Here is a 57,671-nt window from a genome sequence, read left to right on the forward strand (position 1 = left end):
CTTATTCCCACGCTTGACTCAAAAATTGGCGTAAACACCTCGCAAATAAATTAATTAACTTACTGAAATTAAAGTAGTTCACTTGTTGTTTACTAATTAAGCGCCTACAGTTTACGAAAACGTTAACATGTTGTTACGACTATTGTCGCAATTCAATATTTGAGTAGCGTTGCTAAATTGATTAACGAATATAAAAAACCACCCATCGTAATCTTGCGATGTTTAAAGGGGAAAATAAAAATGGCTTTTAAAAATGAAGAACAAGCAAAAGCTTATTGGGCAGAAAACATTTCATTACTGTTTAAGTTATTAGCGGTATGGTTTGTGGTCTCTTTTGGCTTTGGCATATTACTTGTAGATGTACTAAATGAAGTACGTTTTTTTGGGTTTAAACTTGGCTTCTGGTTCGCCCAGCAAGGCGCGATTTATACCTTTGTAGCTTTGATTTTTGTGTACGTTTTCAAAATGAATACGTTAGATAAAAAATATGGCGTAGACGAATAGGAGCTAAGCAATGGATGTTCAAATACTCACTTTTATAATCGTCGGTTTAAGCTTTGCGCTTTATATCGGCATTGCAATCTGGGCTCGTGCAGGGTCAACAAATGAATTCTATGTTGCCGGTGGTGGTGTACCTCCACTAGCCAATGGTATGGCAACTGCTGCGGATTGGATGAGTGCTGCGTCATTTATTTCAATGGCTGGTATTATTTCGTTTGCTGGCTATGACGGTAGTGTTTACTTAATGGGGTGGACGGGTGGTTATGTACTACTGGCCATGTGTTTAGCGCCTTATTTACGTAAATTCGGTAAGTTTACTGTGCCAGACTTTATCGGGGATCGTTACTACTCACGTACTGCGCGTTTAGTGGCTATTTTATGTGCCATCTTTATTTGTTTTACTTACATTGCGGGTCAAATGCGTGGTGTGGGTGTGGTGTTCTCGCGTTTCTTAGAAGTTGAAATTGAAACCGGCGTTTACATCGGCATGATAATTGTTTTCTTTTATGCTGTACTTGGTGGCATGAAAGGCATTACTTACACGCAAGTTGCGCAGTACTGTGTACTGGTATTTGCTTATTTAGTACCGGCTATTTTCATCTCGATGATGGCAACCGGTCACTTTTTTCCACAAACAGGGTTTGGTGCCACGCTAAGTGATGGTTCAGGCATGTATGTATTGGATAAATTAGATGGTTTAAGTACTGAGTTGGGCTTTGGGCAATACACTGAAGGCTCGAAGAGCATGATTGATGTATTTGCAATCACAGGTGCTCTTATGGTGGGTACTGCTGGTTTACCACATGTAATTGTTCGTTTTTTCACTGTACCTCGCGTAAAGGACACACGTATTTCAGCGGCGTGGACACTGGTATTTATTGCTATTGTTTACACAACAGCACCCGCAGTAGCTTCGTTTGCCCGTGTAAACATGATTGACACCATTAATGGTAAAGACGGTAGCGGCACAGCGTATGCAGATGCGCCTGCATGGATCAAAAACTGGGAACGTACGGGCCTAATCACCTTTAATGATAAAAATGGTGACGGCAAAATGTTTTACACATCAGGTAAAATCACTGACCCTAATAGCGCGAACGAAGTAAACGTTGACCGCGATATTATGGTACTAGCGAACCCTGAAATTGCCGACTTACCAGCATGGGTTATTGCACTCGTTGCTGCTGGTGGTATTGCCGCGGCACTATCGACTACAGCGGGCTTACTATTGGTTATTTCAACCTCAGTATCGCACGATTTACTTAAACGGACACTCAAACCGGATATAACCGACAAGCAAGAATTACTTGCAGCGAGGTTGGCAGCGATGATTGCTATTGTAATATCCGCTTACTTTGGGATTAACCCGCCAGGATTTGTGGCCTCGGTTGTTGCCTTTGCCTTCGGCTTAGCGGCGGCGAGCTTCTTCCCTGCAATTATTATGGGTATTTTCTCTAAATCAATGAATAAACATGGTGCAATTGCAGGCATGGTAACGGGTATCACCTTTACTGCTGCATACATCATCTACTTCAAGTTTGTGAGTCCAGAGCTTAATAGCCCAGAAAATTGGTTCTTAGGTATTTCACCTGAAGGGATTGGTTTAGTAGGCATGATCATTAACTTTGCAGTAGCTGCAGGTGTTATGAAAATGACTCAACCGACACCAGTTGAAATTCAAGAAATGGTTGAAGGTATTCGTAATCCTAAAGGGTCTAGTGAAGCGCATGCTCACTAATCCATATATCTAATGATATAACGCATCAAAGCCCGACTTAAGTCGGGCTTTTTATTTGTTTAAATAATGACTACATTAAATAACTATATTTCAGGTTAAGTCGCTTTTTTATTGAGGATGATTTATGAGTAGTGAGCAACAGGAAGTCGCGCAGTTTATTAACAAGCAAGCACCATTTTCAATGTTACAGGACAGCGCCTGCAGTTATTTTGTTAACCATCTCGATAGTATTTATTTGACCCGAGAAAACCAAACGCAATGGCTTAACAGTGAACAGCCTAAATTATTTTTAATTCGTTCCGGGTTATACGATTTAGTCGATGCCAAAGGCGATACGGTAACGCGTTTAACTCAAGGTGATTACTTTGGTTATCCCTCGTTACTGACGGGAGATTCAATACAAAACAGTTTAGAAGTACAAAAAGAGGGCATTGTCTATATGCTCGACCAAACGGATTTTGATTACTTACGTCGAGAATATAAAGCATTCGAGCAATACTTTGTTCGTGCTCATGCTAATCGATTGCTGTCATCACATTATAAAAGCAATAACGACAGCTGGTCTGAGCGTAAAATATCAGAGATCATGACTCGCAAAGCGATTACGCTGCCTCCCGATGCCAGCATCCGTCATAGTGCTAAAAAAATGCAAGAGCATGGGATTTCATCAATGATGATCACCGAAAATTCGCATCTTGTTGGGGTAGTTACAGATCGGGATTTACGTAACCGAGTGCTTGCTGATGAAGTGGATCCCGCGCAAGCTATCAATAGTATTATGACCAATAAGCCTAAGTTTATATTTGAAAATAACCGCGTATTTTCAGCGCTGCACTTAATGCTTAAGCATAATATTCATCATTTACCTGTGCTTGACGAAAACCACAAACCGCTAGGAATGATCACCAGTACAGACTTACTACGCCAACAAAAAAGCGACCCAGTGCAGCTAATTGGTCGTATTTACAAGGCCCATAATGTGGCTGATTTAAAACGTTACGCGAAAGAAATTCCTGAGTTATTAAAAGGGTTTTCAAATAATATTGATGATATTTCGCTGATCGGAAAGTTACTCAGTGGTTTAACCGATGCGTTGACCTCGCGGCTAATTTTTTTATTTCAACAACACCATGGCGCCGCGCCAACCAGTTTTAGTTTTATTTGTTTTGGCTCTCAAGCGCGCGAAGAGCAAACACTGCATTCAGATCAAGATAATGGCTTGTTATTACCTGATGGTCTAAACGATGAACAGCACGCATATTTTAAACAGATGGGCGAATTTGTTTGTGAAAACTTAGTTGAGTGCGGCATTCGTCGTTGTCCTGGTAACATAATGGCCAGCAGTGATGCGTGTCGAATGAGTGTTAGTGATTGGCGGGCGAAGTTTTTAAAGTGGATCACCAGCCCCACACCCCAGGCAATGCTCAACTGTAAAATATTTTTTGATCTGCGTTTTATTGAAGGATCCACCACACTTTATAGCCAGTTTTGTGAAGAGTTAACTCATATTTCTCGCAACGATCTTTTTTATGCGGCAATGGCCAGCGATGTGAATACCAACAGCGCGCCGATTGGTTTATTTAATAACTTTAAAACTGAAAAAACCGATCAGCATCACAAATACATCGATCTTAAAAAGCGCGGGGTGGTGATCATTAACGATCTGGCAAGGCTGTATGCATTAAAAGTAGGCATCCGCCGTGCTAACACCCAAGAGCGATTAGACGCCTTATTAAAGTATTCATTGCTAAGCAAAGAAGATATTTATAATTTAAAAGATTGTTGGCGATTTTTAACTCAACTTCGGCTGCGCACGCAAATAAATGAAGAAGGGTTACCTAGTAATTGCATTAACCCAGACAAACTCAATTCGTTAGAACGTCATCAGCTTAAAGAAGCGTTTTACCTAGTAAAACAAGCGCAGCAAGGCGCGGCGTTTAAATTTGCGCGTGGGAGTTTGTAACAATAATGGTTAAGCTGCTTATTACGCGATACTTAAAGCGTCGTCATTTGCTTGCGCAAAGTGCTTTAAAGCAACGTTATTTAGTGATTGATTTGGAATTAACAGGGCTTGATCCTAAACAACATGAAATTGTCTCGGTTGCTTGGGTACTGATTGAGAATCAATGTATCAAAAACAGTCAATCGCAGCATATCGTTAATAAAGAGGTTAAAAGTCTAGAGCAAAGCCCTGTTTTTCACGGCATTAGTACTGACTCGGTGGCACAAGGGCAAAGCCTACAGAGTATTTTAATGTCTTTAAGTGCTCACTTTAGTGACTGCATTTTAGTATTTCATAATGCCATGCTCGATTGGGGTTTTTTAAAGTTAGCACTAAAAAATGCAGGGATCACCCAGCGCCCCAAGTTGATTATCGATACCTTACAAATAGAAAAAAAGCGTCTGCTAAAACATAGCTCAGATATAAAATTAGACGATTTAACTCTTAATGAATGTCGTAAACGCTACGACTTACCAAGCTATCATTGTCATCACGCCCTTACCGATGCACAAGCTACTGCTGAGTTGTTATTAGCCCAATGCCATCAAATAAGCGCCGGTAAGGAGCTCAAAGTAGGCGAGTTGACGTAGGTTGGGCAGAGCGAAGCGAAACCCAACCTAACTATAAAGAATGCATAAATACTTGGTTAATGAGGCAGTTTACTTTTGTTTTTATTTGTATAATTATGGGAACGTGTGATTTATTATGAATTCAAGGAACGAATATGAAACTTATCATCGCTATTTTTATTACTTTATTCCCTCTTATTACTTTTGCTAATTCAAGCGTGCCAGCTAATCGTCACATTGCAGTGCAGGGGTCAGCTGAGGTATTTGTTGAGCCTGATATGGCTCAAATTATATTTGAAGTAAAAAGCACTGAAGATACATTCCTTGAGGCTAAACGTGAGCTTGATGGCCGGATTAGCTTGTTACTTGAACAATCAGACAAATACGGTTTTGGCCAAGACGATGTTTATATATCTGGTTTAAAAAGCAAGGTATACACTATGATTGGTACAGAATCTGGGACTGTTTCAGGCGATAAGTATTTAGCCCTGAAAACAGTTAAAGTCACATTAAAAGATATTAAAAAAGTCGATGAATTTATTAATTTTGCTCAAAGCTTAAAAATAGACAATATCGAAAAAATTAATGGTTTATCCTCTAAAGTTAATCAGTTAGAGGCAGAGGCAACACAATTAGCAATCGATAACGCAAAAGCGAAGGGAAATAAGCTCGCTCAAGCTTTTGGCGCTGAACTTGGCAACGTTTACAGTATCAGTGCAAATTCCGGCAGCTCAGATTACGATTATGACGCGGGCGGTGTTAAGCACATTATTTTATCTAGCCACAGAAATAGCATGGCTGCTAGAAATAACGAGAACCCATTTACGCAGCAGCGATATTTAGGTGCAAGAATAAGCGTTAAAGCATCAATAAACGTGGTGTTTGATTTAAAACTAAAATAGCAAATATCGCAAAGCCGAGTTAAAAGTAAAAGCGCATTGCGTGTTGATTATGGCGTTAATTTAAAGTTTCTAATGCTTGGCTCTTATAATCACAGGCAAGGTCGATTACAATACCGCCATCTAAAAGGCGACGCTGCCTTTCTCTGTACGTAACTAGAGTGGATTTTATATTTCATGGCAATCAAACTTGCAATTAATGGTTTTGGTCGTATTGGTCGAAATATTGTCCGTGCACTATACGAATCAGGCTTAAGCGACGAGATCAAAATTGTTGCAATTAACGAACTAGCCGACCCTGAAGCTATTGCCCATTTATTAAAATACGACACCTCTCATGGTCGTTTTGCTTTTCCAGTTAAACTAGGTGAAGACACCATTAGCGTAGCTGATGACACCATTGCGTTATTTTGTGAACAAAATCCAGTTGAATTACCGTGGCAAACGTTAGATGTTGATGTGGTGCTTGAATGTACGGGTGTTTATCACTCGCGTGAACATGCACAGTTACATTTGACTGCGGGCGCAAAAAAGGTGCTGTTTTCACATCCTGCGGATAATGATGTTGATGCCACTATTGTTTACGGTATTAATGACGATGAGCTTAAAAGCGAGCATACTATTGTCTCTAATGGCTCGTGTACCACCAACTGCGTTGTTCCTGTTATTAAAGTACTCGATGATGCCTTTGGCATTGAATCAGGTGCTATTACAACCATTCATGCGTCAATGAACGATCAGCAAGTGATTGATGCGTATCATCATGATTTACGCCGAACTCGTGCCGCCAGCCAGTCTATTATTCCTGTAGATACAAAATTAGCCCGTGGTATAGACCGTATTTTACCTAAATTTAAAGGTCGCTTTGAGGCCATTGCGGTCCGTATACCGACCATTAATGTGACGGCGATGGATTTAAGTGTCACGGTTAATGCAGATGTAGATTTAAGTGCGGTTAATAATGCGCTTAAAGCACAAGCTAAAGACCGCCTTGAAGGTATTTTAAGTTACACCGAAGAGCCGTTGGTATCGGTTGATTTTAACCATGACCCACATTCTTGTATCATAGATGGCACACAGACACGTGTTAGTCATAAACGGCTGATAAAATTACTAGTTTGGTGTGATAACGAGTGGGGATTTGCGAATCGCATGCTCGATACCGCGCGTGCTATGATGGCATTTAAGTAATATTTAAAACGTATTTATTGGTTTAGTATCGTTAACTAAGGAGATGTTCATGTCGGTCATTAAAATGGCAGATTTAGATTTAAACGGCAAACGCGTATTAATTCGTGAAGATTTAAATGTACCCGTTAAAGCAGGAAAAGTGACGTCAGATGCACGTATTCGTGCTGCGTTACCTACTATCAAACTAGCGTTAGAGAAAGGCGCGAAAGTGATGGTTATGTCACACCTTGGCCGTCCTACGGAAGGGCAATACGAAGACGAGTTTTCATTGGCTCCGGTTGTTGATTACTTAAATAATGCACTTGAGCAAACAGTTCGCCTAGAAAAAGATTACCTAAACGGCGTTGATGTTGCAGATAACGAAGTCGTTGTTTTTGAAAACGTGCGTTTTAATAAAGGCGAGAAAAAAGACGACGAAACCTTATCAAAGCAATTAGCTGCATTATGTGACGTGTACGTAATGGATGCTTTTGGTACTGCGCATCGCGCACAAGCATCAACGCATGGTGTAGGTTTATTTGCTGATGTAGCGTGTGCCGGTCCATTATTATCGGCTGAACTTGAAGCGCTAGGCAAAGCACTTGATAACCCAGCACGCCCATTAGTGGCGATTGTGGGTGGCTCTAAAGTGTCAACTAAGTTAACCGTACTTGATTCGTTATCTAAAATTGTTGACCAGCTTGTTACCGGTGGCGGTATTGCTAATACCTTTATTGCCGCTGCAGGTTATCCTGTAGGTAAGTCCCTTTTTGAAGCTGACTTAATGGACGAAGCTAATCGCTTATGTGCAGCAGCAAAAGCTAACAATGGTGAAATTCCAGTACCGACTGATGTTGTTGTGGGTAATGAATTCTCAGAATCAGCTGTAGCAACACTTAAAGATGTAAGCGAAGTTACCAGCGACGATATGATTTTTGATATTGGCCCTGATACAGCAAACAAACTTGCAAAAATTATTGCTAATGCGGGCACTGTTGTATGGAATGGCCCAGTGGGTGTGTTTGAGTTTGATCAATTTGGTAATGGCACTCGCGCTATTGCAAAAGCGATTGCTGATTCAAGCGCATTTTCTATTGCTGGTGGTGGTGACACCCTAGCGGCAATTGATAAGTATGGCATTAGTGATAAAGTATCGTATATCTCTACAGGTGGTGGTGCGTTCTTAGAGTTTTTAGAAGGCAAAAAACTACCTGCAGTTGCAATGCTAGAATCACGCGCTAAATAATACCTATGGTATTAGCTAGCCGTAAAGCAGATGTGCTAATCCCACATCTGCTACAATTAACGAGTAAATACCTCTCACTTTTATTTAGTCGTTAATAATATGAATTTTAGGCCATTTGCCTTTTAATTCATGGCGCAGTGATTGCGCCAAACTAACAAATCCGTTCAAACTAGGTAGTAAAATAACTACCGATAAATTGGAGAATACCCAATGGCTTTAATCAGTATGCGACAACTTCTCGATCATGCCGCAGAGCATGGTTACGGTGTACCCGCGTTTAATGTAAATAACCAAGAGCAAATGCGTGCAATTATGGAAGCGGCTGATAAAACAAACAGCCCAGTTATTGTACAAGGTTCTGCGGGCGCACGTGCGTATGCCGGTGCACCTTTTATTCGTCATATGATTTTAGCTGCAGTTGAAGAATGGCCACATATTCCAGTGGTTATGCATCAGGATCATGGTACATCACCGGGTGTATGTCAGCGTTCAATTCAGCTAGGTTTTTCATCAGTAATGATGGATGGCTCATTAATGAGCGATGGTAAAACACCTTCAAGCTACGATTATAACGTTGATGTAACACGTAAAACAGTTGAAATGGCGCATGCGTGTGGCGTATCTGTAGAGGGTGAGCTAGGTGTATTAGGTTCACTTGAAACTGGTGAAGCGGGTGAAGAAGATGGTGTTGGCGCTGAGGGTAAACTTACCACTGAGCAAATGCTAACAAATCCAGAAGAAGCGGCAGACTTTGTAAATAAAACCCATGTTGATGCGCTGGCTATTGCCTGTGGTACATCACACGGTGCCTACAAATTTACTCGTCCACCAACCGATGACATTTTAGCGATTGATCGTATTAAAGAAATTCACGCGCGTATACCAAATACCCACTTAGTAATGCATGGTTCGTCTTCTGTTCCACAAGAGTGGTTAGAAGTGATTAACCAATACGGTGGCGAAATTCCAGAAACTTACGGCGTGCCAGTTGAGCAAATCGTTGAAGGTATTAAATATGGTGTGCGTAAGGTAAACATTGATACTGACTTACGTTTAGCGTCTACCGGTGCGATTCGTCGTCATTTAGCGATGAACCCGTCTAACTTCGACCCACGTAAGTTTTTAGCTGCTGCAACCCAAGCAATGACTGATATTTGTATCGCTCGTTACGAAGCGTTTGGTACGGCGGGTCAAGCAAGTAAAATTAAGCCAATTTCATTAGATGAAATGCACCTTAAATACTTAAGCGGTGAGTTAAACCCAAAAATAAAATAATGAGCCAATAACGGCGATACTCTCGCACTCATTATAAAAAGCCAGTTGCTTACGCACTGGCTTTTTTGATCTGTAAGAGATCAGTATTTTACTTACCGATAAATCTGGGATCACTCGATTACTAACTAACCTTATCTGGGATCATTACTTTACTAAGTGAAGGGCTTAAAGTGACGCATTTTGTACTTTTAAGTGTCGAATATCATAATTAATGGATAAAAATCACACAGTAAATCATTGGTTTAGCTTTGTTAGTGGGTAAAATAGTGATCCGAAAAGGGATCTGCTTGATAAAACTCTGATCCTTGTATTTAAGATCATAATAAACCTGATCTAAATAGGTGCCGACTTTTATTATTAAGCCTAAAAATAGCTGCTAGTTAGTAATTTGATGATCCCAAGTTAATATCATAAATAGTGCCTTTAATAACGACTCACTTTACTGCAAACCACTTTTTTATTTACTGCTCAAGATGGTAAAAATATGACATATTCAATTTTTTGTTACTATTTTGTGTTTTTTTTAGTCTCATTTTAATTTAGACGTTACACTTTAATAAAAATGTCATACTTAGTCATAATAATGAAACCTACTCAATAGCCTAAGAGATAAATTGGAATGTCACGTAAAGTATTAGTCGTTGATGACGAAGCACCTATCAGGGAAATGTTGGTTTTTGTTTTAGAACAAAATGGCTTTCAAGCCATTGAGGCAGAAGATTATGATTCTGCAATAGCCGCAATGGTCGAACCTTATCCAGATATGGTGTTACTCGATTGGATGCTACCTGGTGGTAGTGGAATTCAAATTGCTAAAAAATTCAAACAAAATGAACACACACGCCAAATCCCTATCATTATGCTGACTGCTCGCGGTGAAGAAGAAGACAAAATACGCGGTTTAGAAGTGGGCGCTGATGATTACGTTACTAAGCCGTTTTCACCTAAAGAGTTAATGGCGCGTATTAAAGCGGTTATTCGCCGAGTAGCACCTACCTCTTTAGAAGAAGCAATTGAAGTGCATGGCCTGCGCTTGGACCCTATTTCGCATCGTGTTACCTCAGGGGGCAGTGAGCTTGATATGGGGCCAACCGAATTTAGACTGTTACACTTTTTTATGACCCATCCAGAGCGTGTTTACAGCCGTGAGCAACTGCTTGATCATGTATGGGGCACGAATGTGTATGTTGAAGACAGAACCGTAGATGTTCATATTCGTCGCTTGCGTAAAGCGATTGCTACGCTTGGACATGACCGCTTAGTACAAACGGTACGCGGAGCTGGTTATCGCTTTTCGAGTAAACTATAGTGTGCTTACAATTAAGCTTACTTAGTTAAGTAGCAATCTATTAACCTAGTTCAGTCAACTTGTCTGCTAGCGTTTATAAGGTAAAGAGCGTGTATGTATCGAGTTATTAACAAGCAGGCGCTAACAAAGCGGCTGTTTGTCTATTTTATACCTTTACTTTTAATTGGGGTGCTTATTGGTGCCCCATTTTTGATGTTGTTTTTGGGCGCTTTTTCGCTACTTATGTGGCATTACCATCAACTTTATCGGTTAAGTGATTGGCTGCATAACCAGCGCAGTTTTAACCCACCAGAAGGTGAAGGATCGTGGGAGCAAGTATTTGAAGGCATCTATCAGCTGCAACATCGTAATCGTAAAAAGCGTAACGAACTGGCAGAGCTGATACGCCGTTTTCGTGACGGTGCTGAGGCGGTGCCTGATGCTGTTGTTGTATTGCAAAACGATTTATCAATTGTGTGGTGTAATCAACTTGCACTCAAAGTGTTAGGGTTACAATGGCCGGTTGATCATGGTCAGCGTTTAGATAACCTCATTCGCGATCCTAAATTTGCTAAATATATGCGCCGTAAAGAGTTTAGTGATGCACTGGAGCTTGAAAGTGGCCACAGTGTTGAGCAAGTTCTTGAATTTAGGGTGATGCCTTATGCTAATACTCAGTTATTGGTGGTAGTACGCGATGTAACCCGTTTAAAGCAGCTTGAGCAGATGCGTAAAGACTTTGTTGCTAATGTGTCTCATGAGCTCAGAACCCCTTTAACGGTTGTTACCGGCTACCTTGAAATGCTCGACAGTGATTCGCTCCCTCCGCCTGCAATGTGGAATAAAGCACAAACTACCATGCTAGAACAATGTAAACGCATGGATAGTTTAGTGAATCAGTTACTTTCGTTATCACGTATTGAAGGCGCAAAACGCCACAGTAATGATAAGGCAGTAAATGTACCGCAATTGCTAAAACTGATTGAAACTGAAGCACAGTCTATAAATCAAGATAAAGGCCATCAACTTATTTTTAATATTGATGCGTCACTTGATATTACCGGTGCTGAGGATGAGCTCAGAAGTGCGTTTTCAAACTTAGTATTTAATGCCATTCATTATACTAAGTCAGGTGGTAAAATTGAGGTGTGTTGGCAGCGCAACAATGAACAGGCATATTTTAGTGTTACTGATAATGGTGATGGTATTGCACCAGAGCATATAAATCGCTTAACTGAGCGTTTTTATCGGGTCGATAAAGCCAGAAGCCGCACCACAGGTGGCTCAGGATTAGGCTTAGCAATTACTAAACATGTACTTACTCGCCATGGTAGCCAATTAAAAATTAACAGTGAACTGGGTAAAGGCTCCTGTTTTTCTTTTGCGTTTTCAAGCGATAGGCTGATCTCTATTTCGCCATTAGTGACGAGTAATACTGCTAGTCATAAAAGTGTCATTTAAGAGTCACACCATTGTCATGTACTCACTTTAGAGTGAACCGCAGTTAGGAAATGGGACGAACAAACTGGAGAACCCCAAAATGAAATTTAAAAACTTAGTTGCCGCAATGGGTGTGGCTGTTACAACATTTGTATCTGCGCAAGCAGTAGCATTAGAAGACGGTATGCCTGAGTATCAAAAAATTAGCGGTGTATCAGGTAACTTTTCATCGGTAGGGTCTGATACGTTAGCCAACATGATGACCTTTTGGGCTGAAGAATATAAGCGTATTTACCCAAATGTAAATATTCAAATTCAAGCGGCAGGTTCGTCTACTGCGCCACCAGCATTAACAGAAGGTACGGCAAATTTAGGTCCAATGAGCCGTGCTATGAAGTCGAAAGAAATTGAAGCATTTGAAAAGCGCTATGGCTATAAGCCAACACAAGTACGTGTAGCAATTGATGCATTGGCGGTATTTGTTCATAAAGATAACCCAATTGAAGGGCTGCGTATTGACCAAATCGATGCTATTTTCTCATCAACACGTAAATGTGGCGCACCAGAGCAAGTAAACCGCTGGAGTGATGTTGGTCTAGAAGGTGATTGGGCTGCAAAAGACGTGCAATTATATGGACGTAACTCAGTATCAGGGACTTACGGTTACTTTAAAAAGAAAGCCTTATGTAAAGGCGATTTTCGTAATAACGTGAACGAGCAACCGGGTTCAGCTTCTGTTGTACAGTCAATTTCAGCATCACTAAATGCCATTGGTTATTCTGGCATTGGTTATAAAACATCGGGTGTACGTACTGTTCCGTTATCTAAAAAAGGTACTAACTTTGTTGATGCCACGCTTGAAAACGTAGCTCAAGGTAAATACCCACTTTCACGTTTCTTATATGTTTATGTAAATAAACACCCAAATAAGCCACTTGGCCCAGTTGAAGCTGAGTTTTTAAAGATGGTACTTTCGCAAGAAGGTCAAAAAATTGTAGAAAAAGATGGTTATGTGCCACTTTCTGCAAAGCTAGTTGAAGTTGAGTTGAAAAAGTTAGGCTTAAAATAAACCGCTAATAATTAAAAAACCGCTCAAATGAGCGGTTTTTTTTGGTTTACAATTTATGCCAATTGATATTAGTCAGCTTTACTTAAGTTTTCAGCTTGTACTTTGCATTGATTATACGCTTCGATGCATTTAGATGAGCAAACCTGTGACTTAAGGCTATCGGTGGTTGTTTGTTGTTCACAGCTGGTTTCGCATTGATAACTTTGCTGAGCGCATTGGTTAAGTGCTGGATTACCTGCTTGGCTTTGGCACCCTGCCAATGCTGCAAAAGAAAAAGCCACTAGAGTGGTTTTAATAAAAGTTTTCATACTTATCCTTAAAGTGAGGCTACACCAGTATTAAACTTCAACCTGTATATTGTCGATTAATCTAACACTTCCTAAAAAGGCGGCAGCTAAAATAACAAATCGTGTATCTTCGAGTGTAGCAGCTTTTAATGTATCTCGTTGAGCTATCGAAAAATAATCTGGTTTTAGCCCTGCGCTTTCTAAAGTCGCTTTAGCATCAGCTTCAAGAGTAGCAAACGCTTTATTTCCGCTTTTTAGTTGCTGCGCACAGTGATTTAAAGTGTTGAATAAAATCGTAGCGGTTTGCTTTTCATCACTTGATAAATACCCATTGCGTGAGCTCATGGCAAGGCCGCTAACTTCACGCATCGTTGGCACACCAATAATTTCTACTGGTATCGACAAATCACGGGCCATTGTTTTAACAACTTGCAGCTGCTGAAAGTCTTTTTCACCAAAGCAGGCGTAATCAGGTTGGACTAAGTTAAATAGTTTAGTGACAACTGTTGCTACACCTTTAAAATGACCAGGACGTGAGCCGCCGCAATAGCCCATCGAAATACCTGGTACATCAACAAAACTTTGCACCCCTAAGCCATTTGGGTAAATAGCCTCTACACTGGGGATAAACAAAATATCCGTTTCAAGATCGGCTAAACCTTGTTTATCGGCATCTAAGGTACGCGGATAATTGTCTAGATCTTCGTTAGCACCAAATTGCATCGGGTTAACAAAAATACTAACAACGACTTTGTCGGCCAGTGTTTTTGCTTTTTCTACCAACGAAAAGTGACCGCGGTGCAGGTTACCCATAGTAGGTACTAGTGCAACACTTAAACCCGCTTGGCGCCAAGCTCTTATTTGACTGCGTAATGATTTAATTTCAGTGATTGACTGCATTATTTAAACTCGTGTTCAGCGCTTGGAAAAACGCCGCTTTTAACATCGTTACAATACTTTTTAACAGCGGCAGGCATGTTGCCTGTTTCGAGTAAAAAGTTTTTTGAAAATTTAGGAATGTAGCCTGCAGAAATACCGACTAAATCGTGCATAACCAAAATTTGGCCATCGGTTACATTGCCCGCACCAATCCCTATAGTCGGAATGCTTAATGAGTCAGTAATACGTTTTGCTAAGGCACTTGGAATACACTCAAGCACGAGTAGTTGAGCACCCGCTGCCTCTAATGCTTTTGCATCGGCAATAATTTTTTGTGCTTGTGCTTCTTCACGGCCTTGAATTTTAAAACCACCAAATACGTGCACAGATTGCGGCGTAAGCCCTAAATGCCCACACACCGGAATACCTTGCTGAGTAAGTGATTTAATGCTGTCATGCAGCCATTCGCCACCTTCAAGCTTGATCATATTAGCACCTGCGCGCATCAACTCTGCGGCATTTTTACACGCATCATTTGGATTTGCATAGGTCATAAACGGTAGGTCGGCAATAACAAATAGGTCACGGCTTCCAGCGCGAACACAACGAGTATGGTACGCAATTTCTTGGTTTGTCACAGCGAGTGTGTCATCGCCACCTTGTAATACCATTCCCAAAGAATCACCGACTAAAACAACTTCAACGCCATTCTCATGAAATAACTTAGCAAAACTGGCATCATAAGCTGTTAACGCAGTGATTTTATTACTTTCAGCCTTCATTTTATTCAAAGTTGAAACGGTTATTTTAGACATAATATTCTCGCAGACATAAGCCTTAGTTAATTACAGCGGTAATTGTTGTAAGTCGTTAAGCGGTAGGGTATTTGCTATCTGTTTGATAGATGCGCCGCTTGGTAAAATAAGTTCGGGTGCAATTTCTTGCAGCGGGTAAACAACAAATTCTCTCTCGTTTAACCCGTAATGAGGCACCGTTAAACGTTTAGTATTTATAACCTGCTCACCAAATAATAAAATATCAATATCCAGTGTGCGTGCGCCCCAGCGCTCAGCCTTTCTGACTCGACCATGCTCCAGCTCTATGGCTTGCGTTAAATCAAGTAACTGCTCTGGCTGTAGGAAGGTATTGATACAGGCAACTGCGTTCACATAATTGGGTTGATCTTGTGGCCCCATAGGCTTGCTCGCATAATAGTGTGAGCAAGCGATAAACTCGCTGTTAGGCAAGTTTTTAAGTGCAACAACAGCATCATCAAGTTGTTTTTTAGGTGTATTAAGGTTGGCACCTAAGCCTAAATAGACACGTTGCATTATTTACTCAGCTGGTTTTTTAGTGGTGCGCCGACGAGGACGCTTACGTGGTTTTGGTCCACCTTGATGGCCTAGCTCTCGCACCATTTCTTTTTGGCCATTAATATCTTGACTCAAGTACTGTGTCCACCACTGTGCAAGCTCTGTATGCTCAGTTTCACCGGCATCAACACGCAGTAATAAAAAGTCATAAGCGGCTTTAAAACGAGGCTGTTGTGTTAAGCGATAGGCACGTTGGCCTGCACGTTTGTCTAAACGTTGTTGAATATGCCAAATATCACGGGCGCCTAACGTAAAGCGTTTTGGTACTGCAATATGCTGAGCGTTCTCACTAAGTACTTTATTAATTGCTTGGGCAAAGGCATCGTATTCAGAGAGTTGTTCTTGACGTCGAATTTTTTCAGTACGTTCAACCAATGGAAACCACAGTAACGCTGCAAATACAAACGCAGGGGTGACTTTTTTCTCTGCATTAATGCGAATGTCAGTGTTTGCAAACATTTGCTTGATGAAGGTTTCTTCAAGCCCGCCTGGGTTTTTATCTAAAATGCGGTCAAGCTCTGGGAATAACGATTTAAATAACCCGTATTTGCGCAGCATTAAAAAGTTTTGTTGTGCTTTGCCGTTTAAAAACAGCTTGAGTATTTCTTCAAACAAACGTGCCGGTGGAATGTTATCAAGCAAGCTAGCTAGAGCGGTTATTGGCTTTTCGCTTGCAGGTGCTATTTGCATATCGAGTTTAGTAGCAAAGCGCACTGCACGAAGCATACGCACGGGGTCTTCACGATAGCGTGTTTCAGGGTCGCCAATTAACTCAATTTGTTTTGCCTTTATGGCCGCTAAACCATTGGCGTAATCATAAATACAAAAATCATTGATTGAGTAATATAAGGCATTGATTGAAAAATCACGACGCTCGGCATCTTCTTCAATGCTGCCAAATACGTTGTCGCGAAGTAGTTGCCCATGTTCGCTTGATTGGCTAATTTGATTTTTGTCTTCTTGTGCTTCGTGATGGCCGCGCATGGTGGCCACTTCAATAATCTCACGACCAAAAACAATGTGCGCTAAACGAAAGCGGCGGCCAATTAAACGGCAGTTACGAAACAGTTTTTTAACTTGCTCAGGGGTTGCATTGGTTACAACATCAAAATCTTTGGGTTGTTGACCTAACAATACATCGCGAATGCAACCACCAACTAAGTAGGCATCATAGCCACCATCTTTTAGGCGATAGAGTACTTTGATTGCATTTGGGCTAAATTGTTTGCGAGAAATACCATGCTCACCTCGAGGGATCACCAACGGTTCACTGCTGATTGCGACATCTTCGGCACTGGCATTCGGGCCGATAATTTGTCGACAAAATTGAAAAAGCTTGGAAATAATAGTCTGTCTCCTAGAGAAGCGGTTGATTGACTCGCCATTGCAATCAAAATGACAACAAGTACCTTCTCATAGAGCTGTACTTACTGTTTTATGTAATTAGCATATATTTAGGCGGCTATCATATACCAGCAAGGTGGAAAAATTAAGTTGCAGTGCTGAAATTAAGCCATTTTTAACGATTTTATTTGAATTTGTTATACCCAATCCGCGAAAGAGCGTTAAATCTGTATTTCACGCGTAGTGGGAACGCGGCTTAAGTTAAAATGTGCCACGCCCCAAGCAAGTAATTGCTCTGTGGTTAAATCCATAAGTTGGTCGTGGGTTGGCAAACCTAAAAAGTTAAATACCGCTATCAAAGTCGGTTTGGGATTTTGTTTGCAAATAGCGGGGGCGTAATTTTGTTTAGAGAGTTTAAATCCAGGTTTTGCTACCGCTAAAGGTAAATGAGCAAATTCTGGAATAGGGTTATTAAGTTGCTTAAACAGACTTATTTGACGGGCGGTAGGTTCAAGTAGATCAGCGCCTCGTACAATTCGATTGATCCCTTGCTCAATGTCATCAATAACCACCACCAGTTGATAGGCAAATAAACCGTCGCTACGTTTTATAATGTAATCTTCATGGGCCAGAGTAGGGTCAACGTCAATACGCCCCTGAATAAGGTCGTTATAAGTCACAGTTGCATGGCATTGAGTTAAGCGAAGGGCATGACCCTGTTCACTGAGTTGGCTATGTTTACATTGCCCTTGATAAATTCCACCTAGCGCTTTTATTTGCTTACGAGAGCATTGGCAGGCATAAATAAGCTGTTGTTTTGACAGTGAGTTTACTGCATCTTGATAAATAGTAAGACGCTGTGTTTGATACACAACGTTTTCATCCCAATTAAGGCTGTAGGCGTCTAAGGTATTTAGGATATCGGTGGCTGCGCCTTTAACAACGCGAGTGGTGTCTATATCTTCAATGCGTACTAACCATTTCCCTTGGTTAACTTTTGCATCTAGGTAGCTACCTACAGCCGCCACAAGTGAGCCAAAATGTAACGGCCCCGACGGAGACGGTGCAAATCGGCCGCGATAGTCAGATACTTGCGCGGTAACGGCTGTAGAAGACATGGCTATAACTTAATTAGCCGCGTCCAGCTTGTTTTTCTTTAATTTCGGCAAGTGTTTTACAGTCTACGCATAAATCAGCAGTAGGACGTGCTTCTAAACGACGAATGCCAATTTCAATGCCACAAGACTCACAAAAACCAAACTCGTCTTCTTTAATTAAGTTGATTGTTTTTTCAATTTTCTTAATTAATTTGCGTTCGCGGTCACGAGTACGAAGCTCTAATGAGAACTCTTCTTCTTGTGCTGCGCGGTCAACGGGATCAGGAAAGTTAGCTGCTTCGTCTTGCATGTGTGACTTAGTACGATCAACTTCGTTCCGTAAATCATTACGCCAAGTTTCTAAAATTGTTTTAAAATGAGCACGTTGTGCTTCATTCATGTACTCTTCACCCGGTTTTTCTTGGTATGGTTCTAAACCGGCTTGAGCCAATAAACCATGTCTTTTTTGGTCTGGCATAACTCTCTCCTAAATCCTTAATTTAATGCCTCAGCATTAGCCGGCGGTATAAATAACAGAAACTCATACCCTAGGCAAATTTATTTTTAAATAATCGAATTAGCTTCAACCCTGTTTACCCATATAAAAGTAGCAAAAGCAGTGTTTATACTTTTTTATTACAGTATCGGTTTATAAACTGGCGTTGTTATGTGGGCAAAAATAATAAAAACAACTTATCTTTTACTTTTCGGTTAAGTATTTTTTAGGCGTAATACAATACCAGCGTTTAAAAGCACGCTGAAAAGCGCTTTGTTCAGAAAAGCCCAGCGCAGTGGCAATGTTTAACGAACTGAGTCCTTGTTTTAGTAATATAAGGGCTTGTTGTTTGCATATTTCGTCAATAATTTTGCTGTAGCTGGTGTGTTGTTGTTTTAAGTAACGCTGTAGGCTGCGAGTTGATAGCGCTAATGCCTGAGCAGCTTGCTGAACACTTAAACGCTCTGGCAGGTGTTGTGTTATTAGCGCTTTGAGCTGACTAATATACTGAGCTTCGTGGTTATAGTTAATAGCCTGTGCGGCTAATAAAGTTTCTAGCTCGTTATTAGCGCCTTTTAGTGAGCAGTGTAGTAATTGGCTATCAAAGATCATGCTATTTGTTGTGCTATTAAACTCAATAGGACAGTTAAATACACTTTGATACTGTTTAACTTCATTGATGGGCGGTTGTTGGCGCATTAATTTTATTTGGCTGAGCATCAACGGGGCTTGCCATTCACAACATTGTTGAGCAAAAGCAAGCCAGCTACTAAAAAGCTCATCTGCCATGAAGTGTGTGACTGGTGTTTTGGGGTGCCATTCTAGGCTGCTGTGTTGTTGGTGATGATGTAGGCTAATAGTGCCAATGTTTCTAACTAAGGTATGCAGCTTTAAAGCATGTTGTAATGCGCTTAATAAAGAGTCACTCACTAAAGCAATATGCCCAAGTAATCCCCAGTTTTGCGCATTAAGCGCTTGACCAAACTCTAATCCTACTGTGTTCCTATTTAAGTGTTTTGCGCCAATGGCCATGAGCTGTTCGTAATCAGCAAGCGGGTATTTATAGCGACTGTTATTAAGTTGCTGCCCTCCTTGAGTAATATTATTAAGTAAGTGTTCTTTATTCAGACCTTGAGAAGCTAAGTAACTAGTTAAAGAACGAATAATTTGGCTACTTACAAAATACATAAAATATCCTTTTCTAGACGGTTAAAGTTTAAGCTGCCCTAACTGGCGCGCAAAGTCAATTTTGTGCGTTTGAGGTCAAGATTTTAATAAGTATTTACGGCATGGTTGTAAAGTTAAACAATAATAATGACAAGGAACACCACAATGAAGCCCCATTTACTCTCACTTTGTATCGCCAGTAGCCTACTTTTAATTGGTTGTAGCGAAGACAATGACAATAACGTTGCACCACCAATTGTCGTGGTGCCTGATCCCGTTCCAGATACGAGCGCGCCAATAATTGCATTTGATGACGATAATAAACTTGATGCGAATATCCGTTGGACTACCTTCGGTGTGCCGCATATCACTGCTGATAACTTAGAGAGCTTAGCGTTTGGTAGTGGTTATGCTTATGCTAAAGATCATGCGTGTCTATTGATGGATCAAATTATTAAAGTGCGCGGTGAACGCTCGAAATACTATGGTCCAGATAAAGTACCAGGCAGTGGCGACTCAACGCATTTAATTTCTGACTTTGGTTATAAAGCCTTGGGTGTGAATGAATATGCTCAAGCCAATTATGATCAATTAGAAGAGAACAGCCGAGCGCACTTTGAAGGGTTTGTGCAAGGCTTTAATAAATACGTTACTGATACGGGGGTTGATAATTTAGCGCCGGAGTGTGCCTCTGCACCTTGGGTTACCAGTTTAACAGCACAAGATATGTTGGCGTACTCTATGGCTACAGTGCAGCTAGCCAGCTCGGCTAACTTTTTAGAGCTCGCTTTTTTAGCAAACCCGGGTGATGCGAATGAGTATCTGCCAATGCCTACGTCAGAGCAGCCAAGTGCTGTGTCTTCAATGGTAGGCAATATTAATCAGCGAGCAAAGCAATTTAAGCTAGAGAAAAAATTTGATCACTTAGGGTCAAATGGTTGGGGGCTTGGTAAAGATATGATGGCCAATGGTAAAGGTGGTCTATTAGCAAATCCTCATTTTCCTCATGAGGGCAATTTACGCTTTTGGCAATCACACCTAACCATTCCCAACGCTATGAATGTAATGGGGGGCAGTTTGCAAGGGATGCCAGGAGTGATCAATATTGGTTTTAATGAGCACATAGCTTGGACCCATACTTTTTCTACAGCACGTCATTTTTTAATTTATCAGCTAGCACTAAATGAAAATGATCGCATGGGTTACAGCGTTGAAGGTGATAATTATGAAATTACTTCAAAAACAATTAACGTTGAGGTAACGGTGGCACCAGGGACCACAATTACACTTAGCAAACCGTTTTACTATAGCCACCATGGTTTAATGATTGAAACACCTGCCGCAAATGGTTTAGGGTGGAACGACAGCCAAGCATTTACCATCAAAGATGCCAATGAATTTAATATGGATGTGGTTGCTCAGTGGTCAGCTATTAATCAAGCAACCAGCTTAGAAGAGATGAAGGCCTCGTTTGCTAAATACGATGGCGTTTCATTTAATAACACCATGGCCAGCGATAAAGAAGGTAATGTCTTTTTTGTTGATGACAGCACCGTTTTGAAACTGAGTGATACCGCAAATATGGCAATTCGTTTGCAACCTGAATTGGTTGCACTTAGAGAGTCGACGGGCTTTGATTTAGTACCTGGTAACTTAAAGTTATTTGAGCCGCAAGGCGTTGTGCCTTTTGAACAAGCTCCCCAACTAAGTCGCACTGACTACGTACAAAACTCAAATGACAGCTATTGGGTTACTAATCTTGAACAACCTCTTGTGGGCTTTGCTGCGCAATATGGCGATGTTCATCAGCCATTATCATTGCGTACCCGTATGGGTTTGAAGCTCATAAAAGAGGGAGGCGGTGAAGACAGTAAGTTTGATTTGGCTGAACTTGAAAATGCGCTAGTAGGCAATCGTATCTATTTAGGTGAATTAGTATTTGATGATTTAGTTGCCCAGTGTAAAGCGCGTGGCGCAACACCGGTTACACTAACTAATGGAGCAAGTATTGACCTAACAGCTGCCTGCGCCGTGTTAGAGGACTGGAATGGCGCTATGAACCTTGATACACAAGGTGCTGCGTTAATCAGAGAGTTTGCTCACTTATTTAATGGTGATGAATACTTATATGATAATTTTGATGTGACCAACCCTGCAAATACGCCAAATACCTTACTTGCCGATGGCTCTGCGTTAACGGCATTAGCGCATGCAGTGCTTAATTTACAAAGCAATGGCGTGGCATTAAACAGTACTTTAGGTGAGCTGCAATTTGTTGAAAAAACGCTAGCAGGCGGCATTGCTTCAGGCGAGCAACTTCCTTGGAGTGGGCCAATGAGTGTGGAAGGAGGCTTTAATGTGTATCGTTTTGATCGCAGTAGCAGTCGTTCATTTTCTACGGTGATCCCATATATCGATCATCAAACATTGGATGATGCGGTAACAGGTAAACCGTTAGCGTCAAATTTAACAGCCAGTGGTTATCCTGTTAATTACGGATCGAGCTGGATGTTTGTGATGAACTTTACCGATGATGGTCCTGTGGCAAAAGGATTACTGACTATGTCGCAGAGTTCAGATTCAAGCTCAGAACATTTTGATGATCAATCGCGTTTTTACTCAAATACGCCAGTATTAAGACCCATCTTATTTAAAGATGCAGATATTAATCTAAATTTAATTAATGAAATGGATTTATCAATAAGTAAAGAGTAAGCACACTTTGAGCGCCAGTACGAATGCTGGCGCTCTGTTTACCTAGTCAATAAACGGCACTTTTTCAATTAAAGTAACTTCACTCGCTGAAATGTGTGCTTTATAAGCTAATACTTCTACGCCTTGCTCAATGGCCTCGCTAAGCAATTGTGCATAGGTTGGGTCAATATGCACCGCAGCACTGACTTGTGTGATGCCTTGGTGCAGCACTGCAAATAGTAATACCGCTCGATGCCCTTGTTTTACCATGTCGATTAATTCACGAATATGCTTTTGCCCACGAACAGTTTGGGCGTCAGGGAAGTAGCCTTGACCACTTTGTGGACGATCTTCGCTCAGCAGCGTGACTGATTTAACTTCAACATAGCAATTGGCTTTGCTGCTGTGGGTAAGTAAAAAGTCGATGCGGCTGTTTTCACTGCCATACTTCACTTCACTTTGTATGTGTTGATAGCCTGTAAGCTCATCAATAACCTCATTATTAAGTGCTTCTTCGACCACTTTATTGGCGATAGCGGTATTTACACAAATAAGCTGTGATACATTATTTTGCGTCAGCTCTAATGACTGCGGGTACTTTCGCTTGGTATTACTGCTGGTGGAATAAAAGGCAGTAAAACCGGCATCGGCACAGCCCGTCATCTTACCCGTATTAGCACAGTGAGCGGTAAAAGTAGTGCCATCACTGAGCTCTAAATCAGCTAAAAAGCGTTTGTAACGCTTTAATAAAGTGGCAGATTGTAATGGCGGGGTGTACTTCATTTATGACTTCCTTATGTAACCTGAGCGCTGGATAATAAGTTTATTTCAAGTAGTTGTTTTAGCGCTAACTGCGTTGAGTTCATTTTTTCTAGAGATAATAAACTTAAATATTTTTATAGCTCAATATGTTAGCAAACTTAATAACCTGAGTTTAGGGTAAGTGAAATTGAGGTTTACAGGCAGGTTGAGGTTATTCACCTCAAGCAGTTGGGAACTTAAGCGCTCTATAGTAAACTCAACCGCACATTTAAGTGCAAGGATATTCTAACATGAGTGAAAAATTTGTTGTTCAATTAAGCGAGCAGTTGGCACCAAGGCATTGGGGCGAAAGTGCGTCATTATCTTTTAACGAACACGGCGCAACGGTTCATTTATCTGAGCAAGAAACATTAAAAAATGTGCAAAAAGCGGGTCGTACAATTGCAAATCAAGGCATTAAAAATGTTGTTCTTGAAGGTGATGTATGGTGCACAGAGAGCCAATGGGCTTTTTACCAAGGCTTTGTATCACCAAAAGTACTAAACGGTGTTGAGTTTGTTGATAACGCACAATCTGATCTTAAAGAACTCGCTGATTTAAAAGCATCGGCAACGTGGGCGCGCGAAATGATCAATGGCACCGCCGATGACATATACCCAGAGAGCTTAGCTGAAAAAGCCGCTGAATTTATTCAATCACTTGCACCAGAGCATGTTAGCTATCAAATCATAAAAGGTGATGCGCTATTAGAACAGCAGTGGATTGGTATTCATGCCGTTGGTCGTGGTAGTGAGCGTCCGCCAGTATTACTTGAGCTTGATTACAACCCAACTGGCGATGAGAACGCACCGGTAAGCGCAGCACTTGTTGGTAAAGGTATTACGTTTGACTCAGGTGGTTACTCAATTAAACCAAGCGAAGGTATGTTGGGTATGAAGTGCGACATGGGTGGTGCAGCAACGGTAACCGCAGGTTTGGCACTGGCAATTAGCCGTGGCGTAGAAAAGCGTATTAAGTTGTTTTTATGTTGTGCAGAGAACTTAATTTCGGGTAATGCATACAAACTAGGTGACATTCTTACTTACAAAAATGGCACAACCGTTGAAATTGTAAATACCGATGCTGAAGGGCGTTTAGTATTGGCTGATGGCTTAATGGCCGCAGGCGAGACAGGCGCTCCACTTATTATTGATGCGGCAACCCTTACTGGTGCCGCCCTTGTTGCTGTTGGTCAAGAGTACAACGCATTGTTTGCCCTTGATAAAGAGCTAGTGCGTGAAGTGGAAGACTTTGCGTCACAAGAAATGGAAGCCGCATGGCCATTACCACTTGAAAAGTGGCATCAACAAAACTGCCCATCGCCGTATGCGGATACAGCAAATAGCCGCGCCCAAAAAGGCGGTGGTTTCGGTGGTGCATCTAACGCCGCTGGTTTCTTATCTCGCTTTGTGCCAAACGATGGCAAAGGCTGGGTACACATCGATTTAGCTGCTGCATTTAATATGGGTGGTAGCACAAGTCAATGGGCTTCAGGTGCAACTACACAAGGTATGCGCACCGTAGCACGTACCCTACTTGAAAAGGCATAATCTACTGAGATTACGCATTAGTTAAAAAATAGGTACCTTAGGGTGCCTATTTTTTTATCCGCCAAACAAGCAATTTTGTTTTATTTACGGTAAAATCCTTCGCCATTACGTGTTTGGGCATCTATTTTTATTTAAACCTCGCTCAAATATTATACATACCACTGGGATCCTTACTATGTCAGAAAAGTGCTATATCACGGCTCAACAATTACTTGAAGATTCATTCCGCGTAGCGGCACAAGTGTATAAAGATGGCTTTCGTCCAGATTTTATTATTGGTATATGGCGCGGTGGTGCTCCAATTGGGATTGCGGTTCAGGAATATTATGATTACAAAGGCATAGAAACGGATCACATTGCGGTTCGTACCTCGTCTTATTACGGTATTGGTAAGCAATCAAAAGAAATCAAAGTACATGGTTTACACTACATAGTTGAAAACGCAAATGCAGGTGACTCTTTACTGATTGTTGACGATGTTTTTGACTCAGGTCGTAGTATTGTAGCGTTAAAAGAGAAGCTCTCTGAGCTAATGCGTTTAAACTTACCACGTGATATTCGTATTGCTTGTCCATACTACAAGCCAAAAAATTCAAAAGTTGATACAGTGCCTGATTACTACATTCATGAATCTGAAGAATGGTTAGTATTCCCGCATGAATTATCAGGTTTAACGCCGGATGAAATTATTGAAGGTAAATCTGATTTAGCTAAAATCCACGATATTTTACTTGAAAAGTAAATGTGATTTTGATCAATAAAAAAGGCCTTAATGGCCTTTTTTATTGTCTTTAAAGCTGTGCAAAGCTATCTACATAGTCACTTAATTTAGGAATATCGACAGCTTGTAGTCCTTGTGTGCTTCTTTGCACTAAGTTTTTCTCTACTAACTCACTCACTACACGCCTGTATGCACGCTCAGTGGTTGCAAAGCGCTCAGCTTCTGCATTTACCGTAGGGTAAGCACGTAACAAGGTGGGATTGTTATTCTCTGCACGTAATAAGCAGTCTTTGGCAATATTGTAGCTCAACGGCAGTAACAGCTTATCTAAATTAATTTTTTGATTTTCTTGAAACTTAGCCGCAATCGTTTGCGCTGTATATAAGCTTAGCTCGGGTTTATCGAGCAATAATGAACGCCAATGTTTTAATTCAATCAAGTTATACGTGACATCACTAAAGCAGGTTACCGTGTAAATGCAGGGGTTATTATTAAGTGCTTCAATTTCGCCAATTAGGGTATTGTTACAGTCGAGTTGGCCAAGTAGCAGGCGCCTGCCATTACCTACATCGTAACTAAACGATACAGTTCCACTTCGCACTAATACCAACTTAGTTAACGGCTGGTCTTGCTGTATTAATATTTCTTTTTTTGATTGCTGAAAACTACTGCCGGCAAACGTCAGCAGTTGATCAACAAGGTAACTGGAAAAATGGTATTGAAACATCGATCATGCTCTTCGGACAATTGTCCTATTTATTACACCTTAATGACGATAGCATTAAGATTAAGAATTTATGCTAACTTGCCCACGCCGTTAAGATAATTAATAGCGTTAAATGACCTTCATTCTTCCGTGTAATGATTAAAAATTGTGGTATTAACCAGTATATTTTAAGGTTTTATTGGTAAGTTAGCTTTTTTATTTTAACTACTGCGTAGCGTAGCTTAATAATGTACTAAAATTTAACGCGTAATACTAACCTAAAGCCTAGGAGAGAACAATTGAGTTGGGAATATTTAGGTTATTTAGCATCCGTCTTATTAGTCATATCATTAACCATGACTGATGTAACCAAACTACGTTGGTTTAATTTATTGGGCTGTATTGCGTTTACTTTTTACGGTGCGGCTATAGGCTCAGTGCCGGTGGCTTTTACCAACGGCTTGTTGGCTTTGGTCAATATTTATCACATTATTAAGCTATATCGTCAGTCAAAAGTTGATACAAAAAAGGGTTAACGCAAGTTAACCCTTTTTGTTTTTAATTACTCAGCTTTTGCGGCATCTTTTTCGTAGCGTAACGTACCCGCAATCCACGTTTGCAGCACCTGAGTTTTGTATAGCTGCTCAATGGGGACTTTAAAGTAGTCTTGATCAACCAGTATAAAGTCAGCCCATTTACCTTGTTCTAAACTCCCTAGCTTAAACTCTTGATGCGCTGCATACGCGCCGCCAAGGGTAAACGCACGTAATGCATCTTCTCTGCTTAACACTTCACTGGCGCGCCAACCATTTTCAGGCAATTGATTATGATCCATACGTGTAATGGCAGAATATAAGCCATCAAACGGGTTCGCCAGCTCGACAGGGTAATCAGAACCCGCTGCAATAGTCGACCCCTGCTCTAAGAATGTTTGCCAAGCGTATGCGCCTTGGAGTTGTTTATCGGTTAAACGCTGCTCTGCCATATGCATGTCAGATGTAGCATGCACAGGTTGCATTGATGGAATTATTTTCAGGGTTTTAAAGCGCGGTATATCCTCCGGCGAAACTATTTGTGCATGCTCCATGCGATTACGCAGTAGTATACCACCGGTTTGCTTAAATACATTTTGATAGGCATCGAGCACAATTTTATTTGCTCTATCGCCAATGGCGTGGGTATTTGCACTAAACCCGCTTTTAAAAGTGAGTGTAAATAATTGTTCTAGCTTTTGTTGGGTTTCAAGCATTAGGCCAAAGTGGTTTGCTCTGTCTGCGTATTCTTCAATAAGCGCGGCACCGCGTGACCCTAGGGCTCCATCAGCATAAATTTTTACACTGCGAATAGATAAAAAATCTTGAGCATCTTGATACCGACCCGCTTTAAGCATCATGTTTAAATCTGGGCTTGCTGCACTTAACATCGCTACAATTCTAAGCGGTAATGTACCTAACTCAGCGCGCTGTTTATAAACTTGCCACGTGGTTTTATCAATACCTGCATCGTGGGTTGAGGTAATGCCTAAGCTTAATAAATGTTTACCTGCGGCATCTAATGCATTGCTAACCGATTGCGCAGATGTTGCAGGCATATGTTGAGTAACCAAGGTTTCTGCTTTATCTATAAAAATACCGGTTGGTTTGCCAAACTCATCTTTTATAATTTCTCCACCTGCTGGGGCTGGTGTGTCAGCATTAATATTGGCAAGTTCTAGTGCTTTTGAATTAACCCAAATAGCATGGCTATCTACTCGCGATAAAATAACAGGGCGGTCGCTGACGACTTTGTCTAAATCAGCAGCGGTAGGGAAACGCGTGTCGGACCATAGCTCTTGGTTCCAGCCCCGACCAATAATCCAACCTTCTTTGCCTTTGGCAAATTCGTTGAGCTTAGCGGTTATTTCATCTACCGATTTTGCGCCGCGAACATCCAGCTGTGACAAGTTTTCACCCAGGCCAATTACGTGTCCGTGGGCATCAATGAGCCCTGGTAATAAGGTTTTTCCATTGGCGTCAATTAGGGTTGCGCCCGGGAAGCTATTTTTTAAGCTGTCAGGACCTGTTTTTACAACTTTGCCATCTTTTATGACTAAGGTTGTAAATGTATTTACTTCGCCGTGGCGCATTTTTCCTTTGTATAAAGGGGTGTAGCCATTGGCATTATATATTACTTTCGTTTGTGCAATTGCCACACTAGATAAGGCGCAGAGGCTTGCTAGTAATACCGGTTTAATTAATTTATTGAGTCGCATAAAAGGTATGTTGTTATTATTTGTACTATCACAGTAGCAAACTCAAATTTAGAATACCAATAGCATAATTTATTAATAGTCGAATAAGCCCAGCTTTTAGCTAGAGCAAGCAAATTCAGGGTAGGATAGGTTGCGTGTTAACAGGAAAGAATTTGTTTAATCTTCTCAAATAAAGCCTAATTAACTAGGCTTTATTTGAGGGAGCTATTTATTTACTGGCGTACAAACTATATTCGCTTAATGACAATTGTGCGTCTTTGTCACGGTCGTAGCTGCCAAAGCGTGACCATAAAGCAGGATCACTGGCAGTTTCCGAACGAGTTAAAAAACCATCTTGATTACGGTCAAGTTTTTCAAATTCTGAGGCAATATAGCTATTTGTCGCAAAGCTCATGCAGCTAACAACAGTAAGCGTTAGTAAAATAATATGGCGGATAGGTTTCATCTAAATACTCAGTACAAATTGGTGGTTAGATAGTTTTTAAACTCAGTTAAAGAAATTCTGTTGTCTTGATTTTCATCCCAATTTGAAAATGAGTTTAATAGCTGAGGCTGAGCAGCAAGCTCGCTATGGGTTAAATACCCGTCGTTGTTGGTGTCTAGATGTTCAAAGCGTTGCTTTACATCAAGTGCACATGCACTATGGCTAACAAATAGTAAAGCACCAATAAGGAGAAGCTGTATTTTCATGGTTGGCGTTCCAAGGCATATTTTAATTGCTGGCAGTAATGAAATAAAGCACTTGCCATAATTTAAATCCCAACATTAAATCCGTTTACACACTCCCTCAGGGATTATGGCAATTGCTTTTAACTCTATACTAATAGATTAAACTTGAATCTAAACTTAAGGTTTAAAGTTTTGGAATTCTTTTTTAGAAATCATCTCGTTATTATCTTTGTCTAAATCGGCAAACTGCTTAAGTAATTGTTTATCTTGCTTTGCCTCAACAAGCGATATTTGGTCATCCATATTTTTATCTAAATGCATAAAACGTACATTTAATGGCGATGCCAGTGCGGTGGCACTAATAGCTAAAAATAGGAGCGAAAAAGCACCAATTAGTTGTTTCATGAATGTACTCCTTTATTTTATAAACAGCTTAAATTCGTTTAGAGATATGAGCCCGTTTTCATCGGTGTCTATCTGTGCAAAGTTCTCATGTAATAAAGCATCTTCACCTGCTTCAGCTTCACTCAATGTGCCATTACTGTCTTTGTCTAAACGATTAAATTCAGCATCTACATCAAGGGCGAACAAATGAGTACTGGTTAGGCACAAACCGATAAGTGCAGCGTTCTGTAAATTGTTTTTGAACATTCCTTGGCTCTTTTTAGATTAATATTAATGTTCTCGTAACAAAAATGATGCCAACATTTATTTTTATTAATAATCAGTGAGTTATGTTTTTTTTGTGATGGTTGGTGCGTAATTTTTACAAGTAACTGTGTGTTTTATGCAACAATTTTGCAGTTATAAGCGTTTAAAATTTTTTAAATCAATTGCTTAACTTGTCGCTATTTAGAGACAGCAGGGTTTTTATCCTTGATGGTTCAGCGAGTGTATAAGTTGAGCGCTTAATAATAGAACGTTTAAAAATAGTAAAGGACTTTTGTATGCCCGCAGTCATGGCTGAAAAATATAAAGCATTGATAAATTGGCGCCCCAATTTAATTGGCCAATTTGTAATGAGCATGCTGTTGTCGCTGTTGCCCTTATCTATAGTAGTTATTGTGTTTTTAAATGTATTAAATAAGCAATTAGCGGTCACTCAGCAAATTGTGAGTAATAATTACCAAGTAACTAAGTCGTTTAATGTGCTTAAGCAAGAGCTTAATAGTTTAGAAAGGGCAACAAGACAAAATTGGGTATTAAAGAGCGACTCACTCGATAAGCTAATCGTAGATAAATGGCAATCATCATTACAAAACATCAATGAGCTAAAACAGCTTTCAAATAACCAAGCAAATACACACCAATGGCAACGGCTAACGGATACTTTGCAAACGGCGCATACTCAACTTGTGGTTGAAGCGCGTCAACAAGCTGAGTTATTTGTGCCAATCAGCGAAATATTAGCGGAGCTAACATTGTGGTTGCGTGAGGAAAATGAAGCCAAAATCACTCAAAACCAAATTAAGCTCACAAATTTACAAGCTTCCTTTATAAACTGGTTGATTGCACTTACGCCTTTAACGCTGCTTGTTGGCGGCGGTTTTTTGTGGCGCATAAGCGGGCGCTTAAAAAGCTTAACCTCAGTGATTGATAAATTAGGCCAAGGAGATTGGCAGCAAAAAATATCGGTGCAGGGATCAGCTGAACTCATAGAGTTAGGTAATAAGTTGCAGTGGGTGCAAGCGCAGCTGCATATGTTAGAACAACAAAAAGATACATTTTTACGCCACGTTACTCACGAATTAAAAACCCCTTTGGCTTCTATGGTTGAGGGCACTGAATTACTAGCCGATGAAATCGTTGGCCCCATCAATAACGAGCAAAAAGCGGTACTTGGGCTGATCAGTCAATCGATGGTGAGGCTACGTACTATGATAGACAGTTTATTGAGTTATAACGCCATTCGCACCAGTAAAGACAACGTCAGTGAAGTGGAATTTAATCAGCTAATAAAAAAGGTAAATAACCACTTTGAGCATCGCTTAAATGCGCGAGAACAATCGCTTATTTGGCACAATAGTTTACCTAATATTTCTCTTAGTTTGCCACGGGAGTTAATTGAAATGATTTTAATTCAGTTAATTTCCAATGGCTTAAAGTTTTCTCAGCCAAACCAAGTCGTTACTATTAGCTTGAGTCTAGAAAATAACGGCCTAAATATGCAGGTAGCAGATGAGGGCTGTGGCATTAAAGAGCATGAAAGAGAACATGTTTTTGGGGCGTTTTATCAAGGTAAACATACCAAAGAGATTAGCTTACAAGGCAGTGGTTTAGGCCTTACTATAGTCAAAGAGTCAGTTGAACAGTTACATGGGCAACTAAAAATTGAGCATAATGAGCCGCAAGGCTGTCGATTTAACATTGTCATTCCCTATAAAAATAAAGGAGTTAAATAATATGTCTGCGCGTTTAATGGCTATTGTATGGCTAACCAGCAGTCTTGTTTTTTTATCTGGGTGTGAAATAACAAACACTCAAACACAGGGTGAATCAGCATTAAATGTACCCTCTCAGCCAGATAGCAAAACGAATCAGCCAAATCCCAAACCTCGGCCAAAATCAGAGCCAATATATCCCTCTGCAGCGCTAGTTATTGCTTGGCATGCCAATCAGTGCGGTGGTTTTAAATTAGCGCCTAGCAATGAAGCCTACTTAGGGGAGCAAGCACTGAAAGCGTTTTTTAGTAAAGCATGTTTAAAGCTTAGTAGTGACCCCAATACTGTGATGAGTCAATTACTTAAGCTGGATCAGGCATACTATTGGCCCGATGATATAAAGCACTATTTATGGCTGCAAAAACAGCAGGTATTAATGCAAATAGATGCAAAAAAACAACAGCAAGCATTGAACGTCAAAATGCAAAAAACCTTGTCGTCATTAGCCGCAATTGAACAGCAACTTTTATTACGTGAAGAAACCAAGGAGCAGTAACTATGTCAGTCACACTTCCATCAAGTGCTAAAGTGTTACTCGTTGATGATGATGCCAGCTTGCTGCAATTGCTGGCGATTCGAATTCAATCAAAGGGTTATGAAGTAACGATCTGTGATAGTGGTATGAACGCATTACAACTACTTAAAAACCAAGTGTTTGATGCGGTGATCACCGATTTAAGAATGGATGAAATGGACGGCATGGCGCTTCACCGACAGTTGCAAAACCGCTACCCTGCGTTGCCTGTTATTATGATGACGGCTCATGGATCTATCCCTGAAGCGGTAGAGGCCACCAAGCAAGGTATTTTTGCCTTTATCACAAAACCCGTTGATAAAGATGAGCTGTTTGACAGCCTAGCTAAAGCCATTGAGATACATAGGGTTAATAATGATGAAGTCGCCCCGCAAAGTAATATTGTCACCCGCAGTGGCGCTATGCTGCATTTGCTGGAGCAGGTGAAACTATTAGGGCCTACACAAGTTAACGTGCTTATTTCTGGTGCCAGCGGTACCGGTAAAGAGTTGCTTGCGCAGGCGATTCATCAGCATAGCCATGTTAGTGATGGTCCATTTGTGGCAATAAACTGTGGGGCCGTGCCTGGTGAGCTATTAGAATCAGAGCTATTTGGTCACAAAAAAGGGGCATTTACAGGAGCTGTAAAAGATCATCAAGGCCTATTTCAGCAAGCGCAAGGCGGTACCTTATTTTTAGACGAAATTGGTGATATGCCGCTTAATTTACAAGTTAAGTTGTTGCGTGTGCTACAAGAAAAAACCATTCGCCCAGTGGGCTTTCAAGAAGAAATTCCTATTAATGTGCGAATTGTTTCTGCAACCCACAAAAACCTGCCTGAAGCGATTAGTAATCAACAGTTTAGAGAAGATTTATACTACCGGTTAAACGTCGTAAACTTAAAGTTGCCCCCGCTGTGTGAACGCCGTGAAGATATTAGCTTATTAGCCAACTTTTTTAGTGCCAACATCGCAAAGCGTATGGAGCAAAAAGAAAAGCGCTTTGCAAACGATGCCATGCATGCCCTAGTAAGGTATGATTGGCCAGGTAATATACGTCAATTACAAAATGTAGTGGAGCAGGTGGTTGCGTTGACTCCTAGTGAGGTTATATCTGAACATTTAGTGCTTAGTGCGCTAAACAGTAATGAAAGTAACGTTGAGCCATTATCACTTAATGAAGCTAAAAAAGAATTTGAACGAGACTATGTAATTAATACCCTGAAAATGGCAGGGGGCAATGTGGCAGAAGGCGCCAAACTTGCCAAGCGTAATCGTTCTGATTTTTATAAGTTGATTAAAAAGCATGAGATTGACGTAGATAGTTTAATTTAATTTGGTTTTTAAAAGGAAGTGAGCATGCAGTTATTCATGGTGTATTTAGGTGGACGCATTCAAGGTTGTCACATAGAAATGCACGACGTACGTTTTGTGGTAGGCCAAAATATTGAGCAAACCTATACCAAACTAAAAAGCCAATGGGTGGGTGATAAAAACAGTGTACACATGGATAGCTACATGGCGGTTAATCATATTGATGGTTATAAAATCGAGGTGGTTGATAGTTATGTAGAGCAAAATAAGCAACTTTATTTTGTTAACTTAGGTGCTTACAGAAGCGACTCAATGGCAGAGCAACACGACTTTGCTTTGTATGTTGCCAGTAGTAGTGAAGAAGCAAAACAACGCGCTAAAAATGACTTATTAGCAGGGCTGAGTCATCTTCATAAAGATGATTTATATGATGTTGATGACTGCTTTGCGATTGATTTACTCGATAGTCAGCTTAATATTAAGCTAACCCCAAGCGGCCAAGCACAACCAATTAAACCGGACTGGTTTGGTTATCATGTATTATAGTTGCTAAGCATTTGTTTGGATATTGTGTGAAAAAGTATGCGTTTATACTTTTGCTAGTTGGCCTAAGTGGCTGTAAGTCACTGTCGGGTTTACCGCCCGTTGTTGATTTAAATAAACTGGTAAAGCAAGTAAAAAACGACCCGACCAATGTGGTTGCAATTCACAAGCAAGCTCAAAAAACACAGCGCTCTATTAAAGCGCAGGTTGGTAACGTAAAGCAGCTTTTAGCCGCATTAGAAAGCGTTGTTGGGCGCAAGTGGGGTAAGCAAAATACGCAACAGCCTAGTGCAAAAAAATACGTCAAATACAGTAATGATTACCAAGCTCGTGCCATTATTGATTTTGAGCAAGGCACTGTAAAAGTAGAAACCATCGCGTTAAAAAATACAATAAGCTTGTTACAGCAGGCCATTGTTATGACCCTACTGACCTCCAGCGACCCCGATAAAACCGATATTTTTACCAGCGAAGCCCCCATATTAGAAGGCGAACCGTTTTTATATCAACAAGTACTCGACCAAGATAAGTTACCAATAAAATACTCTTGGCGGGCGAATCGGTTTGCGCGTTATTTAGTAAATAATAACTTACAAAAAAGGCGTCAGTATGGACATGTTATTTCGTCAGTTAGTTTTGATTTAGTCGAGCAAAATGCTCATTTGAGAAAGCAAAAGTACAGTGATTATGTGCTGGCGGCTGCAAATAAATATCAAATATCGGCAGCACTTATTTATGCCATTATTGAAACCGAAAATAGCTTTAATCCACATGCGGTGAGCTCATCAAACGCATATGGATTAATGCAAGTGATCCCCGCAACTGCCGGGCGGGATGTGTATCAAAAAATTAAAAAAGTACCCGGGCAGCCAACCAAAGCAGTGTTGTTTAATCCAAAACATAATATTGATATTGGCAGCGCGTATCTAAGTATTTTAAAAAATAATTACTTACATAAAATTAATACTGATAAAAGTAAGCACTTTGCCATGATCTCGTCTTATAACGGTGGGGCGGGTAATGTATTGCGTATATTTAATAAAAATAGAAGTGTGGCGTTTTCACAAATAAATCAGCTTACTTCAAGCCAGTTTTATAACATTCTCACCACTAAGCACTCTCGAGCGGAATCAAGACGCTACCTATATAAAGTCACTAAAGCAGAAAAAAACTATCAGTAACTTATTTACTCATCACTTTCTTGTTGCTCACTTTTAGCGGCCATTTTAAAGGCCACTATCACTAAGCCAAACATAGCAAATGGAATAGCGGCTAATAGGTATTCTACCAGATGACTGTCTTGAAAATTAGCTTGCAGCAAAAAATGCCCCGCAACACACATAATAATAACGATCAAAAGGATGGGCAGTAACCTAAGTTCTTTTTTTGCTGAGTGTTTTTTCATTAGTTAAGATGAGTTGAGGTATAAAAAATAATGCACTATTGTAATGAGCTTACTAAAGCTTGGCAAACAACACTGATTTTTAAATTGCGATTAGGTATGATTAACATCAAAGAAAACCTTAAAAGTAGTGGTTGGGGATAAAGTGCAACAAAGCTTAAAGCAAGTTTACCTAGTTGGCGGAGCAGTACGAGATAAACTGCTAAACATACAATCAAAAGATAACGATTACGTTGTTATTGGTGAAACGCCAGAGGTTATGGAAGCGCTTGGGTTTTTACCCATTGGCAGCGACTTTCCCGTTTACTTGCACCCAAAAACCAAAGAAGAATATGCACTAGGGCGCACTGAGCGTAAAAGTGGTAAAGGTTATACCGGCTTTGTAGTGGATGCGAGCCCCAATGTTACGCTTGAAGAAGACTTAGCACGCCGAGATTTAACCATTAACTCTATGGCGCTAGACGAAAACGGCACTGTTATTGACCCGTTTAATGGTCAAGATGATTTAAAAAATAAAATACTGCGCCACACCACCCAAGCATTTGTAGAAGACCCGGTTCGGGTATTACGTATTGCCCGTTTTTTAGCCCGTTATGGTAGTGAATGGTCTATTCATCCAAGTACTACTGCATTAATGCATGAGCTTAAAAATAAAGGCGAGCTGGAACATTTAGTGCCAGAGCGCGTGTGGTTAGAAACTGAAAAAGCGCTTGGTGAAAAACACCCAGAGCTTTATTTTCAAGCATTAGATGGCTTAGGTATTTTTCCTGAAATTGAACAGATGAAAAACACCCCACAGCCGGCAAATCATCACCCAGAGGGCGATGTGTTTGTACATACTATGTTAGTACTTAGACGAGCAGCCGATTTAAACTTTAACCTAGAAACCCGGTTTGCTGCTTTAACTCATGATTTTGGTAAAGCACTAAGCTATAAAAAACGCGGTAATTTACGCGGCCATGAACGTGAAGGGGTTGCGGTGGTTGAGGCCTTTTGTGAACGGCTAAAAGTACCTAATCGCTTTCGTGATATAGGCGTGCTTACCAGTGATAACCATACGCTTTGCCACACGCTTGAACAATTAAGGCCGCAAACCATTCATAAATTAATCGTCACTAATTTAAATGCACTAGTGCACCCAGAGCGTTTTATTGCCTTTACTCAAGCCTGTCAGTGTGATGCACAAGGACGAGGCGAAACGCTGGTAGATAAGCCTTATCCACAAGCCGCTAAATTACGTGCTATTCACAACGAACTACAAAAAATGGATAAAAAACAAATTGTGCAACATGCACTTAAAGGCGGTAAAAAAGGCCCCGAAATAGGTGAAACGGTCAAACAGGCAGAAATAGACTGTATTAAAGCGTTTTTACAGCTTAATGGCTAACTTGTAAGGTTAGTGTAGTTAAGCACTACGTGCTAAAGCCTCAGCTTGCATGGCTTGTTTATTACTTACCTTGGGCTTTTTAGTCGCGCCCTGTTGAGCATGGTTATTGGTTGCATTAGGACGATATAAATCGAGAATAAACTCTATTTCTTCGGGTTCTAGTAACTCTTTCATTTTGACTCCTCCTAGGAGAGTAGACTAAGGCTGAGCGAATGAATTAAAAGTGAATCGTTACACTTGAGTGTGAATTAAATTGTAACTGCAAAGCTTTAAAATAAAGCAGTTTATAATTAAACCGCTTTTTGTTTAATTATTTAAAGGCAGGTTCACGGTAAACACCACACCGTTGCCTTGCTCATTATTGTGTGCTGTTACTGTACCGTTATGGTAATCACACACCAGCCTGACAATATAAAGTCCTAAACCTAAATGCGGTTGTTGCTGCATTTGCTGGCTGCGCACCGATACCATAGAGTCAAAAATATGTTCAGTAAGTCCCTCAGGCAATAAAGTACCTGTATTACTTACCGTTAATGTTGCTTTGTTTTCGCTTTGCTTCAGGCTGACTTCAATCGCGGTGTTGGCTTCACTAAATTCCAAGGCATTATTTATTAGCTTATCGAGCAGTTGCGCTATAAATTCAGGGGCACCTTGCATTGGCAGTGTGCATTGGCAAATGTTGAGTGTAAATAACTGGTTAGGATAAGTAAGTTGGTAGCCCTGCATACAGCCACTAATTACTTTTTGTAAATCAAACGGCTCTGGCTCATTACTTTGAATGCTTTGCTCAAGGCGGGTTGCTTCACTCATAGTGGTAATTATTTTACCTAAACGCTCAACTCCTTCACTGGCACGCTCAAGGTATTTTTGACTCAGTTCACTTTGCTGCAAGCTTTGTAAGTTCTCAAGTGATGAACGTACAACCGCAACCGGTGTGCGCAGCTCGTGAGATAAGCGCGACGACATATTTTCTAAATAATCGGTATAGCCACCAAGTCGGCTCACTATATTTGAAAAGCTACGCGATAAATCGCCAATTTCGTCATTGGCATCGCTGTAATTTATATGACCTGTTACTCGTCCTTGCGCATCAATGGCTTGCTCTGCTGTATCGCGTAGTCGCCTAATACGACTTGATATACGTGAGGCAAAAAAGAACAAAGTGACTGTGCCAATTAACATGACCGCTAAAATCACATTAAACAGTTTTTCCAGCGATTTATTACGCAGTGTGCGCACGCCATTAGTGGTTTCTTCGGCTATAACTGCACCGATAACTTTATCCTCGATCCAAATAGGATACGCAGCCGATAATATTACCGCTTTGTTATCGGGAGTGAGTCGCCAAGACGAGGCCGGTTGGCCTTTGAGTGCTTTGGCTAAATGAGCGCCTTGCATTGAAGCTACATCGTGTAAGGTATCTATAAATTCATCTTCAGGACGGGTTAAAATTTTATAATACAAAGGATGTAAATAGGCTTGTTCAAAGCGCTGCCACGCAGTTTTTGGCGCTTGATTTTTTAGCCCATCGGCCCATACGCCATCGGCATTTTGAATACTGCCCGATTGCGCTAATACACGGTGATGATTATCGACCACCCATATGCGACTGCCGCTGTGTCCCATGCCTTTTAATATACGGTTTATTTCAGGGGAGGGCACCAGTACCGAACCTAAATCATTCGGGTTATTTAAGTTCGATGTAGACATTATACTAGGGGTTTGGTTTGGTTGTTTACTATCAACATCGGCAATGGCAAATCCCAGTTTATTGCCAAGCATACTCAAAGGAAAGCGCAGCTCAAGGTTGTAACCAGTGTCAGTTTGTTTAAAGAAACCCTGAATTTTAGTAAAAGGCATTTTACTGTTGGCATCAAATGCGTTGACCCAGCCATCTTGGCGCGGAGCAATAATATAAGTATTAAATTGTCCATCAGGGTTTTTTAGGCCAATTTTTATGTAATCGTTATTGGTAATGCTGAGGCTGTTTTTAGCACGGTAAATTACAGTGTTATCTGTGACTTTAAATACAGCATATAAGTAATTATCAAACTTACCTACCATATGGCTAAATGATAAGTTGCTCAGTTGATGGTTATCATTGGCTGTTTGTAAGTAGCGTTTGTCATAAAGCCAAAATAGCGATTGATAAGCGTCCCAGTCGTTGAGTTTGCCATCGAGCTGAATCGGGCTTTTTAAATTATAAGCATAGAGATCGCGACCTTTTACCACCTGATCTAAAAAGTTGGTTTGTTCGTCAAATAAAGCGGGGCGTTCATGCAGGGCCGTGGCCAGTGCACGTGTAGTGCCTACCAACGTTTTTTCTTGGCCTTGGCGTAAAAACTTTTCCATTTCCCATACATATTCGTAGCCAAGCCATGGCAACAAAAACAAAAAGCACGAAAGTAGGATAAATTTACTGCGTAGGCCAAATCTCAGCATGTGGGTTGCTCCCACCTGTAACCCATGCCATACACGGTATCAATGCAGTCAAACTGGCTATCGAGTGCTATAAACTTTTTACGAATGCGTTTTACATGAGAGGTAATGGTACTGTCGTCTACATAAATTTTAGCATCGCTCATTAACTCATTACGGCTTTTAACGTGTCCTGGTCGCTGAGCGAGTGAATGCAGCATCCAAAACTCAGTTACGGTTAAATCAACTAACTGGTGTTGCCAAAGCACCTGCATGCGTTGCGTATCGAGCGTTAGTTGACCGCGAATTATTAATGCGTTGGCATCAGCGGGTTGCTCTAATGCTTCCATGCGGCGAAATAGCGCACCAATACGCGCGGCTAAATGCGCTAAGCTAATATCTTTGGTTAAGTAGTCGTCGGCGCCCATGCGCAGGCCGCATACGGTGTCTATTTCGCTGTCGCGAGCGGTTAAAAAAATAATTGGTAAGGTTTTAGACAGTGAACGCAGTGTCTGGCACAGTAAAAAGCCGCCATCTATTTCATGGCCTAAACCAATATCAACAATGGCTAAATCGGGAAGCGCTTCTTTAAAGGCCGCTTCTGCTTGAGGGCGGTTTTCATAACCACTCACCTGATAGCCTTGAGCGCTCAGCATTTCTATGTAGTTTTCGCGGATAGCGGTTTCATCTTCAATGATGGCTATTTTCTTCATTTTTATTAATTACTCATATTGACTTAGGCGCACTATAGCGAAGTTTTTGCGCTAAGTACGGTTAAAAACACAATTGCCATTTTTTTGCCACAATTGCTCAGCAGTTTGCCATTTTTGATCCCCTTTGTTGCCACTTCATGGTGTTTTAATACAAATATTGAAATTACAGATACAACGCAAGTGCCAACCAATAGCTTGCAACCATTATTAATAGTAAGGAATAGACCATGAAGAAAACATTAATCGCACTCACACTTGTTAGCACTTTTTGTACGCCAGTATTTGCTGCGGATACCCCATCAAAAGAAGCAAAAAAGGAAACCATAGTCGGCCTGAGCACAGGTGCCATTATTGGTGGTGTTGTTGGTGGGCCAATTGGCGCGTTTGTAGGCGCATTTGCTGGTGGCTTAATTGGCGATGCCAAGGTGGCTGAGCAAACTATTGCCGAGCAGCAACAAGCTTTAACAGTTATGGCAGAGAAAACCAACGACTACCAACATGTTCTTAATCATAACAGCCACTTAGAAGCGCAACTTGAGCTACTGGCTCAGCAAAATGAGCAACTAACGCAATCACAGCTTAATAATTTATTGGCGATGACAGTGCAATTTAAAACAGGCTCTAGCGATATTGCTCCTCATTTTGCCAAGCAGCTTGATCAATTAGTTGCGTTATTAAAAAGCCAGCCGCAACTCGCACTTGATTTAAGTGGCTTTGCCGATCAGCGTGGTGAAGAGCAAGCAAATTTATTACTTTCAAAAGCCAGAGTAAACGCCGTACAAAGTTACTTAATTAAACAGGGAGTAAGCCATACACGTTTGAGCACACAAGCGTTTGGCGAGCAACAAAGCATAGCAAACAGTAACACCCTTGAAGATAACTTTTTTGACAGACGCGTTACTCTCACTACTCGTGCGTTAAATCAGTCAAGTAATCAAACCGCAAGCAATTAACAACGTGCGTTCGATGGAGTGATTTATGTTGAGTAAACCCACCAAAGTGCTTACCAAGGTAAGCCTTTTTATTTTTATTATTATCGTGCTTTTGGCCAGCTTTAAAAGCCATGCACAGTCGCCAAAACTATCCTTGTTTGATAGCCAAGGAGTGGCGGTTAATCCTGGGGTTATTTTAAAAAGCGATGCAAAAATGACCCTAACAGGACTAATTAATCATGTTGTAGTAACGCAGCACTACATAAATGAAAATCCTTTTGCAGTAAATGCACGTTATGCTTTTCCTTTACCCGATGAAAGTGCCGTGCAAGCAATGACCATGCGTATTGGTGAGCGAGAGATTCACGGTAAAATAGCAAAAAAACACCAAGCAGAAAAACAGTATCAAGCTGCCAAGCAAGCAGGGAAACAGGCCTCTTTGGTTCGTCAGCAGCGTGCAAATATGTTTATTACAAATGTAGCGAATATAGGGCCTGGTGAAGAGATTGTTATAACGCTTGAATATCAAGAGATTATTGATTACCAGCATGGAACCTTTGCGATTCATTTTCCAACCACAATAACGCCACGCTATCATGCAACAACAGGGAAACTGAACGAAGAGCAAGATAAGCGTACGGTAAAAAGTGATCATACATCTTCGTTTACTCCACAAGGATGGTTAAGCCCTATTTATACAAAGCAAACCAATGAGGCAGCTAATGCCAGCGATTTAAGCTTAACAATTAACATGGATATAGGCTTAGAATTGGTTGATATAAACGCTAAGTACCATCAGGTAAATATTGAAAACTCTGCGTTTGGGCAATACAGCATTGTGCTAAAACCACAGCAAGCAATAAATAAAGATTTTGTACTGGAGTTTAAGCCACTACAAAAAGCGCAAGCTCAAGCCGCACTTTTTACTCAGCAAGCAAAAAATGGTGAGCAGTTTGCGTTAGCGATGTTGATGCCGCCAAGCGATCAGTTTACCCAGTCTGAGCGTTTGCCGCGTGAAATGGTGTTTGTGGTTGATACCTCGGGCTCTATGCATGGGCAGTCTATGGAGCAAGCTAAAAAAGCATTGTTTTACGCACTCTCGTTACTTGATAGTGATGATAGCTTTAATATTATTGGCTTTAATAATCAGGTTACTGCCATGAGTGATACCCCTTTAGTTGCTAGTGACTTTAATTTACGCCGTGCAAGGCGCTTTATTTATAACTTGCAAGCCGACGGTGGTACTGAAATACAAGGTGCGCTTGATGCCGTACTTAATGGTGCGCAGTTTGAGGGTTTTGTACGCCAAGTGGTGTTTTTAACCGATGGTAGCGTGAGTAACGAAGATGAGTTATTTAAAAGTATTGCGCGCACTTTAGGTGACAGCCGCTTATTCACCGTCGGCATTGGTAGCGCACCTAATCGCTTTTTTATGCGCCGCGCTGCTGATATAGGTAAGGGGTCTTATACCTTTATTGGTAGCACCTTTGATGTGCAGCCAAAAATGCAGCAGTTGTTTGATAAACTTGCTCACCCGGCGATGACTAATTTAGCGTTAACAAATACAAATGGAGACAGCTTAGATTTTTGGCCCTCACCTTTGCCTGATCTATATTTTGCTGAGCCCATTATTGTGGCCATTAAATTAAACACTACCGATGCAATTACTTTTACTGGGCAAACAACGCATGGGGAGTTTAAGGTTAAGCTTAATCCGCAAGCAAGCTCAAAAGCCACAGGAATTGATAAGCTCTGGGCACGTCAAAAAATAAAGTCATTATTGCTATACAACCAACAAAGTGAAGTAAAACAGCAAGTGCAGCAACTTGCGCTTGAGCATCAATTACTTAGTCCGTTTACTGCGTTTATTGCCATAGAAGAGAGCACCATTAAAGAAGTTGCTAAACAAACTACACAAGTGGCTAATTCAATGCCGCAAGGAATGAGTATGCGTTTGCCGCAAGCTGATGGGCAAAGCAAAATGCATATTGTGTTTGGAGCTTTAATGCTACTAGGTGGCCTGTTGTTAGTAAGGCGCTGTAAATGAAAAAGTGGTTGAGCATAGGTTTACTAGCCTTAGGACTGAGCCTATTTGGCCATGGTGCATATATGCAGGCAAAGGCATGGCTTGCACAAGTGTTAATAGAGCAAGCATGGCAAACAGCCCTTAAATCACCCAATAAAAAAATTAAGCCGTGGTTTTATGCTGATAGTTACCCAGTGGCACAAATAATATGGCCAAAGCATAATAAACGACTAACCGTGCTCGATGGCGCAAGTGGTAGAAATTTAGCGTTTGCGCCCAGTCATTTTTTAGCTGCGGGGGAATTAGGTGGGGCTGATTTTGGTAACTCGCAAGGAGCACTTATTGCTGGCCACAACGATACCCACTTTGCGTTTTTAAAAAACGCTAAAGTGGGGGAGCAATTTTCTCTGCAATTACAAAATGGTCAAGTGCAGCATTATTCAGTGACACATGTTGAGGTAATTAATCAGTACAACACCGATTTTTTGCATCAAGCAGGGCTGTATTTACTGACCTGTTACCCTTTTGATTCGCTGGCTTCGGGTACCGATTTAAGGTGGCTAGTGTCGGCTGAAATATCCTCACCCGAGGTGGCGTTAGGAATATCGACCACTAGTTCTTGATGGCGTTGGCTTATCATTACGCCTATAAACACCACAAATATGCTGAACCACTGGCCAAGTGTCAGTACTTCGTTAAGAATAATGGCTGACAAAATTAAAGTGAAAATTGGAATTAAATTAGAGTAAGCCGCTGCGGTTAACACCGACACTTTACTAATCGCGTAGTTGTACATGCCGTACCCACCCAAAGTGACACAAGAGCCTAAGTACAAAATGCTCATTAGTGCGGTTAAATCGTGTTGGTTTTCGCTGGGTAGGTCAATAAATAATAAAAATGGAGCAAAAAACAAACTACCACTCACACCTTGCAGAGCAATTAATGTGAGTGGGGAGTAGCGGTTAGCTAAATGTTTTATACACACGGTATAAAATGCCGCGCACACCATGGCCATTAATTCTAAAAAATTCCCCAGTAATGGGTTTGGGGCTTGGCTTGAGCTGGGTGAGAGCAAGGTCAGTAAAATACTGCCGCCAATACACAGCGTAAAACCCACCACAATAGCTTTACTAATATGCTCTTTGAGCATGAAAAACGCTAAAAATGCCACAATAATGGGTAAACAAGACACAATAACCCCCGCCTGAGACGCTGAGGTATATTCCATTGCGTGGCCTTCAAATAAAAAGTACAAGCAAGGCTCTGCCAGCGACATGCCTAATAAATACTTCCAATCGCCTTTTAAATATTCAAAGCGAATTACGTAACGCCATAAACATAACGAAATCAGTAAAGTGGTGAGCATACGTAAAAATATCACCAAGGCAGGGTCATAAATCGCAATCGCGTATTTAAGTGCAATAAAGGAGCTACCCCACAAAAAGGTGGCAATAATTAAACATAAACTGGCAGGCATAAGGTGTAATTTAATCGGTTGAATATAGTGCGATCCTAGCACGCAGAGGGGGGGCTTGAATATTTTTTACTTGTTCAAAAATACCGAACTGGTATAAATAAATTCATCATTTATTGCGCTAAGTAAAAAACATGCAAAGGGATCAGGTCGTAGTTGTAAAGCTAGGTACAAGCGTACTCACTGGCGGTACCGATAAGTTAGACAAAGCACATATGGTGGAACTTGTTCGCCAATGCTGTGAGCTAAAAAAGCAAGGTCATCAGGTTATTTTAGTTTCTAGTGGTGCGGTTGCCGCAGGTCGCGAACAGTTATTAAAACCCTGTGGGCGCACATTAATAGACAAACAAATGTTGGCCGCCATTGGACAGGGGCAGCTCATTCATATTTGGCAAAGTTTATTTGCGTTATATGGCGTTAACGTGGGGCAAATGCTACTAACGCGCGCCGATGTTGACGACAGAGAGCGCTATTTAAATGCGCGCGATACCCTCAATGCCTTATTAAATTATGATGTTGTGCCGATCATCAATGAAAACGACGCGGTTGCTACCAGTGAAATAAAAGTAGGTGACAACGATAACTTATCGGCATTAGTGGCTATTTTGGCCAATGCCGATAAATTACTATTGCTGACCGATCAACAAGGGTTATTTACCAGCGATCCGCGCACTGACATTAACGCCACCTTGATTGATGAAGTTACCCATATTAATGATGAGTTACGCCAACTTGCGGGTGGCAGCGGTACAAACCTAGGCACAGGGGGTATGGCAACCAAACTACAGGCAGCCGATATTGCCAGAAGAGCTGGGGTTGAGGTGATTATTGCCAAAGGCGCTGATGAAAACGTGATTTTAAAATGCATGAGCGAGCAACTGCCAGGCACCCGTTTTTTAAAACTTACCGCCCCTAAAGATGGCCGAAAAAAATGGTTATTAGCAGGGCCTAAAAGTAGCGGCCAAATTTTAATTGATGCCGGTGCGGTGCATGCATTGCAATCTAAGGGCGCCAGTTTACTTGCTAAAGGCATTACGCGTGCAATAGGTGAATTTGAACGCGGAGATTTAATTAACTTAATTGATGTAAATCAGCAAATTATTGCACGTGGGTTAACGCGCTTTAGCCATCTTGAAATCGATAAAATAAAAGGCGCACACTCTAATCAAATCAGCCAATTACTTGATTACGACAGCAGTGCCGAAGTACTACACAGAGATGATATGGTGGTGTTGTAATTAAGCACTTTTTTAACGATATAGCGCAACGTATAATCCGCTTATAGTGTTGCGCTTTTTTGTGTTAAAATCTTGCACCTTAAATTTGTTGTAAAGAGTATTGAAGATGAAATTAGTTCGCTGGGTTTTAGGTTGTATCATCTTATTTTTTAATTTTGTTTTTACGCCGCGTAGCAAAAAACGTGATCCGCAAGAGCAAACTAAGCTTGATCAGCAAACCGCACAATTTAAGCTCTATCAATTCAAAGCATGCCCTTTTTGTGTAAAAGTGCGCCGTTCAATTAAGCGTGAAGGCTTAAAAATTGAAACACGCGATGCAAAAAATGATGAGCAATACCGCCAAGAGCTATTAGAGCAAGGCGGAAAAGTTAAAGTACCTTGTTTACGTATTGAGCAAGATGGCCAAGTTAAATGGCTTTATGAATCAAACGATATTATTGCTTACTTAAACAAAGTAGCCGCTTAAAATATTTATTGGTATTTCATACCATCTCACTTATTAAAAGAGACATTACCATGACAATTCGTACCCGTGTTGCTCCGTCGCCAACTGGTGACCCGCATCTTGGCACCGCTTACATTGCCTTATTTAACTACTGTTTTGCTAAACAGCAAGGCGGTGAATTTGTACTTCGTATTGAAGATACTGACCAAGTTCGCAGCACACCAGAATCTGAACAAGCCATCATGGATAGCTTACGCTGGTTAGGCCTTGAGTGGGATCATGGTCCTGATGTAGGTGGTGAGTTTGGTCCATACCGTCAATCTGAGCGCAGTGATTTATATAAAAAATACGCTCATCAGTTAGTTGAAGACGGCAAAGCGTTTTACTGTTTCGCAACCAGCGAAGAACTGGACCAAATGCGTGAAGAACAAATGGCCGAAGGTCTGCGTCCTAAATACGATGGCCGTGGCTTAAACCATACAGAAGACGAAATTAAAGCAAACTTAGCAGCGGGTAAACCGTACGTTATACGTATGAAAATCCCAAGCGAAGGCACGTTTAAATTTAACGACTACCTACGCGGTGAAATTGAGATCCCGTGGGAAAACGTAGACATGCAAGTGCTATTAAAAGCAGATGGTTTTCCAACGTACTTTTTAGCTAACGTGGTGGATGATCACCATATGCAAATTAGCCATATTTTCCGTGGTGAAGAGTGGATAAACTCAGCGCCTAAGCTATTAAAACTGTATGAAGATTTTGGTTGGGAAGCACCCGTACTAGGTCACTTACCTTTATTGCGTAATCCAGATAAATCAAAACTGTCTAAGCGTAAAAACCCAACGTCTATTAATTACTACAAAGAAATGGGTTACTTACCAGAAGCGGTACTTAACTACTTAGGCCGTATGGGTTGGTCAATGCCTGATGAGCGTGAAAAGTTCACTCTTAATGAAATGATAGAGCATTTTGACATGAAGCGTGTATCGCTTGGTGGCCCAGTATTCGACGTAGACAAGTTAAGCTGGTTAAACGGTATGTGGATCCGCGAAAACTTAACTGATGCAGAGCTAATGCAGCGTTTTGTTGACTGGAAATTTAATGGCGACATGCTGGCTAAAGTATTACCGGAAGCTAAAACGCGTATAAATACGCTCTCTGACATGGTTGATTTAGCAGGGCACTTTGTAGGCGGTATCCCGACTTACGATCCAGCGCTATTAACAGCCGGTAAAGCTGACGAAGATGTTATTCGCCAAGCATTACAATTTTTTGTATGGCAGCTAGAAGGCTTACGTAGCTTTGAAAAACCAGCTATTTTTGCAATTGCAAAAGAAGTCGCTACCTTCCACGAGCTTAAAATTAAAGACTTTTTAGAGCCTATATTTGTGGCTATTACCGGCAAAACATCATCTACCTCGGTATTAGATGCAATGGAGATTTTAGGATCAGATCTATCGCGTGCACGTTTACGTGTCGCGCTTGCCCATTTAGGTATTTCTAAAAAGCAGGCTAAAAAGATAGAACGCGCATACCGCGATTACCCAAGTGCGTAATCGCGTATACAGATTCAAAAGCCGCTTAATTTAAGCGGCTTTTTTGTGCCTGTAATTCTAAGATGGAGTTGCCAGCATAGGGTAAGTAAATAAGAAAAAATGAAACACATTAACGAGCCAATGACATAAAATGGCCCATTCTAATCGGCTAGTTTTATAGTAAATATAGCCATAACCAAAACCTGCAACGGCCGCCACGAGCATATAATGAGTACCCGCTGAAAAGTGTGCCAGTGAAAATACACAAGTACTGATAGCCGGTGCGAGCAGTGCAAACCTGCTCGGGGTTATTAGTTTTGAAAGCTTAGTTTGTATCACTCCCCTAAATAATGCCTCTTCTGCAACGCAGGTAAAAAGTAGGTTGATAGCTATAAATAACAACCAAAATTCAGGTACTTTTGGCGCAAATTCAACAAGGTTTAACGTTAAAGCAGTTATGAGCGCCGCTAAAATAGTAATAACTATAATTAAAGCAGGGTAGCCGATAGTTACTGGCTTTGCCGTTTTATTTTTTTCAAAAACATAAGCGGCCAGTATTAAACCCGCTAATGCTTTATCAAAATTAGCATACAAGGTAAATGCAATTGCGTTACTGGTGATTTGTTCATTAACAACAATAGGCAGGTTATTAAAACCCGCAAACCAATGTAAGGCCAACCCGAGTGAGGCTGTTATAAATAAAGACGTTAGAACATTACGTTTTAACGCTGAGGTTGCCAATAGCGTAAAGTGAAACAATCCCACATAAACAGCTATAACAGCAACCGCGTTTAAATTTATATATTCTTGATAATAGGCGCTAATAACACTTAGCAGCAATAAGTATTGCCATAATGGTTGGCGAAATACAGAGAGTTTACACTGCGGGAAAGCACATAAAATAGCGGCAGCTAAAAAGTAAAAAGTCATTGGCAAATACTGCTTGTTGTTTGATAGGGGAAATGAGAGAAAACGAATCACATAGCGTTATAGTCTCAATTAGATAATTTTGAGCTATTAATAATTATAGGCTTGTCCGGTACAAGTAACGGCTAAATCACAATTGTAGCGGGATACTGATTGGCATTGCTCCAGTGTAAATGCATTGCCACCTAAATAAAGCACATCGTTTTTAAGGGATTCTATAGCTTGTGATTTCAAACGGTTATAGCTAATTGAGGATGTTCGCGTATCATCTGATACATCGCAGCTTTCGCCTTTTATTCCACCAAGAGGGCTTGCACCTCTATCGAGAGCGTCCTGAACACTGTAAAACTGCTCTAGACCACGTTTTTTAATGTGGCTTGAAACGTGTTCTGATAAAACCTCGTCGTCGATATTGGTTGTGTAAGTAATGTTATTACAGCCAGTTAATAATGAAACCGCGCATATTAATAAAGAAAAATACTTCATTAGTTAATCCCTTAAACTCGTATTTGCCTAATTTACTTAGTTAATTAGCGAGTTGCAAATTATCATTTTTCGCCTTTATTAAACAGATTCGACCTCTCAAGATTTTTTTTCTGGTAGTATAGCTAGGTTATAAGCAGTTTAAGCAGTGAACACACTATGTTAAGTCCTTACTATCAGCAACATGCTGATTATGTTTCAATTTCTCGTGAGCAAGGTTGTCGCTTTGCTAAATGTGTAGCCGACGACTACAACCCGCTTCATGATAAAGACGCTAAAAAGTTTTGCGCACCAGGAGACTTACTTTTTTCTCTAGTGTTAGACCGCTATGGCATTAGTGAGCGAATGGAGTTTACCTTTGCCGGTATGGTTGATGAAAATACCAAACTAAATTTTCCAGAACAACCTGGAGAAGAGTTTGATGTAAACCATGGCGAAAAAGTAATTTTAAAGGTTAAACGCGACGGTAAAACCAGTAAATGCCCAACACTTACAAACAGTTTAATAAAAAATTATGTTGAGTTCTCAGGTGCTGCGTTCCCGCATGTAATTATTCCTTTAATGGGCAAGCAAGAGGTAATGATAAACCCTGCGCGTCCTATGATTATTTATGAATCAATGATCATTAACCTTAATAACATTGATATTAAATCACCGACCCTAGAGTTTGCACAGCCTAGCTTTGAATACGCTGGTAAACGCGGCAAAATAACCTTGCGCTTTAATTTATTAGAAAACGGCGAAAAGGTGGGTTTTGGTGAAAAACACATGGTGGTATCGGGTATTCGTGAATACTGTCAAAGCACCGTAGATGATTTAATTGCATTTTATAATGAGCGTAAAGCCACATTAAAACCGGCTTAAATACTTCATTTTACTTAGGCGCTATTTAGCGCCTTTTTTATTACTTAAGCTCAGGTATAATAGCGTTCTTTGTTATTTTAAAGCCAAGCTTATGTCTGCCACATCGTTCTCATCACTAGCCCTAGACCCGTTACTACTAACTGCAATAGAGCAAAATAATTACACTACGCCTACCGCCATTCAGCACAAAACGATACCGCCAATTTTAGCGGGCAAAGACGTTATGGGCAGCGCTCAAACTGGTACTGGTAAAACAGCCGCTTTTGTTTTGCCGCTATTACATAAGCTTTTAAATACCGCTAAAAAAGACGAACCAGGCATTGCCCGTGTGGTTATTTTAACGCCTACTAGGGAGCTTGCTCAGCAAGTATTTGCAAGCTTTGAAAAATACGCACAAGGTACAGATATAAAAGGTGCACTTGCCTATGGTGGCGCAAGCATTGGCCCACAAATCAAAGCACTTAAAACAGCACAAGTAATAGTGGCAACTCCTGGGCGCTTACTTGATCACATAGTGAAGGGCAGTGTGGTGCTTTCAAGCGTGGACTCTTTAGTATTTGATGAAGCAGACCGCATGCTTGATATGGGTTTTATTGACGAAATTAGACGAATACTGCGTCATATCCCAGGCGATCGTCAAACCTTACTGTTTTCCGCCACCTTTGATGACAGTGTATTTGAGCTAAGTAAAAAATTACTCAAAGATCCTGAACTTATTGAAGTTGATAAGCGCAACTCTGCTGCTGTAGAGGTTGAACAAGTTATTTACGCAGTAGATGAAGACAGAAAGCGCGAGCTGGTATCGCACATGATTGGCATGAAAAACTGGCGCCAAGTACTTATATTCACCCGCACTAAACAAATGGCCGATAAGCTTGCCAAAGAAATGTGTAAAGATGGTTTAAAAACCGAATCTATTCATGGTGATAAATCGCAAGGTGCTCGCGATCGCGCATTACAAAACTTTAAAGAGGGCAGTACGCGTGTTTTAGTGGCCACCGATGTAGCGGCGCGTGGTTTAGACATACCGGCACTTAAATACGTAATTAACTTTGAATTGCCATACATAGCTGAAGATTATGTGCATCGTATTGGCCGTACAGGGCGCGCTGGCGAGCAAGGCCTTGCAATGTCATTAGTGAGCTTAGATGAGCAATGGCTGCTTGAAGAAATTGAAGTACTGCTTGATACGCGTTTAACACCACAATGGCTTGAAGGCTACGAGCCCGATTTAAATAAGCCACCTAAAGATAACCGCAAAAACACCAACAAAGCGCGTAAAGATCGTGATAAAAAACGTATTACAGGGCAAAGAGCGCCGAATAGAAGACGTAAATAAAAGCTTAGGGCTTAACCTAAGAGGCAGCTAAGAGCGAAAAGCAGACATTGACCGTTAATCGTTTCAACGACGGCAATTAGCCATACGTTGCATGTTTGCTCCCTTACTGGTTTTACGATATCCAAAACCGACATAACGACCATTAAGCAAATACCAAAGTAAAATAGGTATGTGCTCCAATCATATAGCCAAAGAGGATAAAGCGTTAATAGCACTGCTACAGGCCCTAGAATGCTGAAGACAGCTCTGGTATGGTTTTTATTTTTGTGCCAGTTGTATAAGTTTACCAATAGTTCCAAAGATGCAAAAATAGGTAAAAGCGTATTTACAGCTATTCCTTCGAAGTGAGAGAAGAAGCCTAGTCCTAATGCCGATGCAAGTGACCTTAATGCAGGGAGGCAGGCCGTGCCGCTAGCCAAACGCCACTAGAGCCTACTCTGTCTAATATTTTATTTATCATTTGAAAGTCTATTGGTTGATATTACCATCATTCTAAACTCCGTATACAAGTACGGAGTCAATCATTTTAATGAGTCAATTATGGGGCAATGTGTTGGATCTTCGTTTTGCATACAGGTATTTGTCATACCCACAATTACTTTCTCTAAACGTTGAAGGTCATTAATTTTGTCTCGAATGATTGCTAACTTTTGTCGGTTTAATAGCTCAACTTGAGCGCAGTTGCTGTCCATAGACATTAGCGATTTTATTTCTCTTAACGTAAAGCCGAGCGCTTTGGCTTTTGTGATAAACCTAAGTTGTCCTGCTATTGATTCGTCATATTGTCTATAACCAGATATTGGTTTTTCAGGTTGTGTAATCAGTCCTTCTCGTTCATAAAAACGAATGGTTTCTACATTTAAATTTAATGATTGTGCTAATTTGCCAATGGTTTTCATTATTGCCTTTGTGAATACTACTAATCTAAAGTTATATTTAGTTCAACTATCTAATGACTTGATAATGCCACAGACTTCAATTGTACCGTCAGACCCGCAAGAGCTTGCCATTAGTTTTAACTCTTTTTTGAGTGCATTCAATTCCTTCATTCGTTGATTAACTAAAGTTAGTTGCCGATCAATTAATGCATTTACACTAGAGCAACTCTCCTCTGGCTTGTTTTTTAATTCAATGAGTCGCTTAATATCATTAAGCGGAATATCTAAACTTCGACAATGCTTTACGAACTCTAGCTCTTTAAATGCCTTATTAGAATACAACCTGAAATTCCCTTCAGTGCGATCAGGATCTGACAGCAAGCCCTCCTTTTCATAATATCGGATGGTTTGTACTGAATACCCCGATGTTTTCGATAACTCACCAATTTTCATAAAATTTCCAAATAAACTTGACCCTATAGTCACTATAGGATTTATAGTTAGAGCATACAAGTTAATCGGAGATGAAAATGAGCGATTGTGGGTGTGAAGTTGAGCTAAAAGATAACCAGCAAAAAACGGTGCTTTATTGGCTTCTGGCTATCAATGCCTCGATGTTTGTTTTTGAAATTGGCTTTGGTTGGTTATCAGAATCAACGGCTTTAATTGCAGATTCGTTAGACATGCTAGCGGATGCAATCGTCTATGCAATTGCACTATACGCGGTGGGAAAGTCAATCCAACATAAGGCTAATGCTGCTTTAGTGAGTGGCTATTTCCAACTGGGGTTAGGCGTGCTAATTCTAATGGATATTGCTAGAAGGCTGTATGGTGAAAGTGAGCCTCACTCTTGGTTTATGATTGGCGTAGGCATGGTTGCTTTAGTTGCAAATGTGATTTGTCTCATCCTTATTCGAAAGCACAACAACGATGAAGTACATATGAGAGCTAGCTGGATATTTTCAGCGAATGATGTAATTGCAAATCTTGGTGTCGTTATCGCAGGCATACTCGTTATGGTGCTGAAACAGCGTTGGCCTGATATCGTCATTGGTAGCATCATTTCAATGTTAATTCTTCGAGGCGCTTACCGAATACTAAGCGATGCTAAACAAGAATTAGCTGTTGCTGAGAAAACACGTTAAACACCAAATGAAGATAAACAATCAACCTTTGGTTGTTCAAAGTAAGGAAACATCAATGAATAGCAAATATCTAGAAAAAACCAAGATAGTAAATTTTGAACACTCTACAATTCAATCATTAATTTCTGAGCGTAATTGGCAAGAACTCGATGACTTCAACAAAATTGGTGCAGCCTACCAATTTGTTAAAGATGAAATATTATTTGGTTACAATGAGAGTGATGATATTTCAGCAAGCAGTGTTTTAGCCGATGGTTACGGACAATGCAATACCAAGGGTAACTTGCTGATGGCTTTGTTACGAGGATTAGGTATTCAATGTCGTTTTCACGGCTTTACTATTGAGCAGCGATTACAAAAAGGAGCTATTCCAACTTATGTATTTTGGTTAGCACCTAAATATATCATTCATAGTTGGATTGAAGTTTATTTCAAGGATCGTTGGATAAACTTAGAAGGCTTTATATTAGATGAACAATATTTAAGTTCACTACAGCACAAATTTAGTCAAATAAAAAACGAATTTTGTGGTTATGGTGTTGCAACAAAGTGTTTCTCTTCGCCAGATACAGATTGGCGTGGTCAAGATACCTATATACAAAAAGAAGGTATTCATGATAATTTTGGTGTTTATAATTCCCCTGATGAGTTTTATCTCGAAAAAGGAACTAACTTATCAGGAATCAAACGTTGGATGTATCAACGAGTGATCCGTCACTTTATCAATTTTAACGTAGTCAATGTAAGAAATTTAAAAGTTCTTGAGGTGGAAAATGCACAATCATAGCCATAGCCATTCGCATGGAAAAGACGACCGTATAGGTTGGACATTTTTCCTTAATGTTTCATTTACTATTATCGAATTTATTGGTGGTTGGCTAACCAACAGTACCGCTATTATGGCTGATGCTGTACATGACCTGGGTGACAGTTTATCTATAGGATTCGCTTGGATACTGAGTCGTTTCTCGGATAAAGAAGCATCCGATAGATTTAGCTATGGCTATCGTCGTCTTACCCTGTTTGGCGCATTAATTAACAGTATTGTATTAGTTATTGGTTCTGTCTGGGTGCTATTTGAAGCAATACCAAGATTATCTAATCCTGAAATGCCAATGGCTGAAGGAATGTTGGGTCTTGCATTACTTGGGGTTGCTGTTAATGGGTATGCAGTATTTAAACTAAAAGCGGGTAAAACGCTGAACGAAAAAGTACTTACGTGGCATTTGCTTGAAGACGTACTTGGCTGGGTTGCAGTCCTAATTGTTTCTATCGTGCTGCTTTTTGTAGATCTACCAATATTAGATCCTTTGCTTTCTATAGGCTTTACACTGTTTATATTGTTTAACGTTTTGAAAAACCTGAAAACAACATTGGCACTATTTCTTCAAGCTACACCTGATGAAGAAGTGCAGAATAATATTGAAAAAGCGATAAAGGCTATACCTGAAATTAATGGGATTCATCATATGCACTTTTGGTCATTAGACGGGGAAAGTCACGTATTAACTGCTCACCTAGAGTTAGCCCATAACTTTGAGGTTGATAAATTAATTAGGCTAAAACAACAAGTGGCTAAGGAACTTTCTTCTTATAATTTATCTCATACAACCATTGAGTTTGAGTTTCCTCAAGAAACTTGCCGTGACGAGCATGAAAAACATGCGCATGGCTAGTTTAGAAAACCTTTTTTTGATATTATAATTTTTCATATTTAAGTAGGTGTTTATTTTGAAATTCAATGTTGCGTTAAAAATACTATTAGTCGTTTCGATTGTTTTGCAATCGTTAACTGCTGTTGTATCCGCAACACCTGAGAATCACCAAATAGATATAGAGCACCTTCAAATTCAACATGATCATGCAGATGATCGAAATGTCTCAAATGATAATGTAGGTGATGAGCAGCATAATGAAAAAGATTGTCATCACTGCGGACATTGCAGTGGCAGCCACTTATCTTGGATTTTAGTCAGTAATTCAAATACCACGGGCAAACTAAACATTATCAATAAAACGCCTTATCAAATTGATCAAACAAGTACCTTTCTTGAAGCGATACTTCGTCCGCCCATTTCTTAATTAGATTAATTTTTAATGACCTATTTATCCTTTAATAATGGATAAAGGTTTCGTGTTTATTAATTTTAAAATTAAGAATTTTTATGTATATATATTTAAAAAATGCAGGTTTAGTCCTGTCTTTATGTATGGCTGTGAGTTTTTCAGTTGCCACTTATGCCAAACAGAAAAGTATTTCATGGCTAGATAGTCAAATAAATAAAGATCCCGAAGTTGTTGCGGCTAAAGAGTTACTTAATGCAAGTAATCATAGAGCCAAGAGCTTAACTAAAGCCGTATATAACCCAGAGCTTGAAGCAAGCTATGAAAAAGAGGGTGATTTTGATAATTATTCTATTGGTATCAGTCAAACGATTGATTTTTGGGATAAGCAATCAGCAAATAAAAGCATTGGTGAAATTGGTGTTTATGCAAACCAGCAACAATTGTTATCTCTACTCGATTCTAAAAAGGCTAACGCTTTAACTGCAATAGTTAATTGGCAAGCAGCAAAAAAGGTGGCTCAGTTACTTTCAGTAAGAGAAAATCAATTACAAACGCTCGTTGGAATTATTGAAGATAAGCGAAAAGCAGGACTTTTAGAGCCACTTGACGCTGAACTGGTTTATTTAAACTTGTCCCAAGTTTTCAGTGAAATATCTGAGTCGCAAATTGCTTTGAAAAATGCAGAGGTAAATGTTCAGGAGTTATTGCCTGATTGGACGCCTAATACTACCAATTTGTTTTCATTTACTTTTGGAGCAACAAACTATTCATTTAACTCTCAGTGGGTTGAGGAACATCCAAAAGTTAAACTCGCTAGAGCGCAATGGAAGATAAAACAATCTAAAGCTCAACTAACCACTATGGAATCTAAAGCCAATCCAACCATTGGAGTTAACGCAGGGAAAAGTGGAGATGAAGACTTGATTGGCGTGACTTTCTCAATGCCTTTAAATATCAGAAATAACTATTCAGATACTGTTAAAGCCGCTTATTCAGAAGCAATTGCAGCAGAGGCTAACTTTCGGTCGGTTTATCGAAAGCAGTCATTTGAAGCAAAAGCTAATTATGAATCGCTTATTGTCAGTAAAAAATATTATGAGCAATGGCAAAAACTGACAAAAGGCAGATTAGATAGCAGCGAAAACTTATTAAATAAGCGCTGGGAAGCTGGTGACATTAATACTTCTGACTACTTACTTGCATTAAATCAACGTGCGGAAGGGCTTCATGCAGGAATACGTTTGGAAAATCAATTCAAGCTTGCAGAAATATCCTTCATTTTAAGTATGGGTCAGTTATCCAAATTTGAGATTTGAGCGCTTTGTTTTTTCAGTAGCGAAAAACGAAATCTTAAATTTATTAAAAATATAGGTTACAAAAATGAATACAGTAATTAGTAAAAAATTTTTAGCCGTAGTAATTAGCTGCCTGTTAGTTGGGTTTACTACAAATCATGATGCTTTTGCACAGTCGTCAGATGGAACTGGTTCTGTCACAAACGTTTCGAAACAAGAAGAAAAAGAACATCAAGATGAGCATGAACACGAAAAGGGACATGAAGAAGATAAAGGTGACCATGACGAGCACGGCCATGAAGGTGGTAATAAAGAGGGAGAAGAAGGACATGAAGAAGGTATCACTATTGATCCAAAGAAGATGTCGCTTGCTAACATTAAAGTGGAAAGTGTTAAGCCTGAATATCAATTTAGCACCGTATATGCACCAGGCGAAATAAAAGCTAATGGCTATAAAAGTTATGTGGTATCGCCACGTACAGAGTCAGTCATTATTAGTCGCCATGCAGCGCTTGGAGAGCATGTAGAAATAGGTCAGAAGTTAGTTACATTATTTAGTGAAGCAATGGCACAAGCACAGGCTGACTATTTAATCGCTTCAACCGAATGGCAACGTGTGAAAAAGCTGGGTAACAAGACGGTGAGTGAAAGTAGATTATTACAAGCAGAGACTACATACAATGCGAGTTACGGGAAGCTTATTGCTTTAGGGTTAACTGAAAAAGCAATAGATGGCATTTCTAACAAAGACATAAAAGCGTTTGGGCAATATACATTAATTGCTCAGCGTGAAGGGGTTGTACTTCAAGACGATTTTATCCAAGGGCAACGTGTTGATGCTGGTGATTCAGTAATGTTGTTAGCAGATGAAAAACAACTATGGGTTGAAGCAAAAGTTTCTCCAAATAAAAAGCTAAATTTATCAATTGATTCTCCTGCGGTACTTAAATTAGAAGGCCAGAGTTACAATGCCAAAGTTATCCAAGAAGCCCATACAATTGACCCTATTACTCGTACTCGAATTATTAGGTTAGGAGTAGATAATTCGGATGATAATCTT

General features: G+C 40.4%; 60 protein-coding genes (1 of these 60 running past the window's edge). 35 read left to right on the plus strand and 25 right to left on the minus strand.

What is annotated here, in order from left to right:
- Window positions 1-240: 240 nt before the first annotated feature.
- The 11 genes from QL984_RS09555 (at window position 241) to QL984_RS09605 (ending at window position 13,197) form a co-directional block, all read left to right on the plus strand.
- The gene (locus tag QL984_RS09555) at window positions 241-504 is read left to right on the plus strand and encodes a DUF4212 domain-containing protein (protein WP_008464847.1); all 264 of its coding nucleotides are present in this window, start codon (window positions 241-243) and stop codon (window positions 502-504) included.
- A 10-nt stretch (window positions 505-514) separates the two neighbouring features.
- Window positions 515-2,239 (plus strand): sodium:solute symporter family protein, encoded by a 1,725-nt coding sequence (locus QL984_RS09560; protein WP_013465754.1) that lies wholly within the window; start codon window positions 515-517, stop codon window positions 2,237-2,239.
- A 124-nt stretch (window positions 2,240-2,363) separates the two neighbouring features.
- Window positions 2,364-4,202 (plus strand): DUF294 nucleotidyltransferase-like domain-containing protein, encoded by a 1,839-nt coding sequence (locus tag QL984_RS09565; RefSeq protein ID WP_036956594.1) that lies wholly within the window; start codon window positions 2,364-2,366, stop codon window positions 4,200-4,202.
- Window positions 4,203-4,207: 5 nt separating this feature from the next.
- Entirely contained in the window at window positions 4,208-4,831 is a 624-nt protein-coding gene (locus QL984_RS09570; protein ID WP_036956593.1) for a 3'-5' exonuclease, read from the plus strand.
- Window positions 4,832-4,965: 134 nt separating this feature from the next.
- Window positions 4,966-5,712, plus strand: a complete 747-nt coding sequence (locus QL984_RS09575; RefSeq protein WP_290172554.1) for an SIMPL domain-containing protein — start codon at window positions 4,966-4,968, stop codon at window positions 5,710-5,712.
- A 174-nt stretch (window positions 5,713-5,886) separates the two neighbouring features.
- Window positions 5,887-6,900: an erythrose-4-phosphate dehydrogenase gene (epd, locus tag QL984_RS09580; RefSeq protein ID WP_036956591.1), complete on the plus strand. Its 1,014-nt coding sequence runs from the start codon at window positions 5,887-5,889 to the stop codon at window positions 6,898-6,900.
- A 49-nt stretch (window positions 6,901-6,949) separates the two neighbouring features.
- A complete protein-coding gene (locus tag QL984_RS09585) occupies window positions 6,950-8,125 on the plus strand; it encodes a phosphoglycerate kinase (RefSeq protein ID WP_036956590.1) in 1,176 nt (391 codons plus the stop codon).
- A gap of 210 nt (window positions 8,126-8,335) precedes the next feature.
- On the plus strand, window positions 8,336-9,400 hold the full coding sequence (fba, locus tag QL984_RS09590; protein WP_008111197.1) for a class II fructose-bisphosphate aldolase: 1,065 nt from the start codon (window positions 8,336-8,338) through the stop codon (window positions 9,398-9,400).
- 619 nt (window positions 9,401-10,019) lie between these two features.
- Window positions 10,020-10,709, plus strand: coding sequence for a phosphate regulon transcriptional regulator PhoB (gene phoB / locus QL984_RS09595; protein WP_013465747.1), 690 nt, complete (start codon window positions 10,020-10,022; stop codon window positions 10,707-10,709).
- 93 nt (window positions 10,710-10,802) lie between these two features.
- A complete protein-coding gene (gene phoR / locus QL984_RS09600) occupies window positions 10,803-12,149 on the plus strand; it encodes a phosphate regulon sensor histidine kinase PhoR (RefSeq protein ID WP_128583333.1) in 1,347 nt (448 codons plus the stop codon).
- 79 nt (window positions 12,150-12,228) lie between these two features.
- On the plus strand, window positions 12,229-13,197 hold the full coding sequence (locus QL984_RS09605; protein ID WP_013465745.1) for a phosphate ABC transporter substrate-binding protein PstS family protein: 969 nt from the start codon (window positions 12,229-12,231) through the stop codon (window positions 13,195-13,197).
- Window positions 13,198-13,265: 68 nt separating this feature from the next.
- Here the strand turns inward: QL984_RS09605 and QL984_RS09610 are convergent, their stop codons facing one another.
- From QL984_RS09610 to QL984_RS09645, 8 genes are all read right to left on the minus strand, one after another.
- A complete protein-coding gene (locus tag QL984_RS09610) occupies window positions 13,266-13,505 on the minus strand; it encodes a hypothetical protein (RefSeq protein ID WP_013465744.1) in 240 nt (79 codons plus the stop codon).
- Window positions 13,506-13,535: 30 nt separating this feature from the next.
- A complete protein-coding gene (panC, locus tag QL984_RS09615; RefSeq protein WP_016900475.1) occupies window positions 13,536-14,384 on the minus strand; it encodes a pantoate--beta-alanine ligase in 849 nt (282 codons plus the stop codon).
- A complete protein-coding gene (gene panB / locus QL984_RS09620) occupies window positions 14,384-15,178 on the minus strand; it encodes a 3-methyl-2-oxobutanoate hydroxymethyltransferase (RefSeq protein ID WP_016900473.1) in 795 nt (264 codons plus the stop codon). The genes panC and panB overlap by 1 nt, the downstream gene beginning before the upstream one ends.
- A gap of 30 nt (window positions 15,179-15,208) precedes the next feature.
- Window positions 15,209-15,694, minus strand: coding sequence for a 2-amino-4-hydroxy-6-hydroxymethyldihydropteridine diphosphokinase (folK, locus tag QL984_RS09625; RefSeq protein WP_290172559.1), 486 nt, complete (start codon window positions 15,692-15,694; stop codon window positions 15,209-15,211).
- Between the two features lie 3 nt (window positions 15,695-15,697).
- A complete protein-coding gene (gene pcnB, locus QL984_RS09630) occupies window positions 15,698-16,996 on the minus strand; it encodes a polynucleotide adenylyltransferase PcnB (protein ID WP_024602358.1) in 1,299 nt (432 codons plus the stop codon).
- A gap of 305 nt (window positions 16,997-17,301) precedes the next feature.
- A complete protein-coding gene (gluQRS, locus tag QL984_RS09635) occupies window positions 17,302-18,198 on the minus strand; it encodes a tRNA glutamyl-Q(34) synthetase GluQRS (RefSeq protein WP_128583335.1) in 897 nt (298 codons plus the stop codon).
- Window positions 18,199-18,211: 13 nt separating this feature from the next.
- Window positions 18,212-18,655, minus strand: coding sequence for an RNA polymerase-binding protein DksA (gene dksA, locus QL984_RS09640; RefSeq protein WP_013465738.1), 444 nt, complete (start codon window positions 18,653-18,655; stop codon window positions 18,212-18,214).
- Window positions 18,656-18,877: 222 nt separating this feature from the next.
- Window positions 18,878-19,861, minus strand: a complete 984-nt coding sequence (locus QL984_RS09645) for an AraC family transcriptional regulator (RefSeq protein WP_128583336.1) — start codon at window positions 19,859-19,861, stop codon at window positions 18,878-18,880.
- A gap of 144 nt (window positions 19,862-20,005) precedes the next feature.
- On the opposite strand from QL984_RS09645, the gene QL984_RS09650 reads away from it, so the two are divergent.
- Window positions 20,006-22,555: a penicillin acylase family protein gene (locus QL984_RS09650; RefSeq protein ID WP_290172562.1), complete on the plus strand. Its 2,550-nt coding sequence runs from the start codon at window positions 20,006-20,008 to the stop codon at window positions 22,553-22,555.
- A gap of 42 nt (window positions 22,556-22,597) precedes the next feature.
- Here the strand turns inward: QL984_RS09650 and sfsA are convergent, their stop codons facing one another.
- Window positions 22,598-23,317, minus strand: coding sequence for a DNA/RNA nuclease SfsA (gene sfsA, locus QL984_RS09655; RefSeq protein WP_128583338.1), 720 nt, complete (start codon window positions 23,315-23,317; stop codon window positions 22,598-22,600).
- A gap of 269 nt (window positions 23,318-23,586) precedes the next feature.
- Here sfsA and pepB point away from each other — a divergent pair, with 269 nt between their 5' ends.
- Entirely contained in the window at window positions 23,587-24,885 is a 1,299-nt protein-coding gene (gene pepB, locus QL984_RS09660) for an aminopeptidase PepB (RefSeq protein ID WP_128583339.1), read from the plus strand.
- A 175-nt stretch (window positions 24,886-25,060) separates the two neighbouring features.
- Entirely contained in the window at window positions 25,061-25,627 is a 567-nt protein-coding gene (locus QL984_RS09665) for a phosphoribosyltransferase family protein (RefSeq protein WP_008111161.1), read from the plus strand.
- A 49-nt stretch (window positions 25,628-25,676) separates the two neighbouring features.
- Here QL984_RS09665 and QL984_RS09670 read toward each other — a convergent pair whose 3' ends face one another.
- Entirely contained in the window at window positions 25,677-26,333 is a 657-nt protein-coding gene (locus QL984_RS09670) for a cyclic nucleotide-binding domain-containing protein (RefSeq protein ID WP_016900456.1), read from the minus strand.
- Window positions 26,334-26,611: 278 nt separating this feature from the next.
- Between QL984_RS09670 and QL984_RS09675 the strand changes: the two genes are divergently transcribed.
- Window positions 26,612-26,848, plus strand: coding sequence for a YgjV family protein (locus tag QL984_RS09675; protein WP_024602364.1), 237 nt, complete (start codon window positions 26,612-26,614; stop codon window positions 26,846-26,848).
- 26 nt (window positions 26,849-26,874) lie between these two features.
- Here the strand turns inward: QL984_RS09675 and QL984_RS09680 are convergent, their stop codons facing one another.
- The 5 genes from QL984_RS09680 to QL984_RS09700 form a co-directional block, all read right to left on the minus strand.
- Window positions 26,875-28,563: an amidohydrolase gene (locus tag QL984_RS09680; RefSeq protein WP_128583340.1), complete on the minus strand. Its 1,689-nt coding sequence runs from the start codon at window positions 28,561-28,563 to the stop codon at window positions 26,875-26,877.
- Between the two features lie 208 nt (window positions 28,564-28,771).
- Window positions 28,772-29,008 carry a calcium-binding protein gene (locus tag QL984_RS09685; protein WP_016900453.1) on the minus strand — a complete coding sequence of 79 codons (237 nt, stop codon included), beginning with the start codon at window positions 29,006-29,008 and terminating at the stop codon, window positions 28,772-28,774.
- A gap of 8 nt (window positions 29,009-29,016) precedes the next feature.
- Complete coding sequence (locus tag QL984_RS09690; protein ID WP_016900452.1) at window positions 29,017-29,253, minus strand: EF-hand domain-containing protein; 237 nt, start codon at window positions 29,251-29,253, stop codon at window positions 29,017-29,019.
- Window positions 29,254-29,409: 156 nt separating this feature from the next.
- A complete protein-coding gene (locus QL984_RS09695; protein WP_024602367.1) occupies window positions 29,410-29,637 on the minus strand; it encodes a hypothetical protein in 228 nt (75 codons plus the stop codon).
- A gap of 12 nt (window positions 29,638-29,649) precedes the next feature.
- Entirely contained in the window at window positions 29,650-29,883 is a 234-nt protein-coding gene (locus tag QL984_RS09700) for a cag pathogenicity island protein Cag25 (protein ID WP_013465728.1), read from the minus strand.
- 296 nt (window positions 29,884-30,179) lie between these two features.
- On the opposite strand from QL984_RS09700, the gene QL984_RS09705 reads away from it, so the two are divergent.
- The 5 genes from QL984_RS09705 to QL984_RS09725 are packed head-to-tail and all read left to right on the plus strand — an operon-like array spanning window position 30,180 to window position 35,224.
- A complete protein-coding gene (locus tag QL984_RS09705; protein WP_128583341.1) occupies window positions 30,180-31,634 on the plus strand; it encodes a HAMP domain-containing sensor histidine kinase in 1,455 nt (484 codons plus the stop codon).
- A 1-nt stretch (window position 31,635) separates the two neighbouring features.
- Window positions 31,636-32,169, plus strand: coding sequence for a hypothetical protein (locus tag QL984_RS09710; RefSeq protein WP_128583342.1), 534 nt, complete (start codon window positions 31,636-31,638; stop codon window positions 32,167-32,169).
- A 2-nt stretch (window positions 32,170-32,171) separates the two neighbouring features.
- On the plus strand, window positions 32,172-33,521 hold the full coding sequence (locus QL984_RS09715; protein WP_290172571.1) for a sigma 54-interacting transcriptional regulator: 1,350 nt from the start codon (window positions 32,172-32,174) through the stop codon (window positions 33,519-33,521).
- Window positions 33,522-33,545: 24 nt separating this feature from the next.
- Window positions 33,546-34,046, plus strand: coding sequence for a DUF1543 domain-containing protein (locus QL984_RS09720; protein WP_024602371.1), 501 nt, complete (start codon window positions 33,546-33,548; stop codon window positions 34,044-34,046).
- A 26-nt stretch (window positions 34,047-34,072) separates the two neighbouring features.
- Complete coding sequence (locus tag QL984_RS09725; RefSeq protein ID WP_128583344.1) at window positions 34,073-35,224, plus strand: murein transglycosylase domain-containing protein; 1,152 nt, start codon at window positions 34,073-34,075, stop codon at window positions 35,222-35,224.
- A gap of 5 nt (window positions 35,225-35,229) precedes the next feature.
- Here the strand turns inward: QL984_RS09725 and QL984_RS09730 are convergent, their stop codons facing one another.
- Complete coding sequence (locus QL984_RS09730) at window positions 35,230-35,448, minus strand: hypothetical protein (protein ID WP_024602373.1); 219 nt, start codon at window positions 35,446-35,448, stop codon at window positions 35,230-35,232.
- A 142-nt stretch (window positions 35,449-35,590) separates the two neighbouring features.
- Here QL984_RS09730 and QL984_RS09735 point away from each other — a divergent pair, with 142 nt between their 5' ends.
- On the plus strand, window positions 35,591-36,832 hold the full coding sequence (locus QL984_RS09735; RefSeq protein WP_128583360.1) for a multifunctional CCA addition/repair protein: 1,242 nt from the start codon (window positions 35,591-35,593) through the stop codon (window positions 36,830-36,832).
- An 18-nt stretch (window positions 36,833-36,850) separates the two neighbouring features.
- Here the strand turns inward: QL984_RS09735 and QL984_RS09740 are convergent, their stop codons facing one another.
- The 3 genes from QL984_RS09740 to pdsR all read right to left on the minus strand — a co-directional run bounded on the left by QL984_RS09740 (window position 36,851) and on the right by pdsR (window position 39,963).
- Window positions 36,851-37,006 (minus strand): hypothetical protein, encoded by a 156-nt coding sequence (locus QL984_RS09740; protein ID WP_164907909.1) that lies wholly within the window; start codon window positions 37,004-37,006, stop codon window positions 36,851-36,853.
- Window positions 37,007-37,138: 132 nt separating this feature from the next.
- Window positions 37,139-39,274, minus strand: coding sequence for a proteobacterial dedicated sortase system histidine kinase (pdsS, locus tag QL984_RS09745; protein ID WP_128583345.1), 2,136 nt, complete (start codon window positions 39,272-39,274; stop codon window positions 37,139-37,141).
- The gene (gene pdsR, locus QL984_RS09750) at window positions 39,268-39,963 is read right to left on the minus strand and encodes a proteobacterial dedicated sortase system response regulator (RefSeq protein WP_128583346.1); all 696 of its coding nucleotides are present in this window, start codon (window positions 39,961-39,963) and stop codon (window positions 39,268-39,270) included. Before pdsR ends, pdsS begins: the two co-directional genes overlap by 7 nt.
- Window positions 39,964-40,190: 227 nt before the next feature.
- On the opposite strand from pdsR, the gene pdsO reads away from it, so the two are divergent.
- From pdsO to QL984_RS09765, 3 genes are read left to right on the plus strand one after another with little or no spacing between them, the layout of a single operon-like run.
- Window positions 40,191-40,916, plus strand: a complete 726-nt coding sequence (pdsO, locus tag QL984_RS09755) for a sortase-associated OmpA-like protein PdsO (RefSeq protein WP_138764528.1) — start codon at window positions 40,191-40,193, stop codon at window positions 40,914-40,916.
- A gap of 25 nt (window positions 40,917-40,941) precedes the next feature.
- Window positions 40,942-42,942 (plus strand): marine proteobacterial sortase target protein, encoded by a 2,001-nt coding sequence (locus tag QL984_RS09760; protein ID WP_138764529.1) that lies wholly within the window; start codon window positions 40,942-40,944, stop codon window positions 42,940-42,942.
- Entirely contained in the window at window positions 42,939-43,544 is a 606-nt protein-coding gene (locus QL984_RS09765) for a class GN sortase (protein WP_138764530.1), read from the plus strand. Before QL984_RS09760 ends, QL984_RS09765 begins: the two co-directional genes overlap by 4 nt.
- On the opposite strand, the gene QL984_RS09770 is transcribed toward QL984_RS09765, so the two are convergent.
- Window positions 43,439-44,398 (minus strand): DMT family transporter, encoded by a 960-nt coding sequence (locus tag QL984_RS09770; protein WP_036956572.1) that lies wholly within the window; start codon window positions 44,396-44,398, stop codon window positions 43,439-43,441. The two genes, QL984_RS09765 and QL984_RS09770, sit on opposite strands and share 106 nt — an antisense overlap.
- Window positions 44,399-44,529: 131 nt before the next feature.
- Between QL984_RS09770 and proB the strand changes: the two genes are divergently transcribed.
- The 3 genes from proB to gltX all read left to right on the plus strand — a co-directional run bounded on the left by proB (window position 44,530) and on the right by gltX (window position 47,634).
- Window positions 44,530-45,633 carry a glutamate 5-kinase gene (gene proB, locus QL984_RS09775; protein WP_036956571.1) on the plus strand — a complete coding sequence of 368 codons (1,104 nt, stop codon included), beginning with the start codon at window positions 44,530-44,532 and terminating at the stop codon, window positions 45,631-45,633.
- A gap of 106 nt (window positions 45,634-45,739) precedes the next feature.
- Window positions 45,740-46,099, plus strand: a complete 360-nt coding sequence (locus QL984_RS09780; protein WP_008111110.1) for a glutathione S-transferase N-terminal domain-containing protein — start codon at window positions 45,740-45,742, stop codon at window positions 46,097-46,099.
- Window positions 46,100-46,149: 50 nt separating this feature from the next.
- Window positions 46,150-47,634, plus strand: a complete 1,485-nt coding sequence (gene gltX, locus QL984_RS09785; RefSeq protein ID WP_036956570.1) for a glutamate--tRNA ligase — start codon at window positions 46,150-46,152, stop codon at window positions 47,632-47,634.
- Window positions 47,635-47,691: 57 nt separating this feature from the next.
- On the opposite strand, the gene QL984_RS09790 is transcribed toward gltX, so the two are convergent.
- Both QL984_RS09790 and QL984_RS09795 read right to left on the minus strand, forming a co-directional pair.
- On the minus strand, window positions 47,692-48,543 hold the full coding sequence (locus QL984_RS09790) for a CPBP family intramembrane glutamic endopeptidase (RefSeq protein ID WP_036956567.1): 852 nt from the start codon (window positions 48,541-48,543) through the stop codon (window positions 47,692-47,694).
- Window positions 48,544-48,630: 87 nt separating this feature from the next.
- Window positions 48,631-49,026, minus strand: a complete 396-nt coding sequence (locus tag QL984_RS09795; protein WP_036956565.1) for a hypothetical protein — start codon at window positions 49,024-49,026, stop codon at window positions 48,631-48,633.
- 156 nt (window positions 49,027-49,182) lie between these two features.
- Between QL984_RS09795 and QL984_RS09800 the strand changes: the two genes are divergently transcribed.
- Window positions 49,183-49,887 carry a DUF3581 domain-containing protein gene (locus tag QL984_RS09800; RefSeq protein WP_013465710.1) on the plus strand — a complete coding sequence of 235 codons (705 nt, stop codon included), beginning with the start codon at window positions 49,183-49,185 and terminating at the stop codon, window positions 49,885-49,887.
- A gap of 91 nt (window positions 49,888-49,978) precedes the next feature.
- Window positions 49,979-51,226, plus strand: a complete 1,248-nt coding sequence (locus QL984_RS09805; protein WP_036956563.1) for a DEAD/DEAH box helicase — start codon at window positions 49,979-49,981, stop codon at window positions 51,224-51,226.
- Window positions 51,227-51,237: 11 nt separating this feature from the next.
- On the opposite strand, the gene QL984_RS09810 is transcribed toward QL984_RS09805, so the two are convergent.
- From QL984_RS09810 to QL984_RS09820, 3 genes are all read right to left on the minus strand, one after another.
- A complete protein-coding gene (locus tag QL984_RS09810; protein ID WP_232311323.1) occupies window positions 51,238-51,645 on the minus strand; it encodes a MerC family mercury resistance protein in 408 nt (135 codons plus the stop codon).
- A gap of 102 nt (window positions 51,646-51,747) precedes the next feature.
- Window positions 51,748-52,125, minus strand: coding sequence for a MerR family transcriptional regulator (locus QL984_RS09815; RefSeq protein WP_004588890.1), 378 nt, complete (start codon window positions 52,123-52,125; stop codon window positions 51,748-51,750).
- 42 nt (window positions 52,126-52,167) lie between these two features.
- The gene (locus QL984_RS09820; protein ID WP_004588889.1) at window positions 52,168-52,557 is read right to left on the minus strand and encodes a Cd(II)/Pb(II)-responsive transcriptional regulator; all 390 of its coding nucleotides are present in this window, start codon (window positions 52,555-52,557) and stop codon (window positions 52,168-52,170) included.
- A gap of 77 nt (window positions 52,558-52,634) precedes the next feature.
- Here QL984_RS09820 and QL984_RS09825 point away from each other — a divergent pair, with 77 nt between their 5' ends.
- The 6 genes from QL984_RS09825 to QL984_RS09850 all read left to right on the plus strand — a co-directional run.
- Window positions 52,635-53,249: a cation transporter gene (locus tag QL984_RS09825; RefSeq protein WP_004588888.1), complete on the plus strand. Its 615-nt coding sequence runs from the start codon at window positions 52,635-52,637 to the stop codon at window positions 53,247-53,249.
- A gap of 55 nt (window positions 53,250-53,304) precedes the next feature.
- Window positions 53,305-54,036, plus strand: coding sequence for a transglutaminase-like domain-containing protein (locus QL984_RS09830; RefSeq protein ID WP_069439206.1), 732 nt, complete (start codon window positions 53,305-53,307; stop codon window positions 54,034-54,036).
- Window positions 54,023-54,925 (plus strand): cation diffusion facilitator family transporter, encoded by a 903-nt coding sequence (locus QL984_RS09835; protein ID WP_004588886.1) that lies wholly within the window; start codon window positions 54,023-54,025, stop codon window positions 54,923-54,925. The genes QL984_RS09830 and QL984_RS09835 overlap by 14 nt, the downstream gene beginning before the upstream one ends.
- 55 nt (window positions 54,926-54,980) lie before the next feature.
- A complete protein-coding gene (locus QL984_RS09840; protein WP_004588885.1) occupies window positions 54,981-55,331 on the plus strand; it encodes a hypothetical protein in 351 nt (116 codons plus the stop codon).
- Between the two features lie 83 nt (window positions 55,332-55,414).
- Window positions 55,415-56,632, plus strand: a complete 1,218-nt coding sequence (locus QL984_RS09845; protein WP_008468875.1) for a TolC family protein — start codon at window positions 55,415-55,417, stop codon at window positions 56,630-56,632.
- Between the two features lie 64 nt (window positions 56,633-56,696).
- Window positions 56,697-57,671: the 5' portion of an efflux RND transporter periplasmic adaptor subunit gene (locus QL984_RS09850; protein WP_055022223.1), read on the plus strand. It continues 282 nt past the right edge of the window; the window shows 975 of its 1,257 coding nt (coding positions 1-975); the start codon lies at window positions 56,697-56,699; its stop codon lies off the right edge, out of view.

This window comes from Pseudoalteromonas sp. APC 3495, assembly GCF_030407645.1.
Lineage (GTDB): Bacteria > Pseudomonadota > Gammaproteobacteria > Enterobacterales > Alteromonadaceae > Pseudoalteromonas > Pseudoalteromonas tetraodonis.

Excerpts from the sequence above, each read along its gene's own strand:
- QL984_RS09555 (WP_008464847.1), top strand. The coding sequence starts at position 241 with ATGGCTTTTAAAAATGAAGAACAAGCAAAAGCTTATTGGGCAGAAAAC.
- QL984_RS09560 (WP_013465754.1), top strand. The coding sequence starts at position 515 with ATGGATGTTCAAATACTCACTTTTATAATCGTCGGTTTAAGCTTTGCG.
- QL984_RS09565 (WP_036956594.1), top strand. The coding sequence starts at position 2,364 with ATGAGTAGTGAGCAACAGGAAGTCGCGCAGTTTATTAACAAGCAAGCA.
- QL984_RS09570 (WP_036956593.1), top strand. The coding sequence starts at position 4,208 with ATGGTTAAGCTGCTTATTACGCGATACTTAAAGCGTCGTCATTTGCTT.
- QL984_RS09575 (WP_290172554.1), top strand. The coding sequence starts at position 4,966 with ATGAAACTTATCATCGCTATTTTTATTACTTTATTCCCTCTTATTACT.
- epd (WP_036956591.1), top strand. The coding sequence starts at position 5,887 with ATGGCAATCAAACTTGCAATTAATGGTTTTGGTCGTATTGGTCGAAAT.
- QL984_RS09585 (WP_036956590.1), top strand. The coding sequence starts at position 6,950 with ATGTCGGTCATTAAAATGGCAGATTTAGATTTAAACGGCAAACGCGTA.
- fba (WP_008111197.1), top strand. The coding sequence starts at position 8,336 with ATGGCTTTAATCAGTATGCGACAACTTCTCGATCATGCCGCAGAGCAT.
- phoB (WP_013465747.1), top strand. The coding sequence starts at position 10,020 with ATGTCACGTAAAGTATTAGTCGTTGATGACGAAGCACCTATCAGGGAA.
- phoR (WP_128583333.1), top strand. The coding sequence starts at position 10,803 with ATGTATCGAGTTATTAACAAGCAGGCGCTAACAAAGCGGCTGTTTGTC.
- QL984_RS09605 (WP_013465745.1), top strand. The coding sequence starts at position 12,229 with ATGAAATTTAAAAACTTAGTTGCCGCAATGGGTGTGGCTGTTACAACA.
- QL984_RS09610 (WP_013465744.1), bottom strand. The coding sequence starts at position 13,505 with ATGAAAACTTTTATTAAAACCACTCTAGTGGCTTTTTCTTTTGCAGCA.
- panC (WP_016900475.1), bottom strand. The coding sequence starts at position 14,384 with ATGCAGTCAATCACTGAAATTAAATCATTACGCAGTCAAATAAGAGCT.
- panB (WP_016900473.1), bottom strand. The coding sequence starts at position 15,178 with ATGTCTAAAATAACCGTTTCAACTTTGAATAAAATGAAGGCTGAAAGT.
- folK (WP_290172559.1), bottom strand. The coding sequence starts at position 15,694 with ATGCAACGTGTCTATTTAGGCTTAGGTGCCAACCTTAATACACCTAAA.
- gluQRS (WP_128583335.1), bottom strand. The coding sequence starts at position 18,198 with ATGTCTTCTACAGCCGTTACCGCGCAAGTATCTGACTATCGCGGCCGA.
- dksA (WP_013465738.1), bottom strand. The coding sequence starts at position 18,655 with ATGCCAGACCAAAAAAGACATGGTTTATTGGCTCAAGCCGGTTTAGAA.
- QL984_RS09645 (WP_128583336.1), bottom strand. The coding sequence starts at position 19,861 with ATGTATTTTGTAAGTAGCCAAATTATTCGTTCTTTAACTAGTTACTTA.
- QL984_RS09650 (WP_290172562.1), top strand. The coding sequence starts at position 20,006 with ATGAAGCCCCATTTACTCTCACTTTGTATCGCCAGTAGCCTACTTTTA.
- sfsA (WP_128583338.1), bottom strand. The coding sequence starts at position 23,317 with ATGAAGTACACCCCGCCATTACAATCTGCCACTTTATTAAAGCGTTAC.
- pepB (WP_128583339.1), top strand. The coding sequence starts at position 23,587 with ATGAGTGAAAAATTTGTTGTTCAATTAAGCGAGCAGTTGGCACCAAGG.
- QL984_RS09665 (WP_008111161.1), top strand. The coding sequence starts at position 25,061 with ATGTCAGAAAAGTGCTATATCACGGCTCAACAATTACTTGAAGATTCA.
- QL984_RS09670 (WP_016900456.1), bottom strand. The coding sequence starts at position 26,333 with ATGTTTCAATACCATTTTTCCAGTTACCTTGTTGATCAACTGCTGACG.
- QL984_RS09680 (WP_128583340.1), bottom strand. The coding sequence starts at position 28,563 with ATGCGACTCAATAAATTAATTAAACCGGTATTACTAGCAAGCCTCTGC.
- QL984_RS09685 (WP_016900453.1), bottom strand. The coding sequence starts at position 29,008 with ATGAAACCTATCCGCCATATTATTTTACTAACGCTTACTGTTGTTAGC.
- QL984_RS09690 (WP_016900452.1), bottom strand. The coding sequence starts at position 29,253 with ATGAAAATACAGCTTCTCCTTATTGGTGCTTTACTATTTGTTAGCCAT.
- QL984_RS09695 (WP_024602367.1), bottom strand. The coding sequence starts at position 29,637 with ATGAAACAACTAATTGGTGCTTTTTCGCTCCTATTTTTAGCTATTAGT.
- QL984_RS09700 (WP_013465728.1), bottom strand. The coding sequence starts at position 29,883 with ATGTTCAAAAACAATTTACAGAACGCTGCACTTATCGGTTTGTGCCTA.
- QL984_RS09705 (WP_128583341.1), top strand. The coding sequence starts at position 30,180 with ATGCCCGCAGTCATGGCTGAAAAATATAAAGCATTGATAAATTGGCGC.
- QL984_RS09710 (WP_128583342.1), top strand. The coding sequence starts at position 31,636 with ATGTCTGCGCGTTTAATGGCTATTGTATGGCTAACCAGCAGTCTTGTT.
- QL984_RS09715 (WP_290172571.1), top strand. The coding sequence starts at position 32,172 with ATGTCAGTCACACTTCCATCAAGTGCTAAAGTGTTACTCGTTGATGAT.
- QL984_RS09720 (WP_024602371.1), top strand. The coding sequence starts at position 33,546 with ATGCAGTTATTCATGGTGTATTTAGGTGGACGCATTCAAGGTTGTCAC.
- QL984_RS09730 (WP_024602373.1), bottom strand. The coding sequence starts at position 35,448 with ATGAAAAAACACTCAGCAAAAAAAGAACTTAGGTTACTGCCCATCCTT.
- QL984_RS09740 (WP_164907909.1), bottom strand. The coding sequence starts at position 37,006 with ATGAAAGAGTTACTAGAACCCGAAGAAATAGAGTTTATTCTCGATTTA.
- pdsS (WP_128583345.1), bottom strand. The coding sequence starts at position 39,274 with ATGCTGAGATTTGGCCTACGCAGTAAATTTATCCTACTTTCGTGCTTT.
- pdsR (WP_128583346.1), bottom strand. The coding sequence starts at position 39,963 with ATGAAGAAAATAGCCATCATTGAAGATGAAACCGCTATCCGCGAAAAC.
- pdsO (WP_138764528.1), top strand. The coding sequence starts at position 40,191 with ATGAAGAAAACATTAATCGCACTCACACTTGTTAGCACTTTTTGTACG.
- QL984_RS09760 (WP_138764529.1), top strand. The coding sequence starts at position 40,942 with ATGTTGAGTAAACCCACCAAAGTGCTTACCAAGGTAAGCCTTTTTATT.
- QL984_RS09765 (WP_138764530.1), top strand. The coding sequence starts at position 42,939 with ATGAAAAAGTGGTTGAGCATAGGTTTACTAGCCTTAGGACTGAGCCTA.
- QL984_RS09770 (WP_036956572.1), bottom strand. The coding sequence starts at position 44,398 with ATGCCTGCCAGTTTATGTTTAATTATTGCCACCTTTTTGTGGGGTAGC.
- proB (WP_036956571.1), top strand. The coding sequence starts at position 44,530 with ATGCAAAGGGATCAGGTCGTAGTTGTAAAGCTAGGTACAAGCGTACTC.
- QL984_RS09780 (WP_008111110.1), top strand. The coding sequence starts at position 45,740 with ATGAAATTAGTTCGCTGGGTTTTAGGTTGTATCATCTTATTTTTTAAT.
- gltX (WP_036956570.1), top strand. The coding sequence starts at position 46,150 with ATGACAATTCGTACCCGTGTTGCTCCGTCGCCAACTGGTGACCCGCAT.
- QL984_RS09790 (WP_036956567.1), bottom strand. The coding sequence starts at position 48,543 with ATGACTTTTTACTTTTTAGCTGCCGCTATTTTATGTGCTTTCCCGCAG.
- QL984_RS09795 (WP_036956565.1), bottom strand. The coding sequence starts at position 49,026 with ATGAAGTATTTTTCTTTATTAATATGCGCGGTTTCATTATTAACTGGC.
- QL984_RS09800 (WP_013465710.1), top strand. The coding sequence starts at position 49,183 with ATGTTAAGTCCTTACTATCAGCAACATGCTGATTATGTTTCAATTTCT.
- QL984_RS09805 (WP_036956563.1), top strand. The coding sequence starts at position 49,979 with ATGTCTGCCACATCGTTCTCATCACTAGCCCTAGACCCGTTACTACTA.
- QL984_RS09815 (WP_004588890.1), bottom strand. The coding sequence starts at position 52,125 with ATGAAAACCATTGGCAAATTAGCACAATCATTAAATTTAAATGTAGAA.
- QL984_RS09820 (WP_004588889.1), bottom strand. The coding sequence starts at position 52,557 with ATGAAAATTGGTGAGTTATCGAAAACATCGGGGTATTCAGTACAAACC.
- QL984_RS09825 (WP_004588888.1), top strand. The coding sequence starts at position 52,635 with ATGAGCGATTGTGGGTGTGAAGTTGAGCTAAAAGATAACCAGCAAAAA.
- QL984_RS09830 (WP_069439206.1), top strand. The coding sequence starts at position 53,305 with ATGAATAGCAAATATCTAGAAAAAACCAAGATAGTAAATTTTGAACAC.
- QL984_RS09835 (WP_004588886.1), top strand. The coding sequence starts at position 54,023 with ATGCACAATCATAGCCATAGCCATTCGCATGGAAAAGACGACCGTATA.
- QL984_RS09845 (WP_008468875.1), top strand. The coding sequence starts at position 55,415 with ATGTATATATATTTAAAAAATGCAGGTTTAGTCCTGTCTTTATGTATG.